We start from the raw sequence: 57,671 nt of genomic DNA, 5'->3' as shown, positions 1-57,671 counted from the left end.
CTGGCGTCATCGCGGCGGAAAGCATCCGCACTTTGGCAGCCGGCGCGTTCGCACCTAGCTGCCGCGAACGATCATCCACCCTCGCGATTGGACCGATCCATGAGCGATTCCAGGACAGGGCCGGGGCGGCTTCGCGACCCCCTTCCACACGACGATTCCACCGGCCTGCCGGAGCACGACGGGCGCGGCGTTCTCGCGACCGGGCTCAGCCTGCTCGCCGCCTGTGTTTTCCTGTTTCTGGCATGGCAGACAGTATCCAGTCTCCTGCTCATCTTTGCAGGCGTGTTGTTTGGCGCATTTCTCGATGCCTGCGCAAGGGCGCTCGCCCCGGTCGTTCCGCTCGCTCGCGCCTGGCGGCTGACGCTGGTCCTGCTGCTGTTCTCGGCCCTGTCGGCATTTGGACTGCTATGGGGCGCCGGCAAGCTACCGGAGCAGACGCGCCTCCTGCTGAAGGTCATGGACAGCCAGATCGACGTCCTGCAGCAGCATCTGCTGTCATACGGCGTAGATCTGCTCGGCCCGGAATGGGGCCGCGACTTTGCGCAATGGCTATTCTCGGATCAGGGGCGCTTTCTCAGCCACGCCCAATTCCTGCTCGGCGGAGCATCGAGCCTTCTGACCGGCGCACTCGTCATCGTATTCCTCGGAATCCTCTTCGCCTTCGATCCGACCAGCCATCGCGACAGCCTGGTCATGCTGGTGAAGCGACCCTATCGCGCGCGAACGAGAGTGGTGATGGACGAGATGGGCAGCGTGATGCGGCTGTGGCTGATCGGACAGCTCATCCGGATCGTGCTCATGACGGTGTGCGTCTGGGTCGCACTCTATCTGGTTGGGCTGCCGGGACCACTTGTGCTTGGACTGCAAGCGGGCTTGTCGAACTTCATTCCATATCTCGGACCGATCGTGGCGGCGGTTCCGATCGCGCTGGTCGCGATGCCGCTCGGCGGCTCGCTGCTGATCTGGGCCGTGCTCATCTACACAATCATTCAGTCGATCGAAGGCTACGTGATCGGCCCGCTGATCCAACGTCAGGCGGTCGAGATCCCCCCTGCCTGGACACTGGTCGCGATCGTCATGCTTGGCGCGCTGTTCGGCGTCCTGGGCATTGCGATGGCCATGCCCCTGGTCGCGATCGGCCGTGTCGCGATCATCCGATTCTACGTCGAGGACTATCTCGGCGACGACCTCAAGCCGACCTTCAGCAGCAACAGATCATGAATGGATGGCCCATGAGCGAGATCGATCTACAACGGAACGAGGGCACGGAGCCTGCCCCACCTCAATTCAGGATGGCTCATTTCCTGTGGCAGCAGCTCCCTTACGTGGTGGCGCTGGTGCTCGCTGTCGCGGGCGTCGCCTATACCAACGTCTCCCACCAGCCTCTCGTCGGCTACTGGGAATTCCTGGCGCTCGCCATCGGAGCGGTCTGCGTCGTCACGAAATGGCCGGAGACGCAAGGCAAGGACGCCCAGCTCCGATTGATCTGGACCCAGGCGCTGCACTGGATCGCCGTCCTGGTCACGATGAACATCATGCTGATGTCGGGGGTGCAGCAATTGCTTCCGACACCGGCAACCGGCTTGGTGCTGCTGACGTTGCTCGCGCTCGGCACCTTCCTCGCGGGCGTCAGCCTTCTGTCGCTACAAATCTCGTTTCTCGGCCTTGCGATGGGCGTGACCGTCCCGGCGATATCCTGGCTGAAGCAATCTGTCTTCTTCTTCCTGCTTGGCGCGGTGCTGCTGATCGGCCTCGGCATCACTTTCTGGCTTCGCCAGGACCGCCGGCCTGCGGCCGCGTCCATGAAAAACCAGATGGAGGCTTGAATGCGAATGATGCGGTTCCTTTGCGTTGCCGGATGCGCGTTGCTTTGCTGCGCCGCCTCCCCCGCCCGCGCCGACACATTCCGGGTCGGCAGGCTGTTGTGCCTCAGCTCCCCGCGCGTGGGCCTGGTCCTTGGATCGGCGCAATCGCTGCGCTGTACTTTCTTCTATGCACGCAGGCCCCCTCGACAATACATCTATGAGGGACGCATCAGGCGCGTTGGGCTCGACCTGGGAGTGACCTCGGCGGGCTCTCTCTCCTGGGCCGTCTTCGCCAAGAATTCGCGGATCGGCCCCGCTACGCTGCGAGGAAACTATGTGGGCGCGAGCGGCAGTATCGCATTCGGCCCCGGCCTCGGAGCCAACGTCCTGATTGGCGGCTCGCGCCGGAGCGTGATGTTGCAGCCGCTGTCGATCGAGCGATCGATCGGAATCAATCTCGCGGCGGGCGTGACCAACCTGACTCTGGGTCCGCGCGGCAGGCGGTAGTTCGCTCACGGGGAGCCCTCCCGAGACTCCATGCGAACATTCCCGCACGGTCGTTCAGGGTTTCGTCGGATGTCGATGCTCCGGCTCCGAAGCTACGGTCGCGTCGGGGTGGCGATCACCAGGAGATCAGGAGCGTGGCATGACAGTCTATGACAGCCGGCCCGGCATCGCAGCTCTGGGCCCTCCACCCCTGTGGGTCTGCGCTCTGCTGGGCATCGTCATGATCGCTGCCGGTATCGCAGCTCTCAGCGATGTGGCGTTCGCGACCATCATCAGCGTGAAGCTGATCGGATTGACGGCGATCGCGGCCGGCGCGTTCGAGATCGCCCACGCCCTCTGGACCAAAGGATGGGGCGGCTTTCTGTGGCAGATCCTGCTCGGCGCCCTCTACGTCGCCTTCGGGCTCGTGCTGCTGACCCAGCCCGCCTCCGGCGCTTTGATCCTCACTTATTTCCTCGGCGCGATCCTGATCGCCTCAGGCGTCATTCGATCCATACTGAGCTTCGCTCATTGGAGCCAGAACGGTTGGATGATGCTGATCTCCGGCGTCTTCGGGGTGGTCGCTGGCGCGCTGATCCTGTTCAGCTTCCCCACCATGAGCTTGTGGATCCTCGGTTTCCTGCTTGGCGTCGACCTGATCTCGCACGGCCTTGCCTGGCTGCTATACGCGCTTCAGTCCGTGCGGCGGGCTGCGTAACTTAAGGAGAAGAAGATGATGGACACCCCCAACCGTCGCGCTTTCCTTGGCCTTGCCAAAAATGCGGTAGCTGCCGCGGCGATAGGCACCATCGGCGTTCGCTTCATTGCGGTCGCGGAAGCGATGCCGATCGCCCCCGTGCTCGGCCAGACCGCCGGCCCGTCGGATCTCCTGACGCGGACACAATGGGGACCGCCGCCTCATCCTGGCTGGGGCCGCCGGCGACCGCGCAGGCGCCGCTGGGTTTGCTGGTGGCATCGCGGTCGTCGTCGCTGCGGATGGCAGTGGCGCTAGGTCCCTTACGCAATCCGCAGGCGGCCGATGGGTTGTGAAGGCCAAGCAACCCCAACCAGACGATGGAGGCGATCGTGCGCCACACCAATCAATGGCTTCTTGGAGCCATCCTCGCAGCGCTTCTCGTTATGACGACCTGGTACTCCGTGGCGGTATGGCAGGAAACGCCATCGATGCCGTTTTATCGCAACGCCATCCTGGCAGGAGCTGCCATCTTGATGCTGGTGTCCGGCTGCGGCCTGATCGCACTGATGTTCTATAGCCGCCGCAAGGGTTACGACGAGCCCGTGCGCAGCGATCGAACACCGCGGGAGTAACGAGGCGCCGGTGAACCACCGGACCGGTCTCGAGCCCGGTTGCAATGAGCGCACAATGACCCTTGCTGGCGTCTCGGTCAGGCTTCTGGCGACAACTCTGCTGACGATCATCGCCGGCGGGCTGGCCCGGACCCAACCCGCCGCGCCGGGCCCACCCGCGGTCGGCGTCGTAGAGGCGACCAGGCGACCGATCACCGAGAGCAGTGAATTTCTCGGGCGGATCGAGGCGATCAATCGGGTCAATGTCGTCGCGCGCGTCACCGCATTTCTGGAACGTCGCCTGTTCGAGGAAGGCGCCGAGATCAGCAAGGGCGATGAGCTTTACCGGCTGGAGCGGGGCCCCTTCGAAGCGGATCTCGCCTCGAAACAGGCGCAGGTAGCGCAGCTTCAAGCGACTCTCGACAACGCCAAGCAGACGACGGAACGTGCGCGAACCCTGCTCGGGGGCCCTGCCGGGCAACAATCCACTTACGACGCCGCCATCGCGAACCAGCTCAGTCTCGAAGCCCAGGTCCAGGCCGCACAAGCCCAGGTCCAGGCCTCCCGGATCAATCTCGACTACACCAGGATCAGTGCACCGATCGCCGGCAAGATCGGACGCACGGCATTGACGGAGGGCAACGTCGTCGGCCCAAGCTCGGGCGTGCTGACCACCATCGTCAGCCAGGACCCGATGTACGTCACCTTCCCCGTACCGCTGCGCCAGGGACTGGAACTGCGGGAACGATACGGGCCGCGAGGCGGCCTGGAAGCCGTCGTCATCAGGCTGCGACTGCCCGACGGCCGGATGTACGGCCAGTCCGGCAAGCTGAATTTCGTCGACAACACCATCGCTCAGAACACGGACACGATCACCGTACGCGGCGAGATCGGCAATCCTATCCTGCGGACGTCCTCGGCGGCCGGCGTCACCGTTCACGAACTGACCGACGGCGAGTTCGTGACCGTCGTGCTGGAGGGCGTTCAGCCGATCGAGGTGCTGGCGATCCCGCGCTCCGCCGTGCTCTCGGACCAGCAGGGCGACTATGTTCTCGTTGTCGGCGCCGACAACAAGGCCGAGCAGCGCCGCATCCAGCTCGGACAATCGACCCCGACCATCGCAGCGGTCATCACAGGACTCGCGGCCGGCGACAGGGTGATCGTCGAAGGCCTGCAGCGGATTCGCCCCGGCCAGGTCGTTTCGCCGGGGCCGGCAAGTCCACTGATCCTGTCGAGCATGAAGGCTGCGGACGGTGCGAACCCGCAAGCAGCTCCCAGCACCTCCGGCAAGACCGGCCGGGCGGGTGACAGGCCATGATGTCCGCTGTCTTCATCGATCGTCCCCGGCTGGCGATGGTGATCGCCTTCATCATCACCATCGCCGGCGCGCTGGCGCTGATGCAGATCCCGGTGGCACAATTTCCGGACATCGTGCCCCCACAGGTCACCGTCTCCGGCACCTTCCCGGGAGCGTCCGCCGACGTCGTCGAGAGCAGCGTCGCCCAGCCCTTGGAGGCACAGATCATCGGCGTCGACCGCGCGCTCTACATGAAATCGACCAGCGCCAGCGACGGCAGCTACACGCTGACGGTTTCGTTCGCGCTCGGCACAAACCCCGACATCAACACCGTCAATGTCAACAACCGCGTGCAGAGCGCGCTGTCGCAGTTGCCGACCGAAGTGCAGCAGCAGGGGGTAACGGTCCGCAAACGGTCCTCGTCGATCCTGCAATTCCTCGTTCTTTACAGCGCCAATGGCGAGCAGGACCCGCTGTTCATCACGAACTACGCCATCATCAACGTACTCGATGCGATCGCGAGCACCCCGGGGGTGGGCCAGGCCAACCTGTTCGCCAAGATGAACTACTCGATGCGGATCTGGTTCGACACGCAGCGGCTTACCAGCCTCAATCTCACGCCGTCGGATGTCATTGCCGCAATTCGCACGCAAAGCATCCAGGCCCCGGTCGGCCGCATCGGGGCGCGGCCGATCAGCGATGACCAGCAATTCCAGTTCAACGTGCAAACCCTGGGCAGGCTCGCAACCGTCGATCAATTCGCTGATATCGTGCTGCGTGCCAACCCGGACGGCTCGTCCCTGCTGGTGAAGGACGTTGCTCGCGTCGAGATGGGCGCACAGAACCTCGACAGCGAAGCGCGGATCGACGGGCGCGCGGCCGTTCCGGTCGCGATTTATCTGGCGCCGGGCGCCAATGCGGTGACCACCGCACAGGCCGTGGCGGCGACGATGCAGCGGCTGTCGCAGCACTTCCCCACCGGACTGAGCTACCTGGTGCAATACGATTCCACGAGCTTCGTCCGCGACACCATCGCGGAAGTGCTGCAGACGCTGGGCGAAGCCTTCGTGCTGGTCGTGATCGTGGTGTACCTCTTCCTCGGCAATCTCCGGGCCACGGTGGTCCCCGCGATCGCGGTTCCCGTGAGCCTGATTGGCACTTTCGCCGTCCTGCTGGTGCTGGGCTATTCCGCCAACACGGTCTCCCTGCTGGCGATGGTGCTCGCGATCGGCATCGTCGTGGACGACGCCATCGTCGTCGTCGAGAACGTCGAACGGGTGATGGAGGAGGAGCCCACCCTTTCCTCCACCGAGGCCAGCAAGAAGGCCATGACGCAGATCACCGCGCCGATCATCGCGATCACCCTGGTGCTGCTGTCGGTCTTCGTACCCATCGCATTCATTCCAGGCGTTTCCGGAACGCTATTTCGCCAGTTCGCGGTGACGATCAGCGCCGCGATGATGATTTCGGCGTTGAACGCGCTGACACTGTCACCTGCCCTGTGCGCGCTGTTCCTGCGCCACACCGGTCCCAGGCGCGGCATCATGGGCCGCGTCCTCGGCTCAATCGATTGGATTCGTGACCGCTACAGCAGCGGCGTCCGGCGTCTCGTGCGCGTGGCCGGCCTCTCTCTCCTGTTCGTCGCGCTGCTGGCCGCCGGCGTCTTCGGCATGTCGCTGATCACGCCGACGGGTTTCCTGCCCGAGGAAGATCAGGGCGCCTTCTTTACCTCGGTCCAACTGCCGGACGGTGCGTCGGTGGCGCGAACCAGCGAGGTCACCCGGCAGGTCGAAGCCGTCCTCAAGCAGCTGCCGGCCGTGGACCACGTCCTGGCCATCGTCGGCTTTTCCCTGCTCGACGGCGCATCGGAATCGAACAGCGCCCTCGTCGTCACTCGCTTGAAGCCATTTGCCGATCGCAAGGCAGCAACGAATTCCGCGCAAGCGCTGATCCGGCAGACTTTCGCGGTCGGCGCGCAGATCCGACAGGCCAATGTGCTGCCGTTCAACCTGCCACCGATCATCGGTCTCTCCACCGGCGGCGGCTTCGAATACCAGCTCCAGGCATTGGAAGGGCAGAGCCCGGCCGAGATCTCGAGCGTCACCAACGCGCTGATCGGCGCCGCCAATGCCGATCCTCGTCTGGCGCGGGTCTTTTCCACGTTCACCGCGACCAATCCGTCCATCCATCTCGACATCGACCGTGGCAAGGCGCAGGCGCTCGGAGTAGGGATCAGCGACATCTTCACCGCCCTGCAGGCGACGCTCGGCGGCATCTACGTCAACAATTTCAACCGGTTTGGCCGCACCTGGCAGGTCAACGTCCAGGGCGAAGCATTCGATCGCGGCGATATCTCGGACATCTGGCGCATCTATCTGCGCAATAGCACCGGGCAGATGGTGCCGATCAGATCACTGGCCGGGATCAGGATCGTGACTGGCCCCCAGGTGATCACCCGCTACAACAATTACCGCTCGGTGACGGTGAACGGCAGCCCGGCGCCCGGGGTCTCTTCAGGCACCGCAATGGCTGCGATGGCCGATGTCTCCAATGCCGTACTGCCTGACGGTTACAGCTTTGCGTGGACCGGCACCGCCTATCAGGAGCAGCAGGCCGCCGGCCAGACCGGCATCGTGCTGATGCTTGCCGTGCTGTTTGCCTATTTGTTCCTGGTGGCGCTCTATGAGAGCACGGTGATCCCGATCCCGGTGCTGCTGTCCGTCGTCGTCGGCGTGCTCGGCTCCTATGTCGGCATCAATCTCGCAGGCCTCAATCTCGACCTCTACGGCCAGATCGGGCTGGTGGTGCTGATTGCGCTCGCCGCCAAGAACGGCATTCTGATCGTCGAATTCGCCAAGGAGCGACGCGAGGCAGGCGTGGCGCTCGACGACGCCGCGGTCCAGGGCGCGCATATGCGCTTCCGCGCGGTCATGATGACCTCCGTCGCCTTCATCCTTGGTCTCCTGCCGCTCGTGATCGCGACCGGCGCCGCGGAGCTCAGCCGCAGGGCTGTCGGTACGGCAGTGTTCGCGGGCATGCTCGCGGCAAGCTCGATCGGAATCTTCCTGGTGCCGATGCTCTACGTGACTTTCCAGCACCTGCGGGAGCTGATGAAGAGCAAGCCATTGCCTGCCAGCGAGTTACCCCGGCCGCCGAGTGAACGGTGAGTCCCGCTTGCGCAGGATCGACGGTCGGGGGCTGCGTCAGGCGAAGAAGTCTGTCGGATGCGCCGCAGTCTCCTTGCGCCAAGCGAGATCGGCCGCACCAGGATTGCTGCCGAACGCCGACATCTCCTGCCGCATCAGCGCGAGCAGCGTGGACGACTGATCCGTCGTCCCCTCACCCGCCGCGCGTCCGGCCCAACCGTCAGCGTCGGCGCCGGGCTGCGACGGACCGGCGGCGCCTGCCCCAGCACCCGCTCCGTTCGGCTTGTCCGGCCCTGCCATCGCATCCATCGCGCGCCAGAACTGCTCACCAATCGAAGGCGCGGGATTCGCGGACAGGATCTCGAGCGCGGAGGCCAGGGTTTGGGCCGAGCTCGCGGCGCTGCCGGTGGCGAGCGGTTGCGTCGCCCGCGTCAATGCGGCATCGGCATAGTCCATCGTGCGCCCGTCAGTGCGGGTGTAGCTCCCGCGATTGACGATCACGGTGCTGCCGAACTCCCAGGACGCATCCGTCGCGGATGCCGTCAGATTGATCGAGCGCACACCAGCGGTTGACAGCGACAGGACCTCCCCGTCCTGCGCGGAACCGTCGCCGTTGCGGTCCTGCCACAGGTTGAAATCGCCGAAACGAATGTCGTCGGCAGAAAGCATTCCGTCGCGGTTGCTGTCGAAGGCGCGCAGGCCTTCGAGATCGGAGCGCGCACCCGCCACATCGTCGGCAAAGCTCAACTCCGAAATGCCGCTCACGGTTCTGTTGCGGTCGCGATCGAGGAACAGGAACGCTTCCGTGGTCCCGATCCAACTGGTGTCGTCGGCTGTTCCGTCGCCGTCGATATCAAACGTCGCGGAGGACTGGCTGGCGGTTGTGGTTTCCACCCCGAGGCCGTCGAGATCGAGGATGATCGGCGCCGCCAGCGTGACCGTCTCGCCGTTGCGGAAGATGAGCCTTTCGATGCTCGTGAGCGTGTCGACGCCGTCGCTGCCATTCGCGGTGGAATTGTCGGTAACCTGAACCGACCCCGCCGACGTGACGATCGAATAGGTCGACATCACACCATTGTAATAGGCGATGTCAGTGCCGTTGCCGCCATTGATGGTGTCGTTGCCGGCCATGCCCCAGAACGAATCATCGCCGTCATTGCCGTTGAGCGTGTCGTTGCCGATGCCGCCGGCCAGACGGTCCGCGACAGCGCCCCCGGTGATGACGTCGTTTCCGCCGGCGCCGTAGATGCTGTTCAGAGCGATCGCATCGCCGACCAGCGTGTCGACGCCGGCGGTCCCAACAACCCAGCCCTCGAAGGCGTTCGAGATGGTGAGGCTGACGGTGGCCGTTGCTGTCGCGACACCATCACTGATCGTATAGGTGAAGCTGTCGTTCCCTTCGTATCCGAAATCGGGCGTGTAGCTGACGCCCTGCCCGTCGATCACGACGGTGCCCTTGGGCGGGGCGCCGACAGAGACAATGGTCAGATTGTCGCCGTCGATATCGATGTCGTTGGCGAGCAGGCTTGCGCGCGCGATGGCGAGCGTGTCGCCATGGGTAACGGAGAACGGACCGTCATTGGCCGCGACCGGCTTGTCGTTGACAGGCGTGATCGTCAGGGTGAAGACGTCACTGGTCGTGAGCGTGCCGTCGCTGGCGGTGACCTTGATGTCGATCGCGCCGTTGAAATTGAGCGGCGGAGTGCCGGCAAACCTGGCGCCCGTCAGCGTCAGCCAGGACGGCAGCGGGCTGCCATCTGCCAACGTTGCGGTATAGGTCAGCGTGTTGCCATCAGGATCGGTGAAGCGGCCGGTCGGGATCGTGTAGGAGACCGCTGCATCCTCCGCCGAATTGACGTCGGATAGCGGCACCGAGACCACCGGCGCGTCGTTCACCGGCGTGATGGTCAGCGCGAAGATGTCGCTCGCCGTCAGCGCACCGTCGCGGGCAGTGACCTTGATGCTGAGCGTGCCGTTGTAGTTCGCCGGGGGCGTGCCGGTGAAGGTGGTGCCGTCGAAGCTCAGCCAGGTCGGCAGCGCGGCGCCGGTGGAGAGCGTCGCCGTGTAGGTCAGCGTGTCGCCGTCGATATCGGTGAAGCTGCCGGCAGGAAGCGTGATCGCCAGCGGCGTATCTTCCGGCGACGACACGTCAGGAAGCGGCACGGCCAGCACCGGCGCGTCGTTCTTCGGCGTGATGTTCAGCGTAAAGACGTCGCTGGCCGACAGCGAACCGTCGCTCGCGGTGACCTGGATGTCGATGGCGCCGTTGAAGTTGAGCGGCGGGGTGCCGGTGAACTTGGTGCCGGTCAGCGTCAGCCAGGACGGTAGCGGGCTGCCATCCGCGAGTGTCGCCGAATAGGTCAACGTGTTGCCGTCCGGATCAGTGAAGCGGCCGGCCGGGATCGTGTAGGAGATCGCGGTGTCCTCCGCCGAATTGACGTCGGACAGCGGCACCGCAACCACGGGCGCGTCGTTCACCGGCGTAATGGTCAGTGCAAAACTGTCGCTGACCGCCAATGCGCCGTCGCGCGCGGTGACCTTGATGCTGATCGTACCGTTGTAATTCGCCGGCGGCGTGCCGGTGAACGTCGTGCCGTCGAAGCTCAGCCAAGTCGGCAGCGCCGCGCCGGTGGAGAGCGTTGCGGTGTAGGTCAGCGTATCGCCGTCGACATCGGTGAAGCTGCCGGCGGGAAGCGCGATCGACAGCGCCGTATCTTCCGGCGACGTCACGTCGGGCAACGGCACGGACAGCACCGGCGCATCGTTCTTCGGCGTGATCGTCAGGGTGAAGACGTCGCTGGCCGAGAGCGTACCGTCGCTCGCGGTGACCCGGATGTCGATGGCGCCGTTGAAGTTGAGCGGCGGCGTGCCGGCAAACTTGGTGCCGGTCAGCGTTAGCCAGGACGGCAGCGGGCTGCCGTCCGCAAGCGTGGCCGAATAGGTCAACGGATTTCCGTCGACATCGGTGAAGCGGCCGGTGGGGATCGTGTACGAGACCGCGGCGTCCTCCGCCGAATTGACGTCGGACAGAGGGACTGCCAGCACGGGCGCATCGTTTACGGGCGTGATCGTCAGCACGAAGATGTCGCTGGCCGACAACGCGCCGTCACTGACCGTGACCTTGATGCTGACCGTGCCGTTGTAGTTGGCCGGCGGCGTGCCGGTAAAGGTGGTGCCGTCGAAGGTCAGCCAGGAGGGCAACGCGGCCCCGCTGGACAGCACCGCCGTGTAGCTCAGCCGGTTGCCATTGACGTCGGTGAAGCTGCCGGCCGGGATCGCCACCGACACCGCGGTGTCTTCCGGCGAGGAGACGTCGGGCAGCGGGATCGAGACCACCGGCGCGTTATTCACCGAGGGGATCGTCAGGCGGAATACGTCGCTCGCCGTGAGCGACCCGTCGCTCGCCGTGACCTTGATGTCGATCGCGCCGGTGTAGTTGGTGGGCGGCGTGCCGGTGAAGGTCGCACCATCGAAGGCCAGCCACGACGGCAACGCGCTGCCGTCGGCCAGTGTTGCCGTCAGTGCCAGCGCATCGCCATCGAGATCGGCGAAGCTGCCAGCCGGGACCGAGATCGTGACGCGGACGTTTTTCGGCGAGACGATATCGGCCAGCGGCTGCGCCAACGCTGGCGCATCGTTGGCAGGTGTGATCGTCAGGCGGAACACATCGCTCGCCGTAAGCGCACCGTCGCCGGCGACGACCTTGATGTCGATCGCGCCGTTGTAGTTCGCCGGCGGGGTGCCGGTGAAGGTCGTGCCGTCGAAGCTGAGCCAGGACGGCAGCGCGCTGCCGTCGGCCAGCGTCGCGGAATAGACCAGTGCATCGCCGTCGACATCCGCGAAACTGTCGGTCGGGATCGTGATCGAGACCGGAGCATCTTCCGGCGACGACACGTCAGCCAAGGGCTGCGTCGCCACCGGCGCGTCGTTCACCGGCGTGATGGTCACGCGGAAGACGTCGCTCGCCGAGCGTGCGCCGTCGCTGGCTGTCACCAGGACATCGAAATGGCCGTTGAAATCCGCCGGTGGCGTGCCGGTGAAAGTCGTACCGTCGAAGCCGAGCCAGGACGGCAGCGCGCTGCCGTCGGCCAGCGTCGCCGAATAGGTCAGCGGCTCGCCATTGGGGTCGGTGAAGCTGCCGGCCGGGATCTCGATCGAGAGCAGCGCATCCTCGGATGAAGACACGTCGACCAGCGGCACCGATAGCACCGGTGCATCGTTGGCCGGCGCGATCGACACCAGCAACTCCCGCACAGTCTGAGCAGTGCCATCGAATGCTGCGATCTCGAGCTGGACCGTGCCGTTGAAATTGGCGGGTGGATCGCCACTCAGCACCCGCGTCTGCGGGTCGTAGGTCAGCCAGGCCGGCAGCGCCGCGCCGCCCTTGCCTCGGATTTCGACCAGCAGCGCGTCACCGTCGAAGTCGGTAACGAAGCCAGCCGGCAGGGCAACGCTGAAGTGCTGGTCCTCCGTTCCCTTGAGCACGGGAACCGCGGAGATAACCGGCGCGTCGTTGACCGCCGCTACGTTGATATTGACCCGCGTCGTCGCGGTCAGACCGGTGGAATCCTCGATCTCGTAGTCGAACCATGCCGGTCCGTTGAAATCGGAATTCGGCGTGATCCGAAGCTGACCGAAGCCGAGATCGGCGACCGTCACGCCCGAGGTTGCCACGATCCGTGTGAGCACGAACGCCTGCTGGTCGGCATCGCTGTCATTGGCCAGCAGCTGGCTCGCAAACAGCGTCAGCGGCGAATCCTCGCGCATGTCGAGCGTATCGGGGCGCGCGACCGGGGCGTCGGCGACCGGCAATACGTTGATCGTCACGGTCGTCGAGACCGCGAAATCCTGCTCGTTCTTGACGGAATAGTGCAGCACCAGCTCGCCGTTGAAATTCGCGGCCGGCGTGACCCGATATTTTCCATTCGCGAGCAACTCCGCACCTTCGAGCCCGACAAAGGTCAGGGTCGATCCCTCGGGCGCAACGTCGTTCGCCATCAGGGCGGCGGGGTCGATGTCGATGAAGCCGTCCTCGAGCACCTCGAAGCCGACATCCGACACCGGGATCGGCAGCGGCACGTTGGGCGCGACCAGCAGCGTCACGAAGCCGACGCTGGAAGCGCCATGGCTGTCGGTGACGCGATAGTGGAAGCCGGCATCGCCGATATAGCCGGCGTTCGGCGTGAAGACCGCGGTCGAGCCGACGCGGATCACCGTGCCCTGGTCGCCGTCGAACACCTCGACGATCTCGAAGCTGTCGCCTTCGACGTCGCGGTCGTTGGCGATCAGCGCGGCGAAATCGATCGTGATGGCCTGGTCCTGGGTCGTCCTGAACACGCCCTGGGGATCGTTGGCCGTCCCGGCTCCATCCGGATTGGCGATCGGCGCATCGTTCACCGCGGCGACGTTGAACGTCACGGTACCGGTCGAGGTCTTGCGGCCGTCGGAGACCGTGTAGCTGAAATTAACCGCGCCGCTGATGTTCTCGTTCGGCACGAACTGCCAGCGTCCATCGGGCAGCTCGATGATGCGGCCGTTGCCGGCGCTGCGTGACAGCGACTGGAACGTGATGGTGTCGCCATCGGCGTCGCTGTCGTTGCCGAGAAGGTCGGCCGTCGTGAACTCGAGCGGCGTGTCCTCGTCGGTCGCGAACACGTCGCTCGCCGCGATCGGCGCGCGGTTGGTCGAGGCGACGTTGACCTTGACCTTGCCCGTGCTCGAGCCGTTGGTGTCGTCGGTCACGATGTATTCGAACGAGGCGACACCCTCGAAATTGTGGTCGGGCGTGAACACGATGTGGGTGCCGTCGAAGCTGACGGTGCCATGGCTCGCGTTGGCGACATCGACGAAGCGGATCGGGTTGTTGTCGACGTCGTAGTCGTTGGCAAGCAGCGTCGCCGGATCGATCAGCAGCGGCGTGTCCTCGATCGCCGCGACCGTATCTTCGACCGTGGTCGGCGGATCGTTGACAGCGGCGACATGCACGACGGCCGCGCCGGTCGAAGGACCTTCGTGGTCGTCGGTCACGATATAGCTGAAGCCGTCATCGCCAGAGAAGGCATCCGCCGGCGTATAGACGGCGAAGGCCCCGGCATTGCCGTCGAAATGCTGGCTCAGGGTTGCGCTCTGGCTGTCGCCGCCGAGCGTCCGCGTGAAGCGAATGTCGAGATTCACAGCGAATGCCAGCGGCACATCGCCCGAAAGCGCACCGGTCGCGCTGTCGATGGTGAGCCAATCCGGCAGCGCCGAGCCGTCGGCCAGCGTCGCGCTCCAGACCGCACCGTCGAGCTGGCCGAGCCCGGCTGGCGGCGCGATATTGGCGTGGGCGAGCTCGATGACGAGCGAGCCATTGGCCGGCTGCCCAAGCGACAGAATGCGCAAGGCGTCGCGGTCGCGATCGAAGTCGTTGCGCAGCAGGTCGACCACCGCGAAGCGTGTGGTCTGGCCCTCGCGTCCCGTCAGATTGTCGACCGCGGCGTCCGGCCGCTCACGCGTCGGCTTCACGTCGTAGAAGATCAGCGCCGGAGTGCCGGAGACGCCGCCCTTCTCGTCCGTCGCGTCGTAGCTCAGCACAACCGTGCCGTTGAAGTCGGTAGGAACCGTGACGTTGATCTGCTCGGGCGAGACCACCGTGGAGATCGGGAACGGCGAAATCTTGAAGGTGTCGTCGACCACGGCTTCGGTGATGATCGACATCGCCGGATGGCCGTTGCCGGCGGCGATATCGAGGCGGACCGGCAGCGCGCCGACCCAGTTGGCCGGCGGCATGCCGGAGAAGGTAAAGGTCGCCGGATCGAAGCTCAGCCAGTCCGGCAGCGGCGCGCCGCTCTCGCGCGTCGCGGTGATCGCACCGGCGCCCTTCAGGTCCAGCGCGAACAGGCCCTGGCCGGCGAAATAGGAATCGCCTTCCAGCGCCTGGTTGATCGCCGTCATCTGGCTCGCGAGATCGCCGTGCGGATCGACGACGAATTCCAGCGTGAAGCCCCGATTGCTCGACGCATAGGTCCCGTCGGGAAGCACGCGCGGGGTCGGCGTGAACACGACCTGCAGGCGCGCCAGCTGCGCATCCGTATCCGGCGCGAAGCCGCTCAGGCTGACCGTGCGCGTCGCGGCGTCGAAGGACAGCCAATCCGGCAACGGGCGGCCGCCGATGATCGAGGCCGAAACCGTCCCGCTCCTGGTGTCGAGCAGCGCGATCTGGCTGTCATAGCTGACGCCGGCCGGCAGCGTCGCCGGATCCAGCGTCATGCTGTCGGTGAAGGTCTTGGGGCTGCCGCCACCCGCGGCCGGATGCGTGAAGGTGAGCTGGACGCTGATCGGGTCCGTCGTCCCCTCGGGCGGCGTTCCCGTGAACTGCAGCGTCTGGGCATTGAAGCTGAGCCAGGACGGCAGCACGGAGCCATCGGCGAGCGTGGCCGCGACGGTCGTGTCCGCATCGAGATCGGACGCGTCGAACTCGTAATCGACCGCGAAGGCGGAGCGGATCTCGTACCCCTTCAGGACATCGGTCCTGGCATCGAAGCCGCCCGAGATGTCGCCTGCCGTGAGCTCGAAGCGAGTGTTGAAGATCCGTCCATTGGAGGGATCGCGCAGCCAGACGTCGACGGAGAGCGGATCCATTCCGGCCGGCGGCGACCCCGCAAACCGCATGGTGGCGGCATCGAACTGCAGCCAGGACGGCAGCGCCGAGCCGTCGGCCAGGGCCGCGCTGACCTCGTAGCCGGCCGAGAGATAGCGGTGGTCGATCACGCCGAGCACAGTCGAGCGCTTGAAGAACAGCACGTCGCCGTCCGCGTCGATGTCGTTGCCGAAGGCCTCGCCGGGGATCACGAACAGCGGACCGTCTTCGAGGCCGCTGACATAGTCGTTGCGCACGACCGGAGCTTCGTTGCGCGGCAGCACCGTGATCGCGACATAGGCGGTTGCGGTGCCGCCATGGCCGTCGCTGATCGTGTACTGGAAGCCGGCGGCGCCGTTGTAGTCCGGCGTCGGCCGGAACTCGATCATGCCGTCGTCGCGCAGGCGCACCTTACCGCCATCGGCGAACCGGGCGATGCTGTCGAGAACCAGCGTGTCGCCGTTCTCGTCGGTGTCGTTGGCGAGGATCGTCGCCGGATCGATCACGAGGATCTGGTCTTCGAGCGTCCGGTAGCCATAATCGTTGTAGGCCTTCGGCGCGTCGTTGAGCGGCTTGACCTTGAAATCGTAGGTCAGTGTCGCCGCTGCGCCGCGCGCGTCGATCACGTCATATTCGATGCTGGCCTGGCCGAGGGAGGCCGGCGTGAAGGTGATGGTGCCGGTCGCCTGGTCGAACACCAGGCTGCCATTGTTGGCGGGGTTGTTGTCGAGACCGCCATGCAGGCCGACGAAGGTGAAGCTGTCGCCCTCGATGTCGTACGTGTTCGCCATCAGATCGGCGACCGTAACGGTGGTATCCTGGCCGAGACGGATCCAGCGATAGGTGTCGCGATCGCGGGGTGCGTCGTTGACGGGCGAGATCGAGATTTCGACCTTGGCGGTCGAGGTCGCGTCGCTGGCATCGGCCAGCGTGTAGACGAAGCCTGCCGCGCCGAAATAGTCCGGGCGCAGCTTGAACTGGATATAGTCGCCATCCAGCCGGGCGGAGACGTTGCTGCCCTCGAACCGGTAGTCGGTGTCCTTGTAGCTGTCGATCGCCTGTCCGGACGTGTTGGTCAGCGGCGCGATCGAAACGATGTGCAGGCCTTCCAGATCGGCGTCACCGTCGACGTCGAAATCGTTAGCGAGCAGCGTGTCTATCCGGATCCGCAGGATCTGGTCCTCGACGCCGTAGACCAGCGCATCATCCACCGCCGTCGGCGCGTCGTTGACTGCCGCAAGATCGACCTCGACCCGGGCCGTGGATTCGCGGCCGAACTGGTCGCGGACGGTGTAGTTAAAGAAGGCATCGCCATTGTAGTTCTGCGCACCCAGGAATTCGATCTTGCCGTCCTCGCGCACGCGCACGGTGCCGTTCACCGCGTTGCCGACACCGGCGAGCGTTAAATTGACCGCGCTGTCGCCATCGTTGGCGAACAGGGTCGCCGGGTCGATCACGACCGGCTCGTCCTCGACGCCGAGATGCACGATATCGTCGGCGGCGTTGAGGCGGCCGAGCTGCTGCAGCTGATCGATCCGGTCGCGATTCCAGACCGTGCCGTTAGCGAACACGACTTCCTCGATGCCGCTCTGGGCGCCGAGGAAATGATCGGTGACGCGCACGGTATCGATCAGGAAGCCGTCCTGCCGCTCGAATTCGAGCAGGAGGTCGTTGCCCTCGCGGATGACAGAGACGTCCTTCGGCGCGATCGCCGACGACAGCACCAGGCGATCGGTGTCGGTCTCCGCTCCCTGCTCGGTGATGACGTCTTGGCCGTCGTCGAGGCCGAACAGGTAGGTGTCCGAGCCGGCCCCGCCGGCGATGGCATCGTTGCCGCGAAGACCCTGGAACCTGTCGTCGCCGGCGCTGCCGGTGAACTGATCGTTCCAGAGCGAGCCCACGAGCATCTCGATCGAGGAGAGCTGGTCGCCGGCCGCCTCGCCAGCGGTGCCGAGGCCAGTCGCCAGATTGACCGCGACGCCCTCGTCGGCACGGCTGTAATCGGCGATGTCGAAACCGCCGCGTCCGTCGATGATATCAGCGCCACGTCCGCCGCGGATGCGGTTGTCGCCGGCGTCGCCGCTGATCGTATCGTCCTGATACGAGCCCTGGACGATTTCGATCCCGGAGAAGGTATCGCCGAGCGCGTCGCCGCCGCCGGCGGCACCGTTGGCCATGTCGACGATGACCCCTTCGGTCGACAGCGTGTAGTCGGCCGTATCGATGCCGTCGCCGCCGATCAGCTGGTCCGCGCCACGGCCGCCGATCAAGGTGTCGTCGCCGGCATTGCCGATCAGGATGTCGTCGCCGCGGCCGCCCGACAGGATGTTGGCGAGCGCATCGCCTTCCAGCGTGTCGTCGACATCGGTACCGGTCAGGTTCTGGATATCGGTCAGAACATCGCCCTCGGCGTCGCCGCCATGGGCGGTGCCTGAGGCCAGCGAGATCGACACGCCGGTCGCACCGAAGCTGTAATCGGCCGTGTTGTTGCCGAGGCCACCGTCGAGCAAATCGGCGCCTGCTCCGCCGTTCAGGATGTCGTCGCCCGCGCCGCCGAGCAGGATGTCGTTGCCGGCGCGCCCCTCCAGGAGATCGTTGCCGTCGCGGCCTTCGAGCCGGTTGTCGGCGGCATCGCCGCCGAGCTGATCGGCATATTGCGAGCCGATCAGCGCCTCGATGCCGATATAGGTGTCGCCTTGCGCGTAGCCGCCCTGGCCGACACGCGATTCGAGGTCTGCACGCACGAGGAAGTCGGAGTTCTCAAAGGTGACGGTATCATAGCCGTCGCCGCCCGTGATGCGATCGGCGCCGTCGCCGGCGTCAATCCAGTCGTCGCCCGCGCCTGCATCGATCTGATCGTCGCCGTTGCCGGCTTCGATGCTGTCGTTGCCGCCGCCGCCCAGCACGAAATCGTTGCCACCGAGCGCCTGGATCAGATCCGCGCCCTCGGTGCCGACGAGGTAATCGGCTTTCGCCGTGCCGCGCAGAAGGCCGTTATAGCTGTCGGCCACCGACGCCATCGCAAAGCCGGTGTCGGTCGCGCCATCGGTGTCGGCGATGCGGTACTCGACTGCGACTTGGCCGGTAAAACCGTCCGGGAAGTGCACGATGATGAACTTCTCACCGTTCCAGTCGACCACCTCGGCGGTGCCGCGCGGCACGCGCTGGCCGAGCGCGAGCGCATCCGCATCATAGACGCCGTCGACGCCGACGAAGGCCGGGCGGGCGCGGTTTGGGTTGTCGAGGTCGTCGTCGATCACGCCGTCGCCGTCGTGATCGGCCTGCTCGATATCGTAGTCGTTCTTCAAGAGATCCGTAACCCGCAGCACCAGCGGCGCGTCGAGCGGCGTGATGAAGCCTTCGTCCTGGCCGACGGTCGGATCGTCGTTGCTCGGGACGATGATGATGTCGACATAGCCTTCGGCCGAGCCGTCGGCATCATCGGTCACCCCGTAGACGAAACCGGAGCTCTGGCTGGCGTCCCGGTTCGGCGTGAACACGAGGTTGCCGTCGGCGTCGAACTCGATCGTGCCGTTCAGCTTCTGGCCCGCATCGCCCCCGAACACCAGCGCATCCCCCGCCGTCGACAGCCGCCAGCCCAGGAAGCGGAGCGGATCGCGGTCCACATCCGTGTCGTTGGCGAGCAGCGTCGCAATCGGAATGACGGTCGGGATATCTTCGTTGACATAGATGACGTCGCGATGCGCGACCGGCGGGGCGTCGCCGACATTTTCGAACCACATCGTGACGGTGGCGCCATCGACCGCACCTTCGTTGTCGCGGACGAGGTAGCTGAACGTCGCCTCGCCCCAGAAATCGGCATCGGGCGTGAAGATGATCGTGCCGTGATCGGTGACGGTGATATCCCCATGCACCGCGTTGCCGGCGCTCTCGAACTGCACCGCGAAGCCTTCGATATCGCTGTCGTTCTTGAGCAGCTCGATGATCGGGATCTCGATCGAATGGTCTTCCGTGCCGCGCAGGAACGGCAGGGTCTGATCGGTGTAGCTGTCGTTGCGGGCGTCCGGCAGGTCGTTGACCGCCTGATAGGCCAGCGTCGCGCGGGCCCACGCGGTTCCGCCGTGACCGTCGTCCACCTGATATTCGAACCAGGCATCGCCGTTGAAATTGGGCGTGGGCGTGAACAGGACGGTGTTGTTCTCGAGCAGCACGGCGTTGCCGCCATGGCTGTTGCGGACGGCAGTGAGCGTCATCGTCTCGCCGTCGTGCTCGATGTCGTTGGCGAGCAGCCGATCGGCCCCGATCACGATCGGATTGTCCTCGCGGATCGGATCGCCGTTGTCGGTCGTCTCGAAGCGATCGTCGTGCAGCTCCGGCGGATCGTTGACGGGCGTAACGGTGAAGTTGACCCGGCCCGTCGAGGTCGCCCCGCTGGGGTCTGCGACGACGTAGTCGAAGTGAGCGCTGCCCCAGAAATAGGCGCGCGGCGTCACATGGATCAGGCCATCGTCACCGATCGCCACGGTGACGTCCGCGTTGGAGATCACCGACTGCACCGTGAGGCCGTCGTGGTCGATGTCGGTGTCGTTGGCACTGAGCGTGCTCGGATCGAGCGTGAAGCCCGTACTTTCGAGCGTCGCATCGATCGTATCGTCATGCGCCACCGGCGCGTCGTTGACCGCGGTGACCTGAATCGTCACCTTCGCCTCGGCCCGGCCGCCTTCGGGCGTGTTCGCGACATAGCTGAACTCGGCGGTGCCGTTGAAATCGGCATTGGGCGTGAAGGTGATGTTGCCGTCGCTGGCCAGCGCCACCGTCCCGTTGACGGCCTGATAGACCTGGCCGACGATCATGCGGTCACCGTCGAGGTCGTTGGCCAAAAGCCGCTCGACTCGGATCACCAGCGAGCCGTCCTCGGCGACGGTGAAGCCCGTATCCGGATAGGCGGTTGCGACCGGCCGCACCTTGAGATCGACCGAAGCCGTGGCGAAGCCGTTGTGGCCGTCGGAAATCGTGTAGCTGATCGAGGCGGAGCCGTAATAGCCGTTGGTCGCGGTGTAGTGAATGTTGCCCTGGGCATCGATGGTGGCAACGCCGGAAGCGCCCGCGTCGACGCCGACGATCGTCAGCGCATCGCCGTCCGCGTCGAAATCGTTGCGCAGCAAATCGCTCGCCTTGATGACGAGCTCGACGCCGGTGGTGACCGAGAAGAAGCCGTCACCGAGCGCCGTCGGGGCACGGTTGCCCAGCAGCTCCCGCAGGGTCTCCTTAGTCCAGACCACGCCATCAGCGAAGACGTAGCTCTCGATGCCCTTGGCATCGGTCGAAAGCGCATCGAACACCGTCAGGCTGTCGGCGCTGTTGCCGGTGAAGCGGATGACGACGGCATCCGAGCCGCGATAAAGCTGCTCGACATGGGCATCCGTCGAGGCGAAGTCGGCGATCTGGATCCGGTCGGTGCCGCTCGTTCCGGAATCGACGATGGTGTCGCTGCCGGCCCCGCGCCCGAACTGATAGAGATCGTCGCCAGCTGCGCCCGACAGCAGGTCGTTGCCTGCCCGCGCGGCAAAGGTGTCGTTGCCGTCGAAGCCGTAGACATTGTCATTGCCAGTGCCGTCGATATCCGACAGCGCGCGGGCGCGCATCGCGTCGCGATTCCAGACTGCGCCGTCGGCGAAGCGCACCGACAGGCCGAACGACGGATTATTGGACGGACTGAGGGCGTCGGTCAGCACCACGCGATCACCGGTCCCTGCGAAGGTGAGCACGAGATCGTTGCTGTCGGGACCGGCGCGGACCGCGGAGACCACGTCGGCGGCGTTGTAGTCGGTCAGGCTCAGCACGTCCGTGCCCTTGCCGACCGCGTTGATCCGATCGTCGCCATCGCCGCGGCGATAAAGATAGGTGTCGTTGCCGTAACCTCCGTCGACGAGATCGTTGCCCTTGCCTCCCACCAGCGTATCGGCGCCATCGGTGCCGATGATGATGTCGTTGCCGTCGGTGGTGAGGCTGGCGAGGATCGCCAGCTTCATATCGGCGACGGTGTACTGCGTGCCGTCGGCGAGCGCGATCGTCTCGACCCCGGCGGAGTTGGCAGCGAGCGCATCGACGATGACGATCTGGTCGGTGGTCCCGGCAAAGCGGATTGCGACATCGTCGCTGTCGGCGGCGATGCGGTGGAAGCTGATCTCCGCGGCGGTGTAGCCGCTGATCTCGAGCCGGTCGGCCGTAGACGAGGCCTTGTCGTTGATGACGTCGCTGCCATCGCCGCGGGCAAAGCGGTAGGTGTCGTTGCCGGCACCGCCGGACAAATGATCGTTGCCGAGACCGCCGATCATGACGTTATTGCCGGCATCGCCGGTGAGCACGTTGTCGGCGAAGCTCGGCGCGCGCGCGATCAGATCGGACGTTCCCCACACCGTGCCATCCGCAAAGCTGATCGTTTCGATCCCGCCTGCGCCGAGCGCGCCTTCGATGGTGATGCGCGCGCCGGTCGACTTCACGATTAGCGTAAAATCAGCCCCGTCCTCGCTCTGCGAGACCGTGATGTCGTCGGGGACGATATCCGCCGCCAGCAGCAGCGTGTCGGTGCCGGCCGCATCGGAGATGCGGTCGTGGCCGCCATGGGCCGCGAAGCGATAGGTGTCGTCGCCGGTGCCGCCTTCGAGCCGATCGTTGCCGATGCCGCCGTCGAGGTCGTCAGCCCCGCCATTGCCGATCAGCAGATCGTCGCCGACACCGCCAGCGAGCGTATTGTCGAGCTCGTCGCCGCGAATGATGTCGTCGCCATCGGTCGCGGTGCGAGCCAGCGCGACCAGGGTCGACGCGGTCCAGACCGTGCCGTCCGTAAAGGTGACGCGCGAGACGCCCATGCCCGGCGTCGCCGGCGAGCCGAGATCGACGCGGTCACCGGTGCCGATGATTTCGAGCACCAGATTGGCCGCGCCGCGCACGACGCGGATATCGCTCGCCAGGATGCCGGCCGCGAAGCTCAGCGTGTTGGTGCCGGAGCTGTCGAGAATGACGTCCTGGCCATCGCCGCGGGCGAACACATAGGTATCGTCGCCACCCGCGCCCTGCAGCACATCGTTGCCGGTGCCGCCGATCAGCGTATCGGCTCCCGCGCTGCCTTGCAGCGTGTCGTTGCCTGCCTTGCCGTCGAGGGTGATGGAGTTGCCCTGGAAGCTTGCGGGAACCGCGAGCGCATCGTCGCCGCTCGACCCTTGCAGGGATCGCGTCAGCACGTCGTTCCAGGTCCAGTTGGTGCCGTCCGCGAAGGCGATCGTCTCGATGGCGCTGGCGCCGTCGAGCGCGCCGGTGACGCGGACCCGGCCACCCTCGTTGTTGATGCGCAGTTCGACGTCGCGGCCGATCTGCACGACGCTGACGTCGGCGGCCACGATCCCCGCGGCGAATTCCAGGCGATCGCTGCCGCCGAGATCGGCGATGGTGTCGCGGCCGTCGCCGCGCGTGAAGCGGTAGATGTCCGTGCCGATGCCGCCGAACAGCTGGTCGTCGCCCTGGCCGCCCTCGAACACGTCGGTGTCGGTCGCGAAGCTGCCGTCGCCGTAACCGGTGATCACGTCGTCGCCGGAGCCGCCGGACATGATGTCGCTGCCGCCGCCGCCGATGATCTGGTCGTTGCCTTCCTGGCCTGCGATCAAATCGTTGCCGAGGCCGCCGTCGATCAAATCGTTATCGGCGCCGCCGGCCAGCCGGTCATTGCCGGCGAACCCGCTGATGGCGTCGTTACCGCCATTGCCGAAAATGCGATCGTCGAGCGCGCTGCCGTTGAGGACGTGACCGGCATCGTCGTCATTGATGCTGATCGAATTGTCGATTGCGATCGGAACGCCGTCGAAATTGGCCGAGGTCAGCGTGGTGGCATCGACGCCTAGCAGGCGCACCAGCTCCTGATCGGGCCCCGACGTCGCCCGCATCATGACCACCGCATCGCTGCCCGATTGCGCTAGGAAGATGCTGCCGCCCTCGAACGGATTGGGATTGCTGGTCATCAGGCGGATGACGTCGCCGCCGGCCCCCGCCTGGAAATCGGTGATGACGTCGGCAACGATGGGCGACGCACCCTGCCGGACCGGCAAGTAGTAATAGGTGTCGCGACCGGCGCCGCCGGTCAGCGTGTCGACGGAACCATCGGCGGAGATGTCGCCGAACTGATCGTTGCCGGCGCCGCCGGACAGAATGTCGGCTCCCTCGCCGCCCCTGAGGTAGTCGTCGCCCGTACCGCCGGTGAGCACGTCATCGGCGGCACTCCCCGCCAGGAATTCGCCCGTGACGGCGACGTCCTCGGCCAGGCGACCACGCACGTCGGCGAGCGACAGCGTCACTCCATCGGCCGCAATCTCGAAGGCGTCGACGAGATCGCCGGCGTTGCTGCCGAGGCCGTTGCGGACGACGATGCGATCCGCGCTCCCGGCGAAGCGGATGACCAGATCCTGGCCGAGCGCGCCGAAGCGGATCTGCGACAAGCTATAGCCTTCGATCCGCAACGTATCGCTCGTTGCGTCACCGCCGTCGGCGATCGTGTCGTCGCCGTCACCGGCCGCGAACACGTAGGTATCGACACCGGTGCCGCCGGACAGCGCATCGTTACCCAGGCCGCCGACCAGACGGTCGTCTCCGATCCCGCCATTGAGCGTGTCGTCACCGGCGCCGCCGAGCAGCACGTCGTTGCCGCCGAGCCCGGAGAGATTGTCGTTGCCGCCGCGCCCGTCGAGGCGGTTCGCGTCGCTCGTGCCGACCATGGTATCGGCAGCGTCCTCGCCAATGTATGACTGATCCCTCAGATCGTTCATCGTCCAGACGGTGCCGTCGGTGAAGGCGATGCTTTCGATGACATTGTTGGTATTGGCGATCACATCGGTGAGCTTGAGCTCCTCGCCCGTGTCGCGAATCCGCAGCACGAAGCTGCGCCCGTCGGGCGAGGTGACCTTGATGTCGCCGGGCGTAACGCCGGCGCCGATCTCGACCCGATCGGCACCGCCGGTGTCGGTGAGCGCATCGCTGCCGTCGCCGCGGCCCCAACGGTAGACGTCGTCACCTTGCCCGCCCAGCAGCGTGTCGTTGCCGGTGCCGCCGACCAGAATATCGGGGCCGTTCGCTCCGGTCAGGGTATCGTCGCCGGATTCGCCGAGCAGCGTAGCTGCGCCGAACGCGATCAGGCTGTCGTTGCCCGCCCCGCCCGCGAGAGTCTCGCCATTGGTGGTGCCAAGGACGATGTCGGCGCCCGCCGTCGGCGTCTTCCATCGTGCCGCGATGTCGGCGAAGTTCCAGACGGTGCCGTTGGCAAAGATGAACTTCTCGATGGCCCTGCCGTCGGTGACCGAGCCGTTGTTGATGGTGATGCGATCGTCGCTATTGCGGAATGTGACGACGAGCGTCGAGGAGTTTCCGACCAGCGCGACCCTGACGTCCGCCGGATCGATGCCGGCGCTGAATTCGATCTGGTCGGTTCCATTGGCGTCGGTGATGGTGTCCTGACCGTCGCCGGCCGCGAAGCGATAGACGTCGTTACCCTGGCCGTCGACCAAGGTGTCGTTCCCCTTGCCGCCGATCAGGATATCGTTGCCGGCATCGCCGTTGATGGTGTCATTGCCGCCATTGCCGTTGAGCGTGTCGCTGCCGTTGCCCCCGGAGATCACGTCGTCACCGGCACCACCGCGGATGAGATCGTCGCCATCGAGACCGGACAGCACGTCGTTGCCGATCGCGGTGCTCGCGACCGCTTGCGTCCGCGTGAGGCTGACATTGTCGAGCGAGGCGCCGACGCCGTCCTGGTTGCCGGTGCCGCGGAAGCTGAGCTGGTTGGTGCCCGCGGCTGCCGTCACCAGCACGCTGGAGCGCACCATCGTCGTGCCGGTATTGTTGAAGCTCGCGACCACCGTGCCGTTCCACAGCACATCGAACGAGCCATTCCAGTCCCAGGTCCGGTTGGCGTGGTCGAACTGCACCAGCAGCGTCTCGCCCTCGGTGAGACCGGTCACGTCCTGTGCGATCTGCACGTTAGTGCCACCGGTGCCCGTCCCGTCGAGATCGAGCCAATAATTGCCGTTGGTTGCGGTGACACCGTTGTAGCCTGACGTGATCTGCTCGATGCCGAGTGTGGTCGCCGGCTGCGTGCTGTTGACCCGGGTCCAGCCCGGCAACGTCGTTGCCGAATAGCCCCAGCTTTGCGGGCTGGCGTCCGCGGCAAGCTGCTCGAAGCTGCCGTTGACGATCAGGTTGGGGCCCACCGGCTGCCATTGCACCGATCCGCCGCCGTTGATGTCGTCCGCCCCGGCCGTGCCGGTCAGGGTGTCGCTGCCGGCGGTGCCGACCATCTGTGCGCCACCGGCCGAACTCACGAGCGTCGGCCGGTTCGAATAGGTCAGCCGCGCCTCGATGTCGGCGGCGCTCCACACCGTGCCATTGGCGAAACGGACCTGCGAGATCACGGCGTCGTGGGCGTAGCGCGAGACCCAGACGCGATCCTCGGTGCCTGCAATGGACAGATAATAATTGCCCTGGAGATCGGAGGCGTCCGACAGGACGCTCACCTGCGTCGGGTCGATCGTCGCGTCGAACTCGATGACGTTTACGTCCGCGCCGTACACGGAGTCGTGGATCCAGTCCTCGCCAAAGCCGGCAGAGAAGCGATAGGTATCGCCGCCGAGACCACCATACAGCTGATCGGACCCGGTCCCTCCGACTAGGACGTCGGCACCGGAATTGCCGTCCAGATAGTCGTTGCCGCCGCGCCCTTCGATGACGTCAGCGCCGACCGAGCCGTAGATGCTGTCGTTGGTGGCACCTCCGACCATCGGAATGCCGCCTTGATAGGGATGCTCGATCAGGCTCCAGCGCGCCCTGATGTCGTTGGAATTCCAGACCGTGCCGTCGGCAAACGCGATGTCGAAGTCGGCAGAGCCGAAGCCGCCGCCCCAAATGATGCGGTTCTCGGTCCCCGCGACGCGCAGGATCACGTCGGCATAGGTAATGTCGCCGTTATAGCCGGCCTCGTGCTCGATGATGATGTCGCTGGACGAGATCGAGGAGTCGAAGACGATGTGGTTGACCTCGGAACCCCACTCGTAGATCTGATCCTGACCGAAGCCCGCCGAGAAGCGGTAGGTGTCGGATCCCTGGTTGCCTTGCATCTCGTCGTCGCCGGTGCCACCTTCGAGAATGTCGTCGCCGGTAGAACCGTTGAGGACGTCGTCGCCGGCAAAGCCCTCGAGGGTGGACGCGACGCCGTAATTGGCCTCGAGCTTGTCCCAGCCACTGGTTCCGAGAATGTCGGTGCCCTGATCGCCCTGCAGCTGGACACCCGGCCACGGCGCGGCAAGCGATGCCATGTCGTCATACGTCCAAATCGTGCCGTCTGCGAAGTGGATCTCGGTGGACTCATGGAGCCCGTTCAGCATGATCTGGTCGGTGCTGCCGTCGATGGTCAGCAGCATGCTCGGCGGGTAACCGTCTCCTTCGAACGTGAGATGGACATCCGCTGCGGCAATCGTCGCGTCGAACTCGATGACGTCGGTGTCGTCCGCGTAATATGGGGTGACGTAAACCGTGTCCGAGCCAAATCCGGCCGAGAAGCGGTAGACGTCGTTGCCATATCCCCCGTCCATTTCGTCGTGACCGGCGCCGCCGATCAGGATGTCGGCGCCGTCACCACCTTGCAGGACATCGTTGCCGGCGCCGCCGACGATGGTTTCGTTTCCGGCATCGCCGTAGATTTCATCGTCGAAGGCCGTGCCGTTCAGAGTCTGATCGGTCGCGTCGCCCTGGACGAGGCTGCCAGGCAGTGCCACCGCCGCCGCAACGAGCTGGTCACGGGTCCAGATCGTCCCGTCGTCGAAACGGACTTCATCGACGCCGACGGTTTCATCGACATAGCCGCCGCCGATCGTGATGGAATCGTCCGAGTTGACCGACCTCAGGATCAGGTCGCCGGACTGCGAGAAATAGACCGCGATGTCGGCGACCGTGATGGTCGAATCGAACACGATCGCGTTCGCCGAGCTTCCGTCCCGGAAATCACTGACGTAGTCGTTGCCGAAACCGCTTGAGAAGCGATAGATGTCTGAGCCGGCATCGCCGATCAGGGAATCCCGGCCTGCGCCGCCATCGAGGACGTCGTCGCCTTCCGCACCCCAGAGGTCGTCGTTGCCCGTGCCGCCGATCAGCGTGTCGTTGCCACCGCCTGCAGCAAGGAAATCGCTGTCCGCGGTGCCGACCAGCGTATCGTCCGAGACCGCGCCTTGGATGCGGATGCCCGGCGTCCCCACCGCGGCGTTGACGATGTCGTCCAGGGTCCAGGTCGTCCCATCCGCGAAGCGGATGCCGGCAATGCTTTGGTAGGGATCCGTCGCCAGCGTATAGCGGACTTCGATGATGTCCCCGGTGCCTTTGACGTGCACCAGCAGATCGTCGGTGAGGCCACCGCCCTCGTAGAGATCGTAGGGGCGCAGCACCTCGATATCGGCCGGTGTCAGGCTGGAATCGAATTCGATCCAGTCGAGCCCGACGTCGCCCGTGGAGATGCTGTCGTGACCGAAGCCCGCCGAGAACCGATAGACGTCGGCGCCCGCGTCACCAGACAGGAGGTCGTTGCCGGCACCGCCGGCCAGGATGTCGGCGCCGTCACCGCCGTAGATGCGATCGTTGCCGCCGCCACCGAGCAGATTGTCGTCGGTGCCGTGGCCTTCGATCAGGTCGTCCTTCGCCGATCCGATCAGAGGATTTGGAATCGGCATGTCCGACGGGGAGAAGGAGCGGTCGTTGCTGGAGAGGCTGACCGCGCGGGCCAGCATCTGCTGCCTGTCGAGCACGGTGCCGTCGGCAAAGCGGATCTGCTGGATCGCATCGAGATCGGCGATCGTGATCCGGTCGTCGCTGCCGGCAAAGCGCAGCCGGGCCTGACTGAAATCGGAATTGCCGTTGCCGTCGGTAAAGACGTCGGCTTCCAGGACGAAATCATCGATCGAGAGCGAGGAATCGAACACGATGACGTTGTTGCTGCCGTTCGACGTGTATTCCTGGATCGTGTCCTGGCCGAAGCCGGCCGAGAATCGATAGGTGTCCGCGCCGGCATCGCCGGCCAGCAAATCGTTGCCGGTGCCGCCAGTCAGGACGTCGTTATAGGCGCTGCCGGTCAGCTGGTCGTAGCCGCCGCGACCATCCAATATGGCGCCCGTCGTATAGGTTGACGCATTGAGCAATTCGGCGGCATTAGTCCCGACGATGCCGTTGCCGACGACTGCCGCGATCTGGGTCAGGCCACTGCGGTCGTTGGCATCGGCCAGCGCGAGCATGCCTGTGAAGTCGAGCGTGCTGCCGTCGGCGAAGCGCAACTGCTCGACCCGGCTCCAGTCCGTATCGAGGTCGCGCTGGATGGTGATCCTGTCCTCGGTGCCCACGATGGCAATGATCAGGTCCTGACCGTTGCTGGCACGCGCGAACGAAAGGTCGGTGGCGGTGATTCCGGCCCCGAACAGAATCGTGTCGTTGCCGTAATTCCAGTCGCTGATGATGTCCTGGCCGTCGCCCCGGTTGAACACATAAGTGTCGTTGCCGTTGCCGCCGCGCAGCCAGTCGTTGCCGGTGCCGCCGATCAGGATATCGTCGCCGTCGCGGCCATCGAGGATCGTGTCGTTGCCGGCGCCCCCCGAGATCGTGTTGGCGAACTGGTCGCCGGCAAACGTGTCGTCGCCGCTGGTCGGCGCCAGCGAGCGGTCGAGCAGCTGCGCATAGCTGAGGGTGCTACCGTCGCTGAAGCGCAGCAGCTCGATCCGGTTGAAATCGGCGCTGACGCCGCGCTCGATCGTGATCTTGTCTTCGGTTCCCGCGATGGCGATAATGAGGTCCTGGCCGCTGTTGCCTTGCGTCACCACCACGTCGGCGGCCGTAATTCCGGCGCCGAGCTGGATCGTGTCGGTGCCGTAATTCCAATCGCTGATGGTATCCTGACCGTCACCCCGGTTGAAGACATAGGTGTCGTTGCCGCTGCCACCGCGCAGCCAATCGTTACCGACCCCGCCAATGAGGGTGTCGTCGCCTTCGCGGGCATCCAGGATCGTATCGTTGCCGACTCCACCCGAGAGCGTGTTGGCAAACTGGTCTCCCGCAAACGTGTCGTTGCCGGCCGTTGGCGTCAGCGATCGGTCGACCATCTGCGTGTAACTGAGCGTGCTGCCGTCGCTGAAACGCAGCTGTTCGATCCGGTTGAAATCGGCGCTGAGGCCGCGCTCGATCGTGATCCTGTCGCCGGTTCCGGCGACGGTAACGATGAGGTCCTGGCCGCTGTTGCCTTGCGTCACCACGACATCCGTGGCCGTGATGCCGGCCCCGAACTGGATGGTGTCGGTGCCGTAATTCCAGTCGCTGATGGTGTCCTGACCGTCGCCGCGGTTGAACACATAGGTGTCGTTGCCGCCGCCGCCGCGCAGCCAGTCGTTGCCGGTCCCGCCGGTCAGGGTGTCGTTGCCGTCGCGGGCATCCGCGAAGGTGTCGTTGCCGGCCCCGCCGGACAGCGTGTTGGCCGCGTTGTCGCCGTTGATCGTGTCGTCGCCCCAACCGCCCTGGACCGGCGTTGCACCGCTGGCGGTCAAGGCCTGGTTGGCAACCACGGTGAACGCGGCACCGGCAAAATTGACGCTGGTGAGGCTGGCCGGCGAGACGTTGTCCAGGCGCAACAGCAGCCGGGCGTCGGCAAAACTCTGCGTCCCCTGCTCGGCGAAATAGATCAGCGTGTCGGCGCCGACCGCGCGCGCCAGCAACGTTCCGGACAATCCCTCGGCAATGGCGATGTCGAGACTGTCGCCGGCATCACCGCTCTTGAAGTTGGTGACGACGTCAACGCGGTCGCCCCACCGCGAGAGCGGCACGAAAACGTCATAGGTGTTTTGAGCGGCCGCACCGGCGAGCTCGCGCGCGAACAAGCCCGAGCCGATCTGCTCGATGGTGCCGACCGTCGCCGGGTCGGCGCCGGCCCCTTGCAGGGTGGCGACCGAGAGAATCTGGACCCGCTGATCGTTGGTTGCACCGCCCGTCGCCGCGCCGAAGCCGTACCAGACGTCGGAATCGCCTCCGAACAGGCTGCCGACGACATCGTAGGTCTTGCGCCCGATCAGCGTGCCATCGACGCTGTAGCTGAAGGTCTTGCTCGCCGCGTCCCAGCTGATGACGACATCGTGCCAGGCCGCGTCCTCGAGCTGGCTGAAGTCGTGCCGGGGATCGAAATTGTCGTCGCCGGTCTGGCCGTTGACGACGAACTGGCTGAAATCGGTCGCCTGTCCCCAGGTGTCGAAAATGATGCCGAACGAGCCGGAGACCAGCGCGCCCATGCCGCCGCCGCCCGATCCGGTCAGCTCGCTCGCACTCTTGTTCTGGACGGCGAAGGACAAGCCGTCGGCGCCGCCCTCGTTGGCGCCGAAGAACATCTTCGTGGTCCAGACCACGTTCTGTGCGAGGTCGATGCTGCCCCAGACCGCGCCGGATCTGCTGCCGGCTTCGGGGGTCAATTGATAGGTACCGCTACCGAGCTCGCTGGCGGAGCCGACCACGGCAAGGCCGGTGACCGGCCGCGAGACGGCATCGTAGCGGGCAAGGCCGATGGTCGCGGAGCCCTGCGATCCTCCACCGCCTCCGCCCGAGCCCGCGCCTGCGAACACCGGTGCAGCGAACGGATCGGACGACGAATTGCTCGGATGCAGCACGTGCTCGGCCGCATCGGGCGTGAGTGCGCGCGAGAGCAGCGTCGCCGCGCTCCATTGCGTGCCGTCGTTGAACCGCACGACATCGATCGGCGGCGCGCTTGCCGTGGCCTGGCCGACGATCGTCAACCGGTCGTCGCTGCCGACGAAGCGCAGCACGAGATCATTGCCGTCCCTGACCACGACGACGTCGCTGGGCAGGATGCCGCTGTTGAGGCGCAGCGTGTCGCTGGAGCCGGTTGCGTTCGCGGCCTCGTGGATCGTGTCGCGGCCATAGCCGCGGCCGAACACGTAGGTGGTGTCGCCGATGCCGCCGGCGAGCACATCGTCGCCCGCGCCGCCGTCGAGGGTGATCGAGACATCGAGCTGCGGACCGAAATCGATCGCGTCGGCGCCTGCCCCTGTTGACGCGGCTGCGTGGGAGACGATGTCGGCGAGCTGCCAGACCGTGCCGTCGGCGAATTCGAACTGCTCGATCCCATAGTTGGTCGCGCTATTGCCGGCGCGGAACATGTCCTTGAGCGTCAGACGGTCGTCGCTGCCGACGAGGCCGATCACCAGGTCGTTCGGCCCGACCGAGAGGAAGCGGATATCGCTCGGCAGGATACCGGCGGCGAAATGGACCTTGTCGACCTTGGACGCGTCGCTGGTCTCGGCATCGGCGATCGTGTCCTGCCCGTCGCCGCGCGCGAAATAATAGAGGTCGGCGCCGCTGCCGCCTTCCGAGAGATCGTAGCCCTTGCCGCCGGTGATGACGTCGGCGCCCCTTCCGCCCTCGATATGGTCATTGCCGAGGCCGCCGGAGATTGTCGAGCCGATGTCGGGATTGGCGAGATCGGAGGGAACGATGATATGGTCATCGCCGTCGGTCGATGCGATCGAGGCGGCCAGAGTGTGATAGCTGAGGCTGCGGCCGTCGGCAAAGACAACCTTCGCGATGACCGGATCGATGTCGCCGGCGGGATCGACCAGCGTGACGCGGTCGTCAGTGCCGTTGATCGACAGCGCGATATTGCCAGCGGCATCCCGGCTCGCGACGATGTCCTCCAGCGCGATCCCGGCGCCGAAGACGAGCGTTCCCTTGCCGTCGCTCGAGCCGTTGCTCTCGATGCGATCCTGCCCGTCGCCGCGTCCGAACCGGTAGACGTCGTCGCCGCCGCCACCGATTATTACGTCATCGCCGGTGCCGCCGCTGAACGTCTCGCTGCGCGCGGAGCCGACGATGCGGTCGTCCTGCCAAGTCCCGGAATCGGCCGCCATGTCGCGGAGCTGGTCGAGCGTGAACGATGTGCCGTCGCCGAAACGAACTGCGTCGATGCCGTTCCAGCCCCAGCCGTAGCGCAGCACGATCTGGTCGGTTGAATCGGCAAAGGACAGCACGAGCTCGTTGCGCGCCGGGTCGATCTGCGAGACGCGCAGCTCGTCGGGCCGGTAGCCGGTGATGGCGAGCGTGTCGTTGCCGGAGGCGTCGTCGATCACGTCGCGGCCGTCGCCGCGCGTGAAGTTGTAGGTGTCGTCACCGCCCCCGCCGCTCAGGAGGTCGTCGCCGGCACCTCCGGCGATGACGTCCGCGCGACCGCTGCCGACGATGATGTCGCTTCCCGCGCTCGATTGCCCGGCAATGGCCGCCTGCACCAGCGCCGCACCGTTCCAGGTGACGCCGTTGGCGAATTCGATGTTCGGCAGACTGCCGTTGCCGAGCGCGCCCTTGACGATCAGCTGGCTGCCCGACGAGAAGGAAACGATGAGGTCGGTCGAGTCGGTCGCGACGAGCCTGACTATGGCATCGCTCGAGGCGTAGGCCTCGAGCACGACGGTCGCGCTGGTCACGCCAGCGGGCATCTCGACGCTGTCGATGCCTTCCGAGGCGCCGATGACGACGCGCGAGTCCTGGGCCAGGATGAGGCGGTCATGGCCAGCGCCCGGATGCAGCGTGCTGGCGGCCGGCAACTCTCTAAGATCGACGAAGTCCTGACTGGCGTTCGACAGGCCGTCGCGGATGATGCCCCGCACATCCTCGATCGACAGCGTGGTGCCGTCGGCGAAGACGAAACTCTCGACCGGCCTTGCGCTATAGCCGGACAGGATGGCGAGCCGGTCGGTGCCGTTGCCGATCGAGATCAAGAGATCGCCGTCGATGTTGCTGAAATGAACGAGGTCGGAGGTGATGCCTTCGCCGAACACGATCTTGTCGACGCCGCCTGCGTCATCAACGCTGTCGCTGCCGTCACCGATGCCGAACTTGTAGGTATCGTTGCCGAAGCCTCCCTCGAGCGCGTCCTGGCCGGCCCCGCCCGACAGCGTGTCGTTGCGGCTGTCGAATCCGATCAGATGATCGTCGCCGGCGGTGCCGGTCAGCATGCGGTCGATGATGGCTTCAATGGACAGAATCCGCCCGTCGGCGAACTCGAACTGCTCGACGCGGCTGGTCGACAGACCGTTGACGATGGTCAGGACATCGAGCCCGCTGCCGAGGTCGATGACGAGATCGTTGCCATTGCGGCTGACGACGATGTCCTCGAAGCGAACGGAGGCGCCGAACACCACGCGATCGACGATGCCCGCATTGTCCGGCCGCTCGATGATGCGATCGAAGCCGTAACCGGCCGAGAACGCGTAGGTGTCGGCGCGGTTGCCGCCGTAGAGCGTGTCGTCGCCCTGGCGCCCGTCCAGCACGTTCTCCTGTTCGAGCAGGCCGGTAATGACGTTGTCGCCGCGGTTGCCTCCCGCGATCTGGAGCAATTGCTCGACGTCCGAGATCTTGATGGTCGATCCGTCGAAGAAGCGGAACAGCTCGACGCCGTCCTCGGCCTCGCGGAACTGGTTGCGGATGCGCAGCGTGTCGGTACGGCCGGTGATCGAGATCAGGAGGTCGTTGCCGTCCTTGGTGAAGACGACGTTGTCGCGGGTGATGCCGCCGCCGAACTCCACCACATCATCGACCGGCACGTGCACGCCGCGCCGGTCGGACCAGCTCGCGCGCACGCGGCGGTCGACGATGACGTCCTGTCCGTAGCCCGCGTCGAACTTGTAGGTGTCGCCGCCGTCGCCGCCGGTCAGCGTGTCGTTGCCGCCGCGTCCGTCGAGCGTCTCGGAGAAATTCGAGCCGGTGATGGCGTCGTCGCCATTGGTCCCGACGAGATCGATGTCTTCCGGATTGACGTCGAGGAACGACACCGTGCGGTCGGTGAAGACCAGGCTCTCGACCGCGTAGGTCTGACCATCGTCGCGCACATATTGGTTTTCCAGCACGAAGCGCTGGCCGGTGGCGCGGACCGTGATGATCAGATCGAGCGCGGTGCGGGAGAAGTCGACGTCGGTCGAGGCGATGCCGGAGAGAATGACCTGGTCGTTGCCCGAGCTGTCGAGGATGGTGTCGTTGCCCTCCCCGACCGCGACGTAATAGACGTCGTTGCCGCCGAAGCCGACCAGACGGTCGTCGCCGGCGTCGCCGTCGATCGAGTCGGACAGCTCGTCATAGCCGTAGATCGTGTCGTTGCCGGCGGTCTTGGCGATGTCGATGTAATGCTGAGCCAGCTTGAATCCGGTCCAGACCGTGCCGTCGCCGAACTGGATGTCCTCGATGACGTTGATGAAGCCGAGGATCGGAATGGTGGCGAGGAAATCCTGCAGCACGATCTCGTCGGTCGTGCCCTTGATGCGCATGCGCAGCGTATCGCTGGCGCCATCGCGCAGGAAGTCGAGATCGGTCCAGCGGATCTCGTCGACGAACTGCAGCTTGTCGTGCTGCGGCGGATCGAACAGGCCGGGAATGGAGTTGTCGAGGACGACGTCGCGGCCGTATCCGCGGCCGAAGATGTAGGTGTCGTCGCCCTCCTTGCCGGACAGGAAGTCGTTGCCGGCCCCGCCGTCGAGTGTGTTGGCATTGATCATGCCGTAGATCGCGTCGTCGTTCGCGGTCTTGGCGTTCTCCAGCACCTTCTGGACGATCTGCGTGAAGTCCATGCTGGAGCCGTCGTCGAAGACGAAACGCTCGATCAGGTTCGGTGCGACATAGTCGAGCCCGTCGCTGCTGCCGAGCGCGTCGGAGAACAGGCCGAGGCCGGTCTTGATGCCGGCGAACTGGCCCTTGATGACGAGCGTGTCGCCGGTCGGCTGGCCGTTGTCGTCGAGGAACACGATCTGCAGATCGGGGCTTTCGCCGTCGCGGATCAGCTTCAGGTTCTCGAGCTTGATGCCGCCCTTGAAGCTGAGGACGTCGATGCCAGCCTTGACCGGCCCGAACGAGAAATTGCCGAGGTCGTCGATGACGTCCTGGCCGTCGCCGGCCTGGAAGACGTAAATGTCCCCGCCGGCGCCGCCGCTCATGTAGTCGTTGCCCTTGCCGCCCCAGAGGATGTCGGCCGAGCCCGAGCCGATCAGGCTGTCGTTGAACTGGCCCGCGGCACGCTCCCTGTCGAGCACCTCCATCGACATGCGGAAGCGGTCCCAGGCGACGCCGTCGGCGAACACGATGGCGCTGACGCCGGAATCGGCCCGTTTGCCGTTGCTGAGGAGCTCGTTGTTCTCGCCGAGGAACTGGTCGGTCAGGCGGATGGTGTTTGTGCGGCCGCGGATCTCAAGGATCAGATCTTCGCCGTCGCGGATCGCCTTGACGTCGGTCGACAGCACGTCGGTGAGGCGCAGCTCGTCGCTGTCGCCGACGTCCTTGTCATCGATGACGTCGTCGCCCGAGTTGCGCCCGACGAAATAATAGTCGGCGCCTTTGCCGCCGCGCAGGGTCTGGTTGCCAGCGGTCATGTAGAAATAGTCGGTCGCATCGGTGCCGTTGACGATGACGTCACCGGCCGTGTGGGTGATGATGCGCTCGTCGCTGATCCCGAGCGCGTGCGCGACGCCGCGGATGTCGAGGTCGACGCCGACGGTTTCGAAGGCCGGCAGCATCATCTGCATGATGAAGGCCTGGTTCACCGAGAGCGTGGAGCCGCCGAGATTGCCTTCGCCCGAGGGGTGATAGTCCGGATAGACCTGCGCCAGGATGCCGTTCCACTGCGCGAGGTAGTCGAACACGGCATCATTGGAGTTGCTGGCCGGCGCGCCCGCAAAGATCGCCTCGAACATCGGGGCGAGCTCGCGGTTGGTCGTCGGCTTGTAGCTGTCGGAGGCGAGATCGTAGCTGAGGCCGCGGAAGAAGTCCTTGAGGCCACCCTGCATCGCGATGCGCACCGCATAGCGGCGCGAGGTCGCGATGTACTCGGTCATGACCGGCTGCAGCATGTCGATCATGGTCGCGATGCCGGAGACGTAATGCGCCGGATCGGTCGACAGATTGGCGCTGCCGCCAGGCCCGACGGCATAGGCGATGTGCCCGGTCGCGTTGTCGAGCTGCGCCGTCAGCATCTCGGGGCGGAAATCGATGCCGCCGAGCGAGGTCGCGAAGTGGAACTGCGCCGGCGTCAGCATCTCGACGCGATAGGTGGAATTGTCGGTCGAATTCACCTCGTCGAGCGTATCGAAGTCGATCGCGTAATTGCGCAGGTTGAATTCGCGGCTGTCGCCGGTCTTCCATTCCAGCTGCAGCGCACGGTCGAGATTGCGCGCCCAGACATAGAAGGTGCCGTCCTGGTCGGTCACCTTCACCGTGTAGTCGACCGCGATGCCGTCGGTGAAGCGCACGCCGATCTTGTCGACGGGGAGATTTGCATAGGGATTGAAGCCGAGCTGCTCGGTCCGCCACTCGGTGCCGGTGGGATGGGCGAGCGCGAGGATGGCGTCCTTGCTGGCGTAGCTGGTGGCGGCATCGGAGGCGAGCTTCCAGCTGCCGTCGGCCTGCTTGATGCCGTAGTCGAGGATGACCGCGCGCCCGTTGACGACGCTCATCAGATAGGGCGCGGCATCGCGATCGGTCAGCGCGGCGTCGCGGTCGGACGGCGACCAGGTCTGCTCCACACGCCAGGTCACACCTGACGCGGCCGCCTGCGCCAGTACGTCCTCCATGGTGGCGCGCGCGATCGGCTGGCCTTGCGCGTTCAGTACCGGCGCGCCGGAGGCGAGCGTCCAGTAGCCGCCCTGGCCGTCCTCGACATAGACGCCGCGGTCGAGCAGCACGGCCTTGCCACCTGCGTCGGTGCCGACCAGCACCGGCGTCAGCTCACGCGTCTGCTCCAGCGCCTCGCCCCAAGCACCGAGCACGTCGCCGACCTGCGCCACCAGCGTGCGCAGCTTCGGCGTCGTCATCGCCGCCGCCGTGGCCGTCACGAGCTCGCCGAACGAGATGTCGTTGGCGGCAGCGACCGCCAGGTTGGTCACCCGCCCAAAGCCCTTGACGTCGAGCGTCGAGCCCGACTGCCAGGCCGCGTGGCCGGCCTCGCCGGCATATCTGGTGTCGGTGTCGTTCGAGGCCAGGATGGCGTCGAACATGTGCCTGACGGCGCCGCTCTGGAATGTGATGTCGCCGACGCCGGTCAGCCGCGCGCCGTCGGGCGTGGTGATGTCGATCGCGGTGGCGCCGAGATCGATGCTGACGATGCCGAGCTGATCGAGCGTCTTCAGCTCGCCGGCATCGGTGATGCCGTCGCCATCGAGGTCCTGCCATACCCTGAGTTCGGACCACAGCACGTCCGCGGCCGTGATCTTGCCGTCGCCGTTGGAATCCAGCGTGGCGAGCTGCGCAAAGCCGGATTGTCCGACGCCGCCGAACATCTCCGAGATGTCATCGATCCCGCCATTGCCGTTGAGGTCGCGGACCAGGAAGCCGTCGTTCCCGCTGAGCCAGCCCGTGCGCTCGGCGAACAGGTCGTGGTCGATATCGAAATAGACCTGGCTGACTCCGAGATCGGTCGTCTCGATGCCGTCGCCATCGAGATCGATCACCAGCGGATCGGCGCCGTCCGCCCATTTCATGCCCTTCGCAAAACGCGTCGCGGCGGCGCTGAGGGTCACGGCCTGATCGATGAGGGTATTTCCGCCATATTGGGCGGCAATCGCAATGCCGTAGATCCCGAGCAGCGGCTCGAGCATCGTCATCAGATCGGCGATCGGATTGGGCGCCTTGAACACCATGCCGAAGGTGCCTTGGCCGGTGAGCTCCCCCTGCTGGAAGCCGATGTAGCTGCCGACGAGATCGAAGTTCTCGATCTTCATCCAGCCTTTCAGAATGCCCTGCGCGTCCAGCGCCTGCTGCGCCTTGTAGGCGTCGCTCGCGGTGCCGCCAATGACAGCCGTGAAGAGCTGGTCGAACTGGTTGGTGACGTACATGTCCAGCCCGCCGCGGGAATTGGGCCGGAACGCATAGGTCATCCACGGCAGCAGATGATCGAAATAGATCGACTTCGCTGGATCGTATTTGCCGCCGTTTGCAGCAGCCGTTGCGAGGAAGTTGGTGTAGCCGACGACGGCACCAACGCCGCCGAATGCGGCGAGACCGGCGATGCCGCCCTCGGCGTTGCCGCCAGTGAGAGTCAGTCCATAGAACTTGAGGAGGTCGTGGTGCTGCGCGTCCTTGACGATGGTGTTGGGCGAGTACCAGATATTGTCGGCGTTGGCCTCCGTATCTTCGACCTTGGTCGGTGTTGTCTTGGGCGTACCGTCCGGATTGAGGATTGGATTGCCCTGAGCATCGAGAACGGGCTTTTCGTAGGTCCCGCCGACGGTGTCGCCCCAGATGATTCCGCCCATCGAGCGGTTGTAGATCCAGTCCCGGCCCAAGCCCCCCGCTGTAATTGCGCGCTCACCGCCCGCGACAAAGACTGCGTCGTTACCCGCTCCTCCGTCGAGCACCATACGCAACTCGACTGGCGTGATCTCGCTATCAGGATCATCTTTGAACACATGACCGCCCGCCGGCACGTAATCGGCGCTGTATCCAAAGAGAACGTCATTTCCGTCCAATCCGCTACGCTGAGCCCACTTGGTCGCGAAAAGCAAATCTGTCTGATCTGAAGCATTTTCAGACGGAACACCAAGACCCAGTAACTGGGCCAACAAAAGCGCGTTCGCATCGACGTCGAAAGATCCCAAACTCGAACTAAATGAATCGACGGCGTCATAGATTTTGTTGATGTACGAATTTATAGCGTCCTTATTGTTGTTATAGATATACTCCCCCAGATCGGCTCCGCCGAGTGATCCCAGCACCGCGCCTGCAACACTTCCGAGGATGGTTCCAACAACTCCGTAGAGTCCACCCTTGCCCTTTAAAACGGCTGCTATGGCCGCGCCCGCGCCGATCGCTCCCGCAACACCGCCCGCCGTTTCAAAAATGAATTTGACCCAGAGTTTGTTTGCGTCGTCGATTCTATTTGCTTCTCTTAGTTCCTCTGCCTGCGCAGCAGTAACGATCGCTCCGACAATATTTCCAATGAGGCCGCTCTTGGCGATAATAAATCCGACGCCGGCCTTGGCTGCAAACTTCCACCACGCTTTAGTCGTGGCGCCCGCCTTAATGGCTTCGCTGATCTTGGCTGCTTCGACTTGCGCATCAGTTAGCAGGAGCCCAAGCTCGGTTTGGTTCAATCCAATGCCAATCGAATTTCCCGACCTCAAGATCCTGTTGGCATCTTTAACCAGTTGCTTTGTGGCAGCACTGTCGTCCAAACCAAGCAGCACATTATTGAAGAATCGACCCGACGACACTGGGCCTTCGACTAAGCCAAACGGAGCGAAGCCAGTCGCCTTAGTCGTTGAATTCTTCAGCCATTGGGTAAAAACGCCATCACTCGACAGTACGACGTTTGGGCCCGTGATTCCCCGCATCGCCGCCACGGCGTCCGGCGCAGCGGAGCCTAACAGCACTTTTCCGCCTGAGAACGTTACCGCTTTGCCGGTCGTCAGCTCTAGGTAGGCTCGCTCGACAGCATTCTTCGAAGCCTGTGTGATTGCAGCCTCGAACGCCGACAGGTCAGTTACGCCGGCCCTTATTGCAGCATCCTTAGCCGCTCTGGCGGCTCCAAGTGCCGTATCGGTATATGCAATCGTGGTGACATTGGCCGAGTTCTTGACCCAAGTTATCAGCGCGCTGACATCTGATTTTGTGAATCTTCCTAATTCTGCAATGGTCTCGGTTGTGATATAGATTTTACCAGCAAGGCTGTCCCTGAGCGCATCCAGCGCCTTTTGCCCGCCGGCCAAGAACACGTCGATTAGGAAACCCGTGTCTGCAAACTTGTTTGCGCTGACCGTGGCCATAGCTATTCCTATCCCTTACGAGGCAGTTCGTCGTCGCCGAGCAAGAGGTACTCGCCTGGCGATTCAAGCATGCGCTCGACAGTAGGTGGCGACAGATCCAGCACTTTGTCGAACCAAAGACGATTCAAAAAGCTGATGACGATTCGCTGGATTTGTGACCAACCTCGCCCACCAAGCCCGTAGATCCAAAGCTGATCGCTCACGAACGTGTCGATATTTTCGTAAGGATCGACATCTGCCTTGATCACTTCCGCCTTCCGCCGTCGATATCCTTCGAACTCTTCGAAAAACGGCGAATCGAGCAGATTCTTCATGATGTCTTTGATTTCAGACTCCAGAAGACGGCTGCTCGCGCTCTCAGCTTGAACGTGCCGAATGCGATCAGCGAGAAAGGCCAACGCGTCCACATCCGACGATATCAGGCCAGCATGCAGACGCCTCGCCAGGGCTTCGGCAAGGAACGTGTTGTCCGCAGAGCAAAGTCGCTCATGCAGAGCAGGTGCAAATGCTTCGCGGCTAGCAATGACACGGTGATATTCATCAGTCGTTCGGTTGAACGGCTTGTGCAGCCCAACGCGCTGGAAGATCGCATCCAGGCTCGGGTCGGCGGCCAAGTGCCTCGCCAATGCGAGGAGCTCCTCGGGCGTAGTCGGATCGTATCGATCGCTGTTGATGTCATCGGACATCACGAAGGTCCCCTAAAGAACAGGCACTGCGTTTCGCAATGCCACTGCATTTGGGCCTACGCAGCCCGGCCGAGTACTCCACCTGCTTCGTCCCCTAATCGCTTCAGCTCCCCATATCTTCGTCCGTTTTCCCCGCCTCCCCCACCGGCCGCACCTTCATCTTCTCCAGCACCGCGGGATCGACCAGCTGGCTCACGATCGGATGGATCCGCACCGGTTTGTCCTTCACCACCTGCTTGAAGTTGGCGAGCACGGCGGTGGCGACTTTTTGCGAGGGGGCGATGACGTCGAGCAGCCAGGTGGTCTCGCCGCTGGTCCAGTCTTCGGCCTTGAGGCGAACCGGGAATACGCGCGCCTGGATCTGTTCGCGGATCCTGGCGTCGACCTCGTCGGAGACGCTGGCCCAGATAGCGATGCCGGCGGTCTCCTCGACCTTGCCCTCGCCGCCGGCCTTGGCGATGGCGATACGGTCGCGCGTCATCGGCTCGACGACGAGGTGCATGACGTCGGCCAGGGTCTGGTTGCGGTAGCGCGGCAGGTTGAGCATGGCGAGCACGACCTCGCCGACGCCGGCCTGGATCCGCATCTTGAACGCGGCGATCTGCGCCAGCACCTGCGGATCGAGCGCGCGCTCTTTCGCAGTCGCGGGCTCGGCCGCGGCCCCGCCCTTGATCCCGTTCAGCGCCGGCTTGCCGGCGGTCGCCGTCTCGTTTGCGCTCTTTGCCATGGCTCTCGTTCCCCGCGTTCAGCCCGCTTGATGGGGCTTGTCGTGATCCCTGGGGACGTGGGCCTGCCGCTGCAGCGGGCGGCCCATCCAGACCGCTCGCTTGCCGACGAGAAGAAATCCATCATCTGCCCGATACCCGCTCCGGTTGTACCGACGGTCGCCACGGTAGCGGATGTATAATTCCGTCGCAGGTGATTGGACGCAGCCCCACCGCCCCCTCCTTCGGCATTCATAGAACGTTAACTCGGATACAACTTCAAGACGAAACCGCGATACGCCCAAAAAAATGTTTCGCGATGTGTCGATCCATTTTGCATTGTTCCAATTGACGAGCGCCGAGAGAACGCGGGGGGTTCCGGAGACGAACCCTCAGGTGCTAGAGGTTCGGAGATGGGTCGCCGCGATGACACTTGCTGCCACCGTGCCGTCCAAGGAAGAGGCTCCTGGTGGCGCGTTCTCCGAATTCTGTCAGCTTGCGCTTTCGCAGCAACGCCGCCGGCGGGCGATGAACCAACCCTAGGCAAGCGATGTTCGACCCAGCACCATAGGACGGGTTGAGCTCCTCGCGAAACCCATCTCTTGCTGATCACCGCTCCCTTCAATGGCGACCTTGATCGGACTCAAGACGGTCGGTCAGCAAGGATAGCTTCCGCTCCGCGCGATTAAGTTGAAAGGAGAAGCATTCAACGAAACGAAATTGCGACCGTGTGCGGTCAATCCACGACGAAAACAAGTGCGATGGGTTTCGCGAAGAGCTCAACCCATCCTACGGGCTCAGCCTTGGATGACCTGACACTTGAAAAGGCAAAGCGCTTTGCGAAGGCCCGCGGCCTCCAATGCATCACCGAGCGCTCCGCTCACGAACATCGACTTCAGGAGCAGAGGATCGATCCAAACGTCGGGACCACTCAGCGCATCGCGAGACACTGCGAACGCGCCGTCGGACATCGCGAACGGAAATACGCAGCGGTTACGCCCCCCGCCTGGCATGAGCGGCTCCGCGGTCGGAGAGTGGGCTTCAAGAAATGCGCTCTTCGTGCTTCCGAATATCCAGGAGAAATAGGCTCCCGCGATCGGGGTCGCGTTGTCACTTTGGAACACCCCTTCCGCAACGGGGTAGAGCGCCCCATTGCCGAGATCGAAACGGCTCAGGATTTCTGCCACGCGGGTGGAGACGATAGGTTGCCCCTCCGCAAAAAACATATCCGGGATAGGCCGATCCTCATCCGCTTCGAGCCACACGCGCTTGGGGCACATGTCCGCAGGAACGAATTCGCCACGCTCGTTGCGCCTTTCTCCTTCGAGCGCGCGCGCTTCATCATTCTGGAAAATATCCGTGTGGACATGCCGGATGAGCATGGAGGCTTGCATAGCCCTGCTGACCCATACTTGAGCGGTCATCTCAATCTCCTTGCAGCTTCCGTCGGATGATGGACGTCCGGGTCCCAGCCCGGCTCGAAGTTCAATTTTCAGCTATGACGCTGCGCGGTCCATCACACCATAAACTTTCGCCGGGCCTCACTCATCCGCTTTCTTCCCCGCCTCCCCGACCGGCCGCACCTTCATCTTCTCCAGCACCGCGGGATCGACCAACTGGCTCACGATCGGATGGATCCGCATCGGCTTCTCCTTCAGCTGCTTGAAGTTGAGCGGGCACGGCAGCAGCACGAGTCAAGTGCAACGTCACTGCAAGCCCCGAGCCCGATGATCACCCCTACACGATGGTGCATTTCGCTCGCCGCAGATTGCGGGTGAGCTTGGCCACTTTCAGCGCCGCTTCCAGCCGACCGCTCAAGAACAGCGCCCCGTCAAGCGCAGTGTCAGTCCAGAGATCACAACCTTCAAGCGCCGACGCGCTGACCGCAATATCGCTGTCTTTGGGATGACTAACCATCCACTTATCCTTCGGCCACAGCTCTGGATGGCTAAATCCACCAGTGGAGCGGTCGGGACGGAAGGTCTGCTTCTGACATCCGAGATTCAGAAAATACCAATCACCCGGTACCAGTTCGGTTCGGTTGCCCTGGTAGAGCTCGATCTTCGACAAGCCACCCCTTCCAAGATCGAAGCCGCGGAGGACCTCCGCGAAATCGGAGGACACGACGATGAATGCATTGACGCGAAAGAAATGAGGCAGCTTCTTAAAGCGGAGCTCCCTGTACCTCGGGTGAGCTCGTGTTGGACGCTCCGCTTCCGTCAATGTACCGCCGGCCTCGTGCTTGCGCATGAGCTTGTCCAAACGATCCAGTTCTTCCCGAAATTCCGTGTCTTTCCAGTAGTCCTTGCCTTCGTCGTCCGGATTCAGGTTGAATTTCGATATGATCGAAGCGTCCAGAAAGCAGTCGCTCACCCAGACTTTTTCGGTCGCGCCAGTCATTTCTATCTCGTCTCTCTGAGAATGGGCCTCAATAATGCACGAACCGATCTTCCAAGGCGACCACGCGCATGCAAGGGAGCTACGGGACTATTGTGCTTCCGCCTCCCCACCGGCCGCACCTTCATCTTCCCCAGCACCGCCGGATCGACCAGTTGGCTCATGATCGGATGGATCCGCACCGGCTTGTCCTTCACCACCTGCTTGAAATCGCGACCACGGTGGACGCATGGCTGCCGCGGTCAGCGCGAGTTGAGTGCGCTGTTACCGAATCTTCGGGAGGATATTGCGCGAAGACGTCCTTGAAATACGTCCTTGTCTCAAGGGGACAATTCTTTCCACTGCATGCCTTAGAGCCTCATGGTCAAACAACCTTCAGCCGACAATGCTTTGGAATACGTAAGCCTTGACGGGTCATTTCGGCCTGTAACTCATCGGAAAACAGGATGTTGGGTCGTTTCAGCCTGCGCTCGCGCCAAAGGTGGTTACCGGCAACCATGCTCTTCGAAACGGCCAGATCGCCGTAAGCCTTCTTTGTGGAATGGATGATCGAAAAGAAGTTTAATTCCTGCGATCCCTCATAGCCGACGCTTTCGCCCGGCACGAAGCTGTCGATGAAGTGGCGAACGATCATGCCGAAATACGGGACGGGGTATTCCTCACCCTTCTTTTGGGTAATCCGCAATGGCCAGAACTGATGCACACCTGGCTCCAGGCTCTCAATCAACTCGTGCATCTTCGCGTCGACGGCAAGAAGACGATTGGTAAGCAGGAGGAGCGCTCCGAGCGATTTGCCCGATTCGTCCAATCTAAATTCCGACGGGCGCTGATGGGATTCAGACAAAGCTCCACCGTCTTCAGTGAACTTACGGGATACCGTCTCCCTGTAATTGACATCCCAGTTGTCGAAAGCGGCCCTTTGCTCGGCGGACATTTCCTCGTCGAAATGTCGCTTGACCCCCTCTTCCCAGCCAACGAAGTCGCCGTAAGGGAAGAACTCACCGAAACTGTTAGGATCAACCAATCCCCATACCATCCACAAATTCCTCCCATCTCTGGTCGCCCCGTCACCAACGGCCGAGATGTTCTCGACATTGTCGAATCTGGCCATCGACCTTTCTTGCATGGGACTCAGGCATCCTGCTTGTTGCTCCCCGCCCCTGCCACCGGCCGCACCTTCATCTTCCCCGGCACGTCTCGCTTTCCTGAAGAACTCGCTTAGGCCTTTGGCTAGCAGGTTCGCTTCTCAGCCTTGGATGACCCGACATTTGAACAGGCGAAGCGCTTTGCGAAGGCCCGCGGCCTCCAATGCATCACCGAGCGCTCCGCTCACGAAGATCGATTTCAGCAGCAGAGGGTCGACCCAGACGTCAGGCCCACCCAGCGCATCGCGAGACACAGCGAACGCGCCGTCGGACATCGCGAACGGAAATATGCACCGGTCCCGCCTGCCTGGGCTGAGCGGCTCCGCGGTCGGAGAGTGGGTTTCCAGAAATGCTCTCTTCGCGTTTCCGAAGATCCAGGAGAAATAGGCTCCCGCCATCGGCGTCGCATTGTCGCTTTGGAATAGCCCTTCAGCAACGGAGTGGAGCGCTCCATTGCCGAGATCGAACCGGCTCAGGATTTCTGCCACGCGAGCGGAGACGACGGGTTGCCCCTCCGCAAAAAACATATCGGGGATGGGCCGATCCTCGTCTGGTTCAAGCCATATGCGCTTGGGGCACATGTCCGCGGGAACGGATTCGCCACGCACATTGCGCCTTTCTCCTTCGATAGCGCGCGCTCGATCGTTCTGGAAGATATCCGTGTAGACGTATAGAATGAGCATGGACGCTTGCATCGCATTGCTGACCCATACGTGATCGGTCATATCTTTCTCCCTGCGTGTCGCGACGGATGGTCGACGTCCGGGTGCCAGCTCGGCCGAAAGTCAGCTTCAGCTATGACGCTCAGCGTTCCGTCACACAATTTGATATCGCCATTCGCCATGACTGTCCTCGTCATCCAATAACCTTGCAACGGTGCAACCTAAATTCCGACCGATCAGCCTCGCTGAGGGACGTCCTGAGCGCCTCAACGACGCCGTCGCGCATGAAGATGCGGCCTTCGACACCAGGACACATCCAGATATCAGCTCCGACCAGCGCCGCCGGCGAAACCGCGATGTCGCCGTCCTCGAGGTAGCAAAGCGACCAGTGAGTCTGGCCTGTCTGGTGATGAGTACCTATCTTCTCGATGTTGGCGCTCAACTCGGGCAGGAAGCAGTCCTTAAAGGATCCGAAGTTGACCAGGTAGAAAGGTCCCGGCAGCGGTGTCTTCTCGTCCGCGTCGTAGATCATATAAGGAACCAGCCCGCCCGCCCCGAGATCGAATTTCGCCAGCACATCGGCAACGGGACCTTTCACGGCAAGAAACCCGCCGACGAAAAATACGTCTTTCGCACGTTTGAAATCCGACATGCTATAAACAGCCGAGGCTTCCGGCAGCTCCTCGCGCTTCAACGTATAGCCGGCGAAGTGCCGGAGGATCGCCGCACGTACATAATCGCTCTTTTTGGGAACGATATGACGCACGTAGGGGGCCTCCCACGGTTCACCGTACCACTTCTGGCGAATACCGAGCTTGTTGCCGAGATCGCCATTGCTCAGCACTTCGCTGATCCAGACCTGATCAACCATATCGTCTCCCAGAATTTCAGCTGCGAGGCCCTGCGCCCGCCGAGCTGCTATCAGCTCCCCGCTTTCCCTTCATCATCTCCACCACCGCCGCTTCGACCAGCCGGCTCACGATTCCTGATCAAGTCGCAAGTGGTCGACGAAAAAACCCGGAAGAATCTCCTGCCTGATTGCTTCGGCGTCCGAGCACCGCAGGCTTTCCCGTTCCTGATCGTAGAGAATTCCATAGAGGAACCCTGAAGCTGTCGTGTTCATCGGCGGCGAGGTGGTTCTGCCCTGCCCCGATTCTCTCTTGAGCTCGAACCAGGTGATGAACATCCGAACCAGATGAGCGAGCTCGCGCGATTCTTGCTCCGGCAATTGATCGGGCATGGGGTAGCGCCGGGCCAGGTCGGAAATCCTGCCCATGAGATCCAGATTGCCTCTGATTGCCTCGAGGCAATCGACGAGAAAGCTGAGCGTCGGCAGCCGCAGCTCCGACACCGGCATCATGAGGGACTCTTGCGTGTGCTCGCTTCGGGGCTTTCGTTCGGCTCCAGGGCCCAAAGCTCCTCGAGCCAGTCGAAATACCGGCCGTTCGCATCAGTCCATGGCTTGTATGTCTCGGTCATCTCGTACGTCCGCGCTCAACGCCTTCCGCCTGAAGATCGCGAGTTCGAGCTATCGCCGCCTCACCGTTCCCGGCCCGCCTCGTCGAGCGACTGCGTGATCGGCGACAACAGATATTGGATGATCCGTCGCTCGCCGGTCTTGATCTCGGCCTGCACGGAGAGGCCGGGGCCCAGCGCCTGCTGGCGATCGCGGATGCGGATGCTGGTCTGCAACAGGCGGATGCGCGCGGCGTAGACGAGGCCGGGCTGGACCGGCCTTCCCTTGTCGTCGCGCTGCGGCTGGCCGCCCGATTGCGACAGGTCGATCGCATCGCGGCTGATGCTCTCGACGATGCCCGGCACCAGGCCGTAGTCAGTGAAGGGAAACGCCTCCAGCTTGACCCGGACCGGCTGGCCCTCGCGGACGAAGCCGATGTCCTTGTTGAGGACCTGGGCTTCGACCTCGATCTCGGCGCCGTCGGGGACCACCGTCATCAGAGGCTGGGCCGGCTGCACCACCCCGCCGATCGTCGCGACCACGAGCTGCTGCACCGTTCCGGCGACGGGTGCGCGCAAGGCCAGGAACTCGCGCCGCCGCGTGGTCTTGCGCAGATCTTCGGCCGCGAGCTGCGCCTTGTCGCGGGCCTGGACCATCTCGGTCACGGCGGTCTTGCCGAAGGTCTCGCGCAGCTTGCGGATCTCGGCTTCGAGCGCCGTCATCGCCGCGCGCGCCCGCGTCACGTTGGCGAGCTGCACGTCGACGTTCTGGACATGCTCGATGCGCTGCTGCTCGTATTCCAGCAGCCGCAACCGCGCGAAATTGCCCTGCTCGGTGAGCTGCCGGCGCGCCTCGAGCGATTGGTCGACGAGCGGCAGGGTGAGGCGTAGCTTGTTGATCTCGACCTCGGCGGAGGTCAGCTCGGCCGCGCGCTGCGCGATCTGCTGCTGCAGGCTTGCGACCTGCGCCTCGTATTCGGCGATGCTGGCGCGGACGAATTGCTCCTCCACCGCGGCGCTGGCGGCTGGCGTGTCGTCGGGCGCGACGAAGCCGGTGGACCGTCCGTCGAGATAGGCGAGCAGCGCCGCGTTGCGGGCCTGGATCAGCTTTGAGGCCTGCAGGTTCTGCCGCGCCTGCGCCTCGTCGGCGGTCGCGAGCGTCGGATCGAGCTCGACCAGCAGCTGCCCCTCCTCGACATGCTGACCGTTGGCGACATGGATGGCGCGCACCGAGCCGATCTCCATCGGCTGGATGGTCTTGACCTTGCTCGACGGAATGATTTTCCCGCTCGCCACCGCGACGACATCGACCGTACCGATGACGGACCAAACCAGAGCGGCCGTGAAGAAGCCGCAGGTCATCAGCAGCAGCATGCGCAGGCCCGGGCTCGGCGGCTTCTCCATGATCTCGAGCGCGGCCGGGAGAAATTCGTGATCGGAGCGCGGCCGCCGGTTGCGGTCGGCCTCGTTCTGCATGCTCCAGCTCGCCCGCAGCACGGCCCAGTGCTTGGCCAGTGTCGGAAACCGCTCGGCGACCCAGGCGGTCACGTGCTGCGCCCCATCTGCTTGGTGTAGAGCTGGGCATAGCGGCCACCCGAGCGCAGCAGCGTCTGGTGATCGCCGGTCTCGGTGATCTCGCCGGCTTCGACCGTGACGATCCGGTCGCATTGCCGCACGGCGGAGAGGCGATGCGCGATGATGATGACGGTGCGACCGCGCGCGATGCCGGCGAGATTGTGCTGGATGATCTCCTCGCTTTCGGCGTCAAGCGCGCTGGTCGCCTCGTCGAGGATCAGGATGCGCGGATTGCCGATCAGCGCCCGCGCGATCGCCATGCGCTGGCGCTGTCCGCCCGAGAGGTTGCCGCCGCGCTCGTCGATCACCGTGTCGTAGCCGTGCGAAAGGCTGAGAATGAACTCGTGCGCGCCGGCGAGCTGCGCGGCGGCGATGACCCGTTCCATCGGCATCGTGGTGTCGGCCAGCGCGATGTTCTCGCGCACCGAGCGGTTGAACAGGATGTTCTCCTGCAGCACGACGCCGATCTGCCGGCGCAGCCAGGCCGGATCGACCAGCGCGAGATCGACGCCGTCGACCAGCACCCTGCCCTGCTCGGGAACGTAGAGCCGCTGCACGAGCTTGGTCAGCGTCGACTTGCCCGAGCCGGAGGGACCGACGATGCCGATCATCTCGCCCGGCTGAATCGCGAGCGAGACGCCGCGCAGAGCCTCCGGCGCATCGGGGCGATAGCGGAAACGAACCCGGTCGAAACTCACCGCGCCCTTGATCGGAGGAAGGCTCGCCCGGTTCGGATTGTGATCGGGCTCGGCCGGCGCGTTCAGGACGTCGCCGAGCCGGTCGACCGAGATGCGCACCTGCTGAAAATCCTGCCAGAGCTGGGAGAGGCGCAGGATCGGTTGCGCAACGCGCCCGGAGAGCATGTTGAAGGCGACGAGCGATCCGACCGAGAGGTCGCCGGCGATCACCGCCTTGGCGCCGAAGAACAGGATCGCGACCGTGGTCAGCTTGGACACCAGCTGGATCAGATGGCTGCCCCAGTTCGCGAGCGTTGCGACCTGGAAGCCGGTGCTGGTGTAGCCCGCGAACTGCTTCTCCCATTTCGCCCGCATCTGCGGCTCGACTGCCATCGCCTTCAGCGTGCCGATGCCGGTGACGCTTTCGACCAGGAAGGACTGGTTCTCAGCGCCCCGCTTGAATTTTTCGTCGAGACGGGCGCGCAGCGGCGGCGTCACGATCACCGAGATCGCGACATAGAGCGGAATCGACAGCGTGACGATCAGGGTCAGCAGCGGGCTATAGGCGTACATCACCGCGAAGAAGACGATGGTGAAGAACAGGTCGATCACCACGGTGACGGCATTCGATGTCAGGAACTCCCTGATACGGTCGAGCTCGCGCACGCGGGCAACACTGTCGCCGACGCGGCGGGCCTCGAAGTACGACAGCGGTAGGTTGAGCAGGTGCCGGAACAGCTGCGCCGAAAGCTCGCTGTCGACCCGATTGGTGGTGTGAGCGAACAGCCAGTTGCGCAGCGCCGACAATCCGGTCTCGAAGATCAGCACCGCCGAGAGCCCGACCGCCAGCACGTCGAGCGTCGTCAGCGACTGGTGGACCAGCACCTTGTCGATGACGAGCTGGAAGAAGATGGGCGAGATCAGTCCCATCAATTGCAGGAAGAAGGATCCGATCAGCACGTCGCGCAGCGGCCCGCGGTATTTCACCAGCGCGGGAATGAACCAGCTGATGTCGAAGGGCCGCGTCGCTCCCGCCATCAGTTCGCGCGTCGTCATGAGCAGCAGCCGGCCGGCATAACGGCCGGAGAAATCGTCCGCCGTCCACACTTCGGGACGTCCGCCATTGCCGCGCTGGATCAGGAAGCGCGATCCGGCCTCCTGCTGGTCGACCTTGAGCAGAACGATGGCCTCACCGTCCGCCAACTCGGCGAGCGCGGGCAACGGGACCTTGTGCAGCGCGTCGAGTGCCGCGGGCTTCACCTTGGCGACGATCTTCGACCTCTTGGCGATCCGGGCGAGATCTTCGAGCTGATAGTGCTCGCCCGGCGCGCCGTGGTCATGCGCGATCTGGCCGGCGTCGGCCGGCACGCCGAGGAATTTCGCAACCAGAATGAAGGAAAGCAGCGACGCTGGAAGATCGGGATCATTGCCGCTCGTTATACCCGCGGCCTCGTCAGGCGCTTTCGCAATCGCAATGGTCATGACCCAGACTTCACACCCGGCGAGAAACAGCCGGGATCCCCACTGGGAACCACGCAGGATTTGCCCGGGTCCCCCAACTCGCGCACAGATCGAGACAACAACTTAACCACGGATTACACGATAGCTTACATCTAACGTTGTTCAGCGGGCAAGCCAAGCCCTCCTTCGTCACTCCCGACGAAGGTCGAGTTAACCATCGGTCCAGCGGTATGGGGAAGACGCGGCCGAAGCCAGCGATGATCGCACGGGGCGACTTCCGATATCGCGATCTCGAACAGCAACAAACCACGCGCAATCATCAACTGCTCGGCTGCTGCGACGAGCCGGCGGAAAAGCCGCCGGCAGCCTCCGCCGCCGCACCGCCGAGCGGCGGGCAATCCCGATCGGGTGCTGGCATATGATCCGCCGGAACCTGCCTTGCCGGCGTCCGCCTCTCGGCAAGCACATCCGCATCTCACAAATCCAATTGGGCAGCCATCAACCCCGGGTTGTCAGCGGATTTCTGCCGCAGCCGGTGCGCTGAAAGCACCGTCCCGTCAGGCGCAAGCACGGGCCAGTGGCTTGCTCCTGCGCGCGGTTCCCGCCCATTTGACCCTCCCAGAGTCCTTCGATACGTTGCACTCAACCTCCGCTGTCAACTCAAATGAGCGACGACCAAGGTGAGCGCATCCGTCTCTGCCACCAGCAAAGCTGCCGATCCCCTGTCGCCAACCCGCTCCAGTTTTCGACGCTTCACTGTCGGGTTTATTGGGTTTGTAGCGATGCCACCGCTCGCCCTCTCCGCCCTCGTCGTATTGGTCGATCCCTACTACGTGTTCGGGACTCCCGACATTCCCGGGATCAATGTGGTGCGGTCGCGATACGAAAATCACGTTCCCGCGGTGAAGCCGTATCAAGTGCGACGGATCAGGCCCGAGGCGATCATATTGGGCAGTTCCCGCGCGGAGGTCGCGCTCGATCCGCAGCATCCCGGATGGAACGGCAAGAACGTCTTCAACTTCGGCCTGCCTTCGGCCACAAGCTACGAGGTCATGCTGGCGTTTCTCCACGCACAATCAGTCGCACCGCTCAAGCAAGCCGTGATCGGCCTGGACTTCTTCGGCTTCAACATCTTCTTTCCGCGTGACCAGGCCTATCTGGAGAGTCGATTCTCAGGCGACGGAGTTCGAGCCTTCGCTGACTTTCTGGCAGCCGAGCCTGCAAAGCGCCGCCCCGATAGCGACGAGAAGCCTTCCGCGCCTGCGGCGCCATCTGCGCCCAGCGAAGCAGCCCGATCGGAGGCTCAGCCGGCACCTCTGACGGAAGTCACCGCCGATCCTGCCTGCAAAGAGACCGCACCCGAGACATGCCCACCGGCCGGGACGGCGGAGGGCAATCCCCCTACCGACTGGAACGAGGCGCTCTATCTACGACTTTACCCTGATGTCGCCGCCGAGGTGCGGCGTGGCACGTTCGCCAGCGGCTATCATCACTATCTTGCCGCCGGGCGCGCCGAAGGCCGGCAGACCGGAACGCCACCGCCCGGCTGGAATGAGACGCAATATCTTCGAATCTACCCCGATGTCGCCGCCGAAGTTCGGCGAGGCACCTTTGTCAGCGGCTATCACCACTATCTTGCCGCCGGGCGCGCCGAAGGCCGGCAGGACGGCACGCCACCGCGCGACTGGAACGAGGAGCTCTATCTGCGCATCAATCCCGACGTGAAAAACGAAGTCACCCGCGGCACCTTCGTCAGCGGCTATCACCACTACCTCGCCGCCGGCAAACAGGAACGTCGCGAGGGTGGTTTCACGCCGAAGGCTTGGAGCGAGACGAGATATCTTCAAGTCAACCGCGACGTTGAATATCAGGTCTCGCAAGGTTCTTTTCTGAGCGGCTATCACCACTATCTGGCAGCCGGACGTGCGGAAAAGCGGATGGGCGGCTTCCTCCCCGATGGCTGGAACGAAGCGAACTATCTGTCCAGAAACCCGGTTGCCCGTGTCAGATTGGCGCTTGGCGAATATAGCGACGGCTATTCGCACTACGCTGCAGTCGGTCAAAAGCAGGGGCTGACCGGCGGATTTCCGTCCGCCGATTTCTGGGACGCGCTATTGTCACGTTCGCAAAGGCTCGAGAAAGCTGCGTTCCAGATCGGCGAGCTCTTCCGCCTGGTTCTTTCGACAACCGCCGTGCAGGATACATTCGCGACACTTCGCGGACAATCGGAGGCCGCCTCATTCAACAGCCGTGGCATGCGCGTTTGGGATTGGCAAGACAACAACATTCGCAAGAACGGCGGAAATGGCCGCGTCTTCCGCAACAACATCCTGAGCTGGCGGTGGTACATCTGGCTGATGCCGCCGCGATACCAGTATTGCTTCAACAACCCCGCCACGGGAATGAACAGTTTCGAGGCCTTCCGCTTCCTGGTTCGGCGGGCCCATGAACGGCAAACCGATCTGCGGCTATTCATGACGCCGCTGCACGCGTCGGTTCGGCAGCTATTCGTCGCACTCGGCCTCTCCGACCGATACGAATTCTGGCAGAGGGAATTGGTCCGGATCAACGAAGAGGAGGCCGCGCGGGCCGGTCGGAAGCCGTTTCCCCTGCGGGACTTCAGCGACGCCAGTTCCGTCACGCGTGAAATCGTTCCGGAACGTACCGACCTGACGCCGATGCGCTGGTTCTGGGAGTTCTCCCATTACCGGCATACGGCCGGCAATCTCATCCTCGATCGCATCTTCGGACATGATCGCTCGGACTCTGCGCTGCCCGCCGATTTCGGCGTCCGCCTCACGAGTGAGAACATCAGTGCGCACCTCACGCGCAGCCGGGCGGGAATTGCCGATTGGGCGGCGACCAATTCTGGATTTGCAACGCAGATCTCCGCTGCAACTCAAGGCCCCATGGTTCAGAATCGTCAAGACAAAGCGACTTGTTGGTAATCCTTGCTGTTCAACTCGCCCATATTCCTGTTCGTCTTCCTGCCGATCGCGCTCGGTGGTTTTTACCTGCTCGGCTGGTGGCGAGGCCGGAATGCGGCCTTGCTGTTCCTGCTGGCGGCATGCCTGGTGTTCTATGCCTATTCGAGCCTGTTCAACTTCGGCCTCTTCCTCGTTTCGGTGGCCGTGAATTTCGTCTTCGGCTACGCGATCGCGCGCGCTCGCCTGAATTCACGAGCCTGGCTGATCGGGGGTATTGCGATCAATCTCGCGTTGATCGGCTACTTCAAATACACCGGCCTGATCGTCTCCAGCGTCAACCAGCTGTTCTCGGCCTCGTTCGTCATCCCAACCATTGCACTACCGGTCGGCATCTCCTTCTACACGTTCGAACAGATCAGCTATCTGATCGAGACCCGGCAACGGAAACAAGCGGAACCGTCGCTGGCGCGTTACACGTTGTTCGTCAGCTTCTTCCCTCATCTGATCGCCGGGCCCATCATCCGCCCGCATCAGCTGTTGCCGCAGTTTTCCGCGCCGACTTTCGCGCTCTTCTCCTGGCGGAACTTCGCGCTCGGCATCAGCTTCCTGCTGTTCGGCCAGTTCAAGAAGACCATCATCGCGGACAGCATGGCCGCTTACGCGACGCCGGTCTTCGCCTCGGCAGCGAACGGCGGAACGCCTGGCTTCCTCAACGCCTGGGGAGCCGCCCTGGCCTACACGTTCCAGATCTACTTCGACTTCTCCGGCTATTCGGACATGGCGATAGGGCTTGGCCTGATGTTCGGAATCGTCCTCCCCTTCAATTTCAACTCGCCCTACAAGGCGACGAGCATCATCGACTTCTGGCGGCGCTGGCATATCACGCTGTCGCTGTTCCTGCGCGACTACGTCTATATCCCGCTGGGCGGCAACCGCTCCGGCCCGGCCCGGCGCTATGTCAACGTCATGCTCACCATGCTGATCGGCGGCCTTTGGCATGGCGCAAATTGGACGTTCGTCGCGTGGGGCGCGCTGCACGGCCTGTTCCTGCTCGTCAATCACGCCTGGCGAAACCTTCGCGGCGAGCGCGAGGTCAATGGCTTCGGGCAATGGGTTGCTCGGGTCACCACCTTTCTCCTGGTCGTGCTCGCCTGGGTTTTCTTTCGGGCCGAGAGCTTCGATGCGGCGCATCGCGTTCTCGACGGCATGAGGGGAATGCACGGCTGGCTCCACGGCCCCCTCCTCGACGCAGCTCCCAGCCTCTCGGAGACGCTGAAGGTGATCGGGGTCAGCGTTGAAGACAACTGGCTCACCGGCGGACTTCTGCTCAGCTGGTTTGTCGCCGCATTCGCGATCGCATGGGGGCTGCCAAACACCCAGCAGTTCCTGCTTGGCGAAGGCCGTTCGAAAAATGCCCGGCTGGCCTGGCGTCCGACGCTGGGATGGGCGGCGACACTTGGCCTGCTGTTCGGCGTTGCCTTCACCTACAATCTGGTGGCGGCCTGCTGTACTCCGCCTTCACCTACTACACAGGCTTCAAGGTCAATTCCGGCGAATACAAGCTGATGGGGCTTGCTCCCTATGGCGAGCCGAAATACGCGCAGCTCATCCTGGATTCGCTGATCGATCTGAAAGCGGACGGCTCGTTTCGCCTCGACATGTCGTATTTCGACTATTGCACCGGGCTGACGATGACCAACGACCGGTTTGCCAAACTGTTTGGGCAGAAGGTGCGCGCGCCGGACGAGCTGCTGACGCCTTTCCACATGGATATCGCCGCGTCCATCCAGGCCGTCCTCGAGGAGGCGGTCCTGCGCTTGACCCGCAGCCTTGCGGCTCAGACCGGCGCCCGCAACCTGTGTTTCGCAGGCGGCGTTGCGCTCAATTGCGTCGCCAATGGCAAGGTGTTGCGGGACGGCAGATTCGATTCGATCTGGATTCAGCCGGCCTCCGGCGACGCCGGCGGCGCGGTCGGTGCGGCCCTCGCCGCCTACCATCAGTTCAGACAACAACCGCGCGATGTCGTGGCCGGCGACGGCATGTCCGGCGCTTTTCTCGGGCCTGAATTCTCGCAAGAGGTGATTGAGCAGCGGTTGCGGAGTGCCGGCGCCCGCTTCGATGCCCTCAGCGAGAATGAAATGATCGAGACGACAGCTGCGGCCCTGGCCGACCAGCTCGCGGTCGGCTGGTTTCAGGGGAAGATGGAGTTCGGCCCGCGCTCGCTCGGCGCGCGCTCGATCCTAGGTGACCCGCGCTCGCCCTCCATGCAGAAAAACCTCAATCTCAAGGTGAAATTTCGCGAAAGCTTCCGGCCGTTTGCCCCGGCGGTTGCACGTGAGGACGTTGCCGACTGGTTCGAGCTCGATGGCGACAGCCCGTACATGCTTCTGGTTGCCGGCGTCAGGAGCGACCGGCGCCACATGATGAGCACGGACGAGCAAGCCTTGTTCGGCATCGACAAGCTCAACGTGGTGCGCTCGACGATCCCCGCCGTGACGCATATCGACTATTCCGCCCGGATCCAAACGGTCAGCGCCGACACCAATCCGCTTTTCCATCGCTTGCTGTCCCGCTTCAAGGCGCTGACGGGATGCCCGGTGCTGGTCAACACCAGCTTCAACGTTCGCGGCGAACCGATCGTCTGCACACCGGAGGATGCGTTCCGCTGCTTCATGGGTAACGAGCTCGACATGCTGGTCATCGGCAATTGCATTTTGCGAAAAGAGCAGCAGGATCCCGCGCTCAAACGCGACTACAGCGCAGCCTTCACGCTCGACTGAATTGCCGGCTAGCTTGTGGCCTTGGTCGCCGTGCCCAAAAATGACCGTCTGAAAAATCGGTTGCTCGAACGGTTTCTCCCGCCCGAGCCACGAAATGGTGGGCGCACCAGGGCCTTTGTCCCGCTACTCCCTGTTTTACTCTCGGTTCAACCGATCGGGTACAAAGGAGAACAGTGCAGCGGCGGAGAGAGTGTGTCAGTCAATCCCCATACAGCTCTTTCGCTCTTCCCGGCGCAAAACCCACCGTTTGAGCGACCGCCGGAGCATGGGGGTTTCGCCTCCGACAAAACCCTATAATGCGTATTCCGCAATTATCGGCCCAGATGTTCGCCCTCCGACCGCAACGGTCATGACGCCTGAAACACCAAGGAAAAGGCCGGGATCTCTCCCGGCCCTTTGTTTTGGATAATGTGGTGCGCGTTACTTCGTTTCCGCGCGCTTGGGCGGGGTTGCTGGCCACGACTTGATCAGCGTGTCGTAGTCGACCGTCTCGCCCTTCGGCTTCTCGTTGGCGAGCTTGCGCTGCGGCGCGATGGTACCGTCCTTTTCCGCCTTGGCGTACCAGAACTCGGCCGACTCCTTCTTGTGCAGCTTCGGACCGCAGGCGCCCTGCACGCCCGACTTCTCGAGGCGTTCAAGCACCGAGTCCTGCGCGGCGGCAAGGGCATCCATCGCGGCTTGCGGCGTCTTCGAACCCGAGGACGCATCGCCGATGTTC

At 63.9% G+C, this 57,671-nt stretch carries 22 protein-coding genes and 1 pseudogene (2 of these 23 cut by a window edge); 11 read left to right on the top strand and 12 right to left on the bottom strand.

All coding sequences use genetic code 11. From position 1 onward, the window contains the following. The 8 genes from SE92_RS32130 to SE92_RS32095 all read left to right on the top strand — a co-directional run. Nucleotides 1–58, top strand: the 3' end of a protein-coding gene (locus SE92_RS32130) for a hypothetical protein (RefSeq protein ID WP_063203872.1). It extends 179 nt beyond the left edge of the window; only the last 58 of its 237 coding nucleotides appear in the window; the start codon falls outside the window, past its left edge; the stop codon is at nt 56–58. 41 nt (nt 59–99) lie between these two features. Beyond that, nucleotides 100–1,221 (top strand): AI-2E family transporter, encoded by a 1,122-nt coding sequence (locus SE92_RS32125; protein ID WP_063202538.1) that lies wholly within the window; start codon nt 100–102, stop codon nt 1,219–1,221. A gap of 11 nt (nt 1,222–1,232) precedes the next feature. Then, nucleotides 1,233–1,826: a hypothetical protein gene (locus tag SE92_RS32120; protein ID WP_063202536.1), complete on the top strand. Its 594-nt coding sequence runs from the start codon at nt 1,233–1,235 to the stop codon at nt 1,824–1,826. Further along, entirely contained in the window at nt 1,827–2,312 is a 486-nt protein-coding gene (locus SE92_RS34715; protein WP_084251925.1) for a DUF992 domain-containing protein, read from the top strand. A 139-nt stretch (nt 2,313–2,451) separates the two neighbouring features. Then, the gene (locus SE92_RS32110) at nt 2,452–3,009 is read left to right on the top strand and encodes an HdeD family acid-resistance protein (protein WP_063202532.1); all 558 of its coding nucleotides are present in this window, start codon (nt 2,452–2,454) and stop codon (nt 3,007–3,009) included. A 368-nt stretch (nt 3,010–3,377) separates the two neighbouring features. Further along, nucleotides 3,378–3,620 (top strand): hypothetical protein, encoded by a 243-nt coding sequence (locus tag SE92_RS32105; protein WP_245324764.1) that lies wholly within the window; start codon nt 3,378–3,380, stop codon nt 3,618–3,620. A gap of 55 nt (nt 3,621–3,675) precedes the next feature. Then, nucleotides 3,676–4,917, top strand: a complete 1,242-nt coding sequence (locus tag SE92_RS32100; protein ID WP_063202528.1) for an efflux RND transporter periplasmic adaptor subunit — start codon at nt 3,676–3,678, stop codon at nt 4,915–4,917. After that, on the top strand, nt 4,914–8,063 hold the full coding sequence (locus SE92_RS32095; protein ID WP_063202525.1) for an efflux RND transporter permease subunit: 3,150 nt from the start codon (nt 4,914–4,916) through the stop codon (nt 8,061–8,063). The genes SE92_RS32100 and SE92_RS32095 overlap by 4 nt, the downstream gene beginning before the upstream one ends. Nucleotides 8,064–8,099: 36 nt before the next feature. Here the strand turns inward: SE92_RS32095 and SE92_RS37425 are convergent, their stop codons facing one another. The 11 genes from SE92_RS37425 to SE92_RS32035 form a co-directional block, all read right to left on the bottom strand. Next, nucleotides 8,100–38,975 carry a tandem-95 repeat protein gene (locus SE92_RS37425; RefSeq protein ID WP_283806808.1) on the bottom strand — a complete coding sequence of 10,292 codons (30,876 nt, stop codon included), beginning with the start codon at nt 38,973–38,975 and terminating at the stop codon, nt 8,100–8,102. 1,517 nt (nt 38,976–40,492) lie between these two features. Beyond that, entirely contained in the window at nt 40,493–41,170 is a 678-nt protein-coding gene (locus SE92_RS32085) for a hypothetical protein (protein ID WP_063202522.1), read from the bottom strand. 103 nt (nt 41,171–41,273) lie between these two features. Then, on the bottom strand, nt 41,274–41,897 hold the full coding sequence (locus SE92_RS32080; protein WP_063202520.1) for a toxin-activating lysine-acyltransferase: 624 nt from the start codon (nt 41,895–41,897) through the stop codon (nt 41,274–41,276). Between the two features lie 774 nt (nt 41,898–42,671). Continuing rightward, a complete protein-coding gene (locus SE92_RS32070; protein WP_063202517.1) occupies nt 42,672–43,298 on the bottom strand; it encodes a hypothetical protein in 627 nt (208 codons plus the stop codon). Nucleotides 43,299–43,611: 313 nt separating this feature from the next. Beyond that, nucleotides 43,612–44,274 carry a hypothetical protein gene (locus tag SE92_RS32065; RefSeq protein WP_063202515.1) on the bottom strand — a complete coding sequence of 221 codons (663 nt, stop codon included), beginning with the start codon at nt 44,272–44,274 and terminating at the stop codon, nt 43,612–43,614. A 361-nt stretch (nt 44,275–44,635) separates the two neighbouring features. Beyond that, the gene (locus SE92_RS32060) at nt 44,636–45,382 is read right to left on the bottom strand and encodes an imm11 family protein (protein ID WP_157095775.1); all 747 of its coding nucleotides are present in this window, start codon (nt 45,380–45,382) and stop codon (nt 44,636–44,638) included. 135 nt (nt 45,383–45,517) lie between these two features. Continuing rightward, entirely contained in the window at nt 45,518–46,141 is a 624-nt protein-coding gene (locus SE92_RS32055; RefSeq protein ID WP_063202511.1) for a hypothetical protein, read from the bottom strand. A gap of 130 nt (nt 46,142–46,271) precedes the next feature. Beyond that, nucleotides 46,272–46,949: a hypothetical protein gene (locus SE92_RS32050; RefSeq protein WP_063202510.1), complete on the bottom strand. Its 678-nt coding sequence runs from the start codon at nt 46,947–46,949 to the stop codon at nt 46,272–46,274. 105 nt (nt 46,950–47,054) lie between these two features. Then, a complete protein-coding gene (locus SE92_RS32045; RefSeq protein ID WP_063202508.1) occupies nt 47,055–47,438 on the bottom strand; it encodes a hypothetical protein in 384 nt (127 codons plus the stop codon). 179 nt (nt 47,439–47,617) lie between these two features. Continuing rightward, a complete protein-coding gene (locus tag SE92_RS32040; RefSeq protein WP_063202506.1) occupies nt 47,618–49,081 on the bottom strand; it encodes an HlyD family type I secretion periplasmic adaptor subunit in 1,464 nt (487 codons plus the stop codon). Then, nucleotides 49,078–51,267, bottom strand: coding sequence for a type I secretion system permease/ATPase (locus SE92_RS32035; protein ID WP_084251923.1), 2,190 nt, complete (start codon nt 51,265–51,267; stop codon nt 49,078–49,080). The genes SE92_RS32040 and SE92_RS32035 overlap by 4 nt, the downstream gene beginning before the upstream one ends. Before the next feature lie 659 nt (nt 51,268–51,926). On the opposite strand from SE92_RS32035, the gene SE92_RS32030 reads away from it, so the two are divergent. The 3 genes and pseudogenes from SE92_RS32030 to SE92_RS32020 all read left to right on the top strand — a co-directional run bounded on the left by SE92_RS32030 (nt 51,927) and on the right by SE92_RS32020 (nt 56,953). After that, nucleotides 51,927–54,194 (top strand): hypothetical protein, encoded by a 2,268-nt coding sequence (locus tag SE92_RS32030; protein ID WP_157095774.1) that lies wholly within the window; start codon nt 51,927–51,929, stop codon nt 54,192–54,194. Between the two features lie 126 nt (nt 54,195–54,320). Next, nucleotides 54,321–55,241 (top strand): annotated as a pseudogene (locus tag SE92_RS37310) (MBOAT family O-acyltransferase); the annotation flags it as partial. A gap of 290 nt (nt 55,242–55,531) precedes the next feature. Continuing rightward, a complete protein-coding gene (locus tag SE92_RS32020; protein ID WP_245324762.1) occupies nt 55,532–56,953 on the top strand; it encodes a carbamoyltransferase family protein in 1,422 nt (473 codons plus the stop codon). A gap of 420 nt (nt 56,954–57,373) precedes the next feature. Here the strand turns inward: SE92_RS32020 and SE92_RS32015 are convergent, their stop codons facing one another. Continuing rightward, a protein-coding gene (locus SE92_RS32015; RefSeq protein WP_063203870.1) for an ABC transporter substrate-binding protein crosses the window boundary here: on the bottom strand, nt 57,374–57,671 show its final stretch. 1,499 nt of this gene lie beyond the right edge of the window; the window shows 298 of its 1,797 coding nt (coding positions 1,500–1,797); its start codon lies off the right edge, out of view; its stop codon occupies nt 57,374–57,376.

This window comes from Bradyrhizobium sp. AT1, from assembly GCF_001590795.1.
Lineage (GTDB): Bacteria > Pseudomonadota > Alphaproteobacteria > Rhizobiales > Xanthobacteraceae > Bradyrhizobium.
This window is presented reverse-complemented; position numbering and strand designations above follow the sequence as displayed.

Excerpts from the sequence above, each read along its gene's own strand:
- SE92_RS32125 (WP_063202538.1), top strand. The coding sequence starts at position 100 with ATGAGCGATTCCAGGACAGGGCCGGGGCGGCTTCGCGACCCCCTTCCA.
- SE92_RS32120 (WP_063202536.1), top strand. The coding sequence starts at position 1,233 with ATGAGCGAGATCGATCTACAACGGAACGAGGGCACGGAGCCTGCCCCA.
- SE92_RS34715 (WP_084251925.1), top strand. The coding sequence starts at position 1,827 with ATGCGAATGATGCGGTTCCTTTGCGTTGCCGGATGCGCGTTGCTTTGC.
- SE92_RS32110 (WP_063202532.1), top strand. The coding sequence starts at position 2,452 with ATGACAGTCTATGACAGCCGGCCCGGCATCGCAGCTCTGGGCCCTCCA.
- SE92_RS32100 (WP_063202528.1), top strand. The coding sequence starts at position 3,676 with ATGACCCTTGCTGGCGTCTCGGTCAGGCTTCTGGCGACAACTCTGCTG.
- SE92_RS32095 (WP_063202525.1), top strand. The coding sequence starts at position 4,914 with ATGATGTCCGCTGTCTTCATCGATCGTCCCCGGCTGGCGATGGTGATC.
- SE92_RS37425 (WP_283806808.1), bottom strand. The coding sequence starts at position 38,975 with ATGGGCGGAATCATCTGGGGCGACACCGTCGGCGGGACCTACGAAAAG.
- SE92_RS32085 (WP_063202522.1), bottom strand. The coding sequence starts at position 41,170 with ATGTCCGATGACATCAACAGCGATCGATACGATCCGACTACGCCCGAG.
- SE92_RS32080 (WP_063202520.1), bottom strand. The coding sequence starts at position 41,897 with ATGGCAAAGAGCGCAAACGAGACGGCGACCGCCGGCAAGCCGGCGCTG.
- SE92_RS32070 (WP_063202517.1), bottom strand. The coding sequence starts at position 43,298 with ATGACCGCTCAAGTATGGGTCAGCAGGGCTATGCAAGCCTCCATGCTC.
- SE92_RS32065 (WP_063202515.1), bottom strand. The coding sequence starts at position 44,274 with ATGACTGGCGCGACCGAAAAAGTCTGGGTGAGCGACTGCTTTCTGGAC.
- SE92_RS32060 (WP_157095775.1), bottom strand. The coding sequence starts at position 45,382 with ATGGCCAGATTCGACAATGTCGAGAACATCTCGGCCGTTGGTGACGGG.
- SE92_RS32055 (WP_063202511.1), bottom strand. The coding sequence starts at position 46,141 with ATGACCGATCACGTATGGGTCAGCAATGCGATGCAAGCGTCCATGCTC.
- SE92_RS32050 (WP_063202510.1), bottom strand. The coding sequence starts at position 46,949 with ATGGTTGATCAGGTCTGGATCAGCGAAGTGCTGAGCAATGGCGATCTC.
- SE92_RS32045 (WP_063202508.1), bottom strand. The coding sequence starts at position 47,438 with ATGATGCCGGTGTCGGAGCTGCGGCTGCCGACGCTCAGCTTTCTCGTC.
- SE92_RS32035 (WP_084251923.1), bottom strand. The coding sequence starts at position 51,267 with ATGACCATTGCGATTGCGAAAGCGCCTGACGAGGCCGCGGGTATAACG.
- SE92_RS32020 (WP_245324762.1), top strand. The coding sequence starts at position 55,532 with ATGGGGGCTGCCAAACACCCAGCAGTTCCTGCTTGGCGAAGGCCGTTC.